Source organism: Empedobacter sp. UBA6745 (assembly GCF_002453775.1).
GTDB classification, from domain to species: Bacteria; Bacteroidota; Bacteroidia; order Flavobacteriales; family Weeksellaceae; genus Empedobacter; species Empedobacter falsenii_C.
Map to the genome: position 1 here is coordinate 57,672 of NZ_DKHL01000057.1, position 57,671 is coordinate 115,342.

Here is a 57,671-nt window from a genome sequence, read left to right on the forward strand (position 1 = left end):
AAAAATCATATCCAATATTTTGGGAAGATTGGAAAAAACTTGGTTTTGAAATTAAATCTGTATAACAATTAAAAAGCCTCACAATAGTTATTGAAAGGCTTTTAAATCTATCAACTATTAACTACCTGTGAGTAGTTATTACCTTATGCAATATTGCGAAACTAAGATGATTTCCTTTAAGATAAATACAGGGATTTGTTCGTTAAGAATTCAAAAATATTAAGATGGTTAAAGCAGCTATTATAATTAAAATAGAAACGATAACGACGTCTTTATAATTGATTGTTTTCGATCCAAATCCAACTTTCTTTGATTTACTTATCTTTTTAGATTGCATCAGAAGGATTTTTTAGTTGATACAAATATAGATTATAAATTTAATTGATTAAGAAGTTTATAATTAAATAATTGTAAAAATTACAATATAATTATAAGGTAAATTATGACAAACAAAAAACCTCAAGTGATTCACTTGAGGTTTTTTGTTTATTTTTCTGCTTCTATAGTATTATTTAAGCTATTCTTTTGATTTTTTTGACGCTCTTTTTCTTCGTCAGATAATTTATCTTCAAGATTCTTTTTCACATCATTCAGCATATCTTTGAATTTTTCGGGCTGCATCATATAATATTTGTAGCTCTCAGAAAATTGATGAAACGTGATATCATAACTTTTCATAATATCTACGGCATCTTTTGCTAAATCTATACTTTGATCTTGGTTTTGAGTAGGAAACATCTGTAGACCTTGTTGACTAATGTATAAATCTGTAAGAATATCAATCATTTCAGATTGATTGATGAGATCTTTTGGTTTGTCGTAATTTTTTGGTGCGCAACTAAAAATACTCAAAAAAATCAGTGATAAAAAGATTATGTTTTTCATAATTTACCAAATATTTTTCTTAATCGTAACGAAATTACACCAAAAACGGCTTCTCCAATAATATCAGAACTAATTTTTGATTCGCCTAAAGTTCTGTCTGTAAAAATAATAGGAACTTCTTTTAGCTTAAATTTCTTAATCCACGTTTTATACTTCATTTCAATCTGAAAACCATAACCTTTGAATTGTATTTTATCCAAATCCAAAGATTTCAACACGTTTGCTTTATAACCAACAAAACCTGCTGTAGCGTCATGTACAGGTAATCGCGTGATGATGCTCACATATTTCGACGCAAAATATGACAATAAAACTCTGTTCATTGGCCAATTCACAACATTTACACCGTTAGAATAGCGTGAGCCAATTGCTAAATCGGCACCATCTGCTAAGGCTTGGTATAAGCGAGGTAAATCATTTGGATTGTGTGAAAAATCGGCATCCATTTCGAAAATATATTCGTAATTATTTGCCAAAGCCCATTTAAATCCATGTACATAAGCGCGTCCTAAACCATCTTTTGTGGTACGAATTTCTAAATGCAAACGTCCATTAAATTCAGGAATCAAACGTTTTACAATATCATTCGTTCCATCTGGAGAACTGTCGTCAACAATAAGCACATCAAATGCTCCGTCAACAGCCAAAGCTGCACGAATAATGGCTTCTATGTTTTCTTTTTCGTTGTAGGTCGGGATAATAACTAATTTGTCCGACATAAATATTATTTTGTGGGCATAAAGATAGTTATAAGATTGTTAGTCTTTTGTATTTTTGAAAAAATTATGAAAACAAACGATTTAATCTCGATAGGAAAAAATACACTTGGCAATGACACTGTTCTTATTGCTTTGACGGTGTGTTTGTTATTGGTTTGTGCAGCAAAATACTTGTTTGCGAAAAATTTCAAAACGCTAGATAATAAAACCGAATACATGAGTTTTACGGATGATAATACGACGTTATTTAGTTTTATTGTTAATGGTGTGACGGTTTTGCTGATAAGTTTGTTGTTGGTTTCGTATTTTGATATTACATATAATCATATTCCAAATTTTAAGTTTTATTATCTTTCACGTGTCGGAATTACCTTTGGTGTAATTAGTTTGATAATGCTTTTTAGGTTGATGATTGAGGTAATTTTTTATCGTGTTTTCTACGAATCTAGTTCTGTTTCATATTTTATGAAAAGTTCGAGTTTTGTCAATGCAAAAAATGTTTTACTCTTACTTATTATTTGTTTTTTGTTTTTTTACACACAAATTAACAAAGATTACTTGATGGTGATTGGCTTTATTTTGTTGTTTTTGAATAGAATATTCGAAATTTATCATATATACGCAAAACAAATAAGTGACAATAAATCAGTTTGGTATTATAATATTTTGTACCTTTGCACCCTAGAAATTTTACCTATAATGGTATTAGCAAAACTATTAATTGTAGGTAAAGTAATCTAAAATTACTATGAAAGTTAAATCAATATTAGTATCTCAACCTAAGCCTCAGGCAGAAAACTCGCCATACTACGAGATTGAAAAAAGAAATAAAATCAAAATTGATTTTAGACCATTTATCCAAGTTGTCGGAATAGACGCTAAAGAAGTAAGACAACAAAAAATTGACTTTAGCAAAGTGACTGCTGTAATTTTTACAAGTAGAAACGCTATTGATCATTTTTTCCGTTTAGCAGAAGAAATGCGCTTTACTGTTCCTGACTCTATGAAATATTTTTGCGAATCAGAAGCAATTGCATTCTATTTACAGAAATACATTGTTTACAGAAAACGTAAAATTTATATTGGAGAAAAAGTTTTTGCGGATATGGTGCCTTTATTTAAAAAGCACAAAGACGAAAACTTTTTATTACCAGCATCTGATGTTTTAAAACCAAATGTTCCTACTTTACTAGATAGTTTAGGATTAACTTGGCAAAAAGCAACTTTGTTTAGAACTGTTTCGAGTGATTTATCTGATTTGTCTGATGTAAAATACGATATTTTAGTATTTTTTACACCTTCAGGAATCAAATCATTATTCGAAAATTTCCCAGATTTCGTGCAAGAAAATACAAGAATTGCCGTTTTCGGAAAATCGACAGTAGATCAAGCAAAAGAGATGGGATTACGTGTAGACATTGAGGTGCCAACACCACAAACGCCTTCAATGACAATGGCGTTAGATAAATACGTGAAAGAAGCAAATAAATCAAAATAATATTCGCTTTACCCTTCTCTCTAATTAAAAAATTTATGTAAATTAAAGAGATGGAAAAAAGATGGGAAATAAAAGAACAGCCCAATACTGAAGTTGTTAAGGATTTAAGAGAATCGCTTAACATTTCTGAGGTGCTTGCTATTTTATTAGCCCAACGTGGAATTACGAATTTTGCGCAAGCCAAATCGTATTTTAATCCATCCTTAGACGAATTGCATGATCCTTTTTTGATGAAAGGAATGTGTGATGCGGTTTCACGTATCAAAAATGCAATTGATGACGAAGAAAATATCTTAATATTTGGAGACTACGATGTAGATGGAACAACAGCCGTAACTTTGTTTTACGAATTTCTGACTTCTATCTACTCGAAAGTCTTTTTTTATATTCCTGACCGAAATAACGAAGGTTATGGAATTTCTCAACAAAGTATAGAATTCGCTGTACAAAATAATATTTCACTTGTAATTGCTTTAGATTGTGGAATTAAAGCGCACGAAGAAATAAAATATGCCCAATCAAAAGGCATCGATTATATTATTTGTGATCACCATTTACCAGATCGTTCTGTGCCTAAAGCGTACGCTGTTTTAGATCCAAAACAAAAAGGTTGTCGTTATCCTTACAAAGATTTGAGCGGTTGTGGCGTTGGGTTTAAATTGGTGCAAGCTTATACAGAGAAATTCAATCTTCCAAAAGAAAATCTTTTACCACTTTTAGATTTAGTTGCAGTAAGTATTGCGGCTGATATTGTTCCGATTACAGGAGAAAATCGTGTGCTGGCTTATGCTGGCTTGAAACGATTAAATTCAGATCCTCGTTTGGCTTTTCAGCAATTAATTCCGACTAATATTAAAAATAATGTCAATATTTCGAATGTTGTTTTTTCTATTGCACCAAAAATTAATGCTGCAGGTCGTATAAAACATGGTTCGGAAGCGGTTCGTTTTATGTTGAGTACTGATGAAGAGGATTGTCGTAAATATTTGAATGATATTAATTCATTAAATAACGAGCGCAAAACCTTGGATCTTGATATGACGCATGATGCACTTTTTCAATTGGATCAAATCAATACCAAAGAAAAATATTCGACCATTGTTTACGATGCGTCTTGGAATAAAGGTGTAATCGGAATTGTAGCTTCTCGTTTGGTCGATTTGTATTATAAACCAACTATTGTTTGTACGAAGAATAATGAAGGTGAAATTGTAGGTTCGGCTCGCTCTATTCAAGAGTTCGATATACATTCGGCAATCGAAAAAAACAAAGATTTGTTAACACAGTTTGGTGGACATATGGCTGCTGCTGGTTTAGCAATGAAAGAAGAAAATTTTGAAGAATTCAAGATTAGATTCGATCAAACAGTGAAAGAAATGTCGAATGGAAAACATTTTACGCCATCAATTTTGATCGATAAAGAAATTTCTTTTAATGATATGACGCGTTCTTTCTTGGAATCGGTGATGCGAATGGCGCCTTTTGGACCAGATAATATGAATCCTGTTTTTATTTCGAAGGATTTATTAGCAACAGATTTCCGATTAGTTGGTAAAGAACATGCGCGTTTATACGTACATCAGCGCGATACACGTATTACGTTTCCTGCAATTGGCTTCAAATTAGGAAAATTTGGACCAAAATTAGAGAAAGGACAATCATTTGATATGGTGTACACAATCGGAATGAATTATTGGCAAGGAAAAGGAACTTGGCAATTGAATATAAAAGATATTCGTTTCAACGATTAATGATTTCCTTCTACAATCAAAACCATTTCACCTTTCAAATTTCTTTTTTCGGCTATTTCGGCTAATTCAGTTAATGTTCCGCGTAAAGTTTCTTCGAATTTTTTCGAGATTTCACGTGATAAACTTGCTTTGCGTTCAGTTCCAAAAGCTTCGGCTAAATCTTTTAAAGTACGTCCAATTTTATGTGGAGATTCGTAGAAAATCATCGTTTTCTTTTCTTCTAACAATGAATCTAATTTAGATTTTCTTCCTTTTTTTACAGGTAAAAATCCAACAAAAGTGAATTCGTTATTTGGTAATCCAGAAACAACTAATGCAGGAACAAAAGCGGTTGCGCCTGGTAAACATTCGATTACAATATTATTTGCCACACATTCTTTGGCTAACAAATAACCTGGGTCAGAAATACCTGGAGTTCCGGCATCTGTAATAATTGAAATGATTTGTCCATCTTTTAACTGACGAATAATATCCTCAGTTGCTTGATGCTCATTGTGCATATGATAGCTACGCATTGGAGTAGAAATTTCGAAATGTTTCAGTAAAATACCACTATTTCGCGTGTCTTCTGCCAAAATAACATCTGATTCTTTTAGCACATCAACCGCTCTAAATGTCATATCTCCCAAATTTCCGATTGGCGTCGGAACCAAATATAATTTTCCACTCATGCGACAAAGTTACAAAGTAATTTCAAAAGAAAAAGCCAGCAAATTAGCTGGCTTCATATATTATTTCAAAATATCTGCTAAATCTGCAATATCTTCAGCCGAAACTTTGTCTAAAATTTTGTCTAAATCTGTTCTTGGAATATCTAATTTAGAATCGATAACCAATACATTTCGCAAACCGTTAATTCCAAAAATCATTTTCTTAACTCGTCCGCCATCTTCTTGTAATGAAATGTTCAAACGGCTATCTTTCGCTTTGAATTTTACTAAGTTTTCGTATTTTTCACCACGCATAGACGATTGCAAATCGTTCATGATTCTTTTTTGTTTTCCTTGTCCAGCATCTGAAACAACAAAAACTTTAGCCGATTTTAAATAATTAAATAAATCTGTTCCGCCAGCTTTTCCAGCTAATTTCAACGCAAAAGAAGGTAAAGGAATTACAGTAGATTGATTGTGATATTTTGTGTAGAATTCTTGCATATTTTTTGTTGTACCGCAAGATTGCAATGTTAACAATACTGCTATAAAAGATAAACCGATTATTTTTTTCATTGTTGTTGTGTTTATAAATTAGAGAAAGAATAACAACTCTCGTACCGAAAATTATTAATTTTTAGGATTGTTGAATTTTTAGGTAAGAAAAAATTATTTCCAATATTGAAGAATCATCTAAACCAATCATTTGTTCTAATTCAGAAATCGAAGCATGTTCGATAAATTCGTCTGGATATCCATTAATTGTGATATTCCCTTTGTAATGAATAGAATTTAAAAATTCTAAAATTCCACTTCCAAAACCTCCTTTTTTTATTCCATCTTCAAAAGTTAGAATGGTAGAATATTTTAGTGAAATAGCTTTTAAGCGAGATTCATCCAAAGGTTTGATGAATGGAAAATCAATCAAAGCAACTTTTTCTTGAAGATTATTTTGGATGATAATTTCCTCAATTCGAGAACTAATTAATCCAGTTGAAAGAATCGCTAATTTATTTCCTTCAAAAATAATTTCAGATTGACCGATTTCTATTTTTTCGACTTTAGAATCACTTATTTGGATATTATTTTTTGGATAACGAATCGCAAAAGGTTGAGTTGTAAACTGCGCTGTGTACAATAAATTTTTGAAATCTTTTTCGTTTCGAGGCGAAGACACAATCATATTCGGAATTTCGCGCAAATACGCAATATCAAAATAACCATGATGCGTTGCGCCATCTGTACCAACGAATCCTGCACGATCAATACAAAATACAACAGGCAGATTCTGTAACGCTACATCGTGAATGACTTGGTCGTACGCACGTTGTAAAAATGTCGAATAAATCACACAATACGGAATGGTATTTTGCGTCGCCAAACCAGCTGCAAACGTCACCGCATGTTGCTCAGCAATTCCGACATCAAAAACACGTTCAGGAAAATCTTGATGACATTTTACCAAATTACTTCCTGTTAACATCGCAGGTGTTATTGCAACGATTTGTGAATTTTCTTCAAGTAATTGATGCATGGTTTCACCAAAAACATCTTGATACGATTTTTCTTTTTTCTTCGATTTTATTTCGCCCGTTTCTTTATCAAACAAACCTGGAGCATGCCATTTTACTTGATCGATTTCGGCTTGTTCGTAACCTTTTCCTTTTATTGTTTTGATGTGTAAAACTTTCGGACCTTTGATTGAATCAGTTTTATTGAAAGCATTCAATAATTCATCAAAATTGTGTCCATCAATTGTTCCAATAAAATTTAAACCGAAATTGGTAAAGATATTTTCGGATTGATTTTCTAATGATTTAAAATGTTTTTTCAAACCACCAACCGAAGGATCAATTCCGATATCATTATCATTCAAAATCACTAAAACATCCAAATCTGTCGATCCAAGATGATTTAATGCTTCTAAACTCATTCCAGAAGTAATCGATGCATCACCAATAATTGCAATGTGTTTTCTATTGATTTGATTAATTTTATCCGCAGTTGCCATCCCAACAATTGCTGAAATAGAGGTAGAAGAATGTCCCGTTCCAAATGTATCAAACTCACTTTCTATACGTGTAGGAAAACCGGAAATACCATCTTTTTGACGAAGTGAATCGAAAATTTTTTGACGACCTGTCAAAATTTTATGTGGATAACATTGATGACCTACATCCCAAATTAACAAATCCTTAGGTGTATTGTAGTGATAATGTAATGCAATCGTTAATTCAATCACACCCAAACTAGCACCTAAATGTCCTGGTTTTACACTCAAAGTATCCAAAATAAACTCGCGCATCTCGTGAGCTAAAGCAGTTAATTGAGACGCTTCAAAAGTCCTAAGTTCCTTAGGATGATTGATTTTTGAAAGTAGATTATCCATTATTCTTTTACAAAATTACATTTTTCTGAGGAATTTTCCGTACCTTTGCATGTTACAAAATTTAATGTAACATGTTCCAAATAGGAAAAACCCTTGTATCTGAAGAACTACTAAATAAAGATTTTGTTTGTAATCTGAACAAATGTAAAGGGATTTGTTGTGTAGAAGGTGACGCAGGAGCGCCTTTGAATGATGACGAACTAACTGTATTAGACGATATTTATGAAGATGTAAAACCTTATTTGCGTCCCGAAGGAATTGCGGTGATTGAGCAAGAAGGTAAGTACACAATGGATACTGATGGCGATTGGGTAACTCCATTAGTCAATAATCGCGAATGTGCTTATTTAGTTTTCGAAGAAAATGGTTTTTCAAAATGTGGAATTGAAAAAGCATACGAAGACGGAAAAGTCGATTACAAAAAACCGATTTCTTGTCATTTGTATCCAGTTCGTGTTAAGGAATATTCAAATTTCACTTCTGTTAACTATGATGTATGGGATATCTGCTCGGATGCTTGTACCTTAGGAAAAGAATTGAAAGTGAATGTTGCAACATTTGCAAAAGATTCGTTAGTCCGAAAATTTGGACAAGAATGGTACGATGAATTAATGGCCATTCAACAAGAATTAAACAACCAAAAAAAGTAAAAAAAATTATTATGTCAATAACAAGAGCAAGAAGATCTACTGACGCTATTGAAAGATTATATATCTCTATGCGTCATTTATTTCATAGAGGAGTGTACCGTCCATCTGGTGCACCTGGAAAAATATTAAGAAATTTATTATTCGAAATTAATCCAGAAATCTACGGATCAATGACAGATCCAAACAAAGTAGAATTAAGTGGATTAATGTATGTTTTAGATCGTTTACCAGAAGGAATCGTAGAAACGCCTTATGTGTCTTTTACATCTGACGAAGGCTATGATCGTTCTATTTTCACGCCAATTATTCCTGCAAAACGTCGTCGTTTTTGTTATAGAATTGATGATGATCAAATGAATATCGAAATTTCTCGCGGTCGTTCTGATATTTATGATGTGTTGACGCACTTAACGTTTTTATACAATGAGGCGGATAAAATCAGAAATAGAGCATTCAGTAACGAAACACTTTCTAAAAGTAGAGCGTGGGAATTTATTGAAAATGTTGTATTCAATGAAGTTGAAATTTCTCGAAAAGAACGTGAAGTTGCTTTGATGCATTTATCAACTATTTTAGGAAGAACGTTTGAAGAAACACAAGAAATTCATCATTATTTCAGTAAAGCAGACGATAAAGATTATTTTTTCCGTGTAGTTTATTGGATGGGTTACACAAGTCAACAAGATCGTATCGGAACTAAGAAACGTGAAATTACATTTACATCAACTTTACGTGAATCGATAGGTCACCATATGATTGGAGAAAAATGGGCGAATGAAATCAAACGTGTATTATTCGAAAATAATCTTCAAGATAAAAACATTCATATCATTTCTGCTAATATGCACAGTGTTTCGAACATGTTGTATGCATATGATGGATTGAAAAGAAAATACAAAAATGATGGAGTAGAAATTTACGAAGATTTGAGTGCGGCAAACAACAAAATGTTGCGCGATTCGTTAAATGAATACACTCAACAAAATGGTTTAGTTTATATCAAAGATCAATCAGGAACAAATATCGATGTTCAAATTATTGATTTATCTAAAGTAAACATTGCAAATTCAGCATTTTCTTATGCAAAAGATAAGAACAATGAGGTGATTATTGTGATGGATTATGCCTTTGGTGAGCAAGCATTTGAGGCGATGGATGAGTTGTTGAAACCATACAAAGTAGGAGATGTAAAATTCAAAATGAATGTAAAATCTGTTGCGATTATGGGTAAAGCTGGTATTCTTGAAGGAATAAAAGGTGATATAATGATTGCTACAGCGCATGTTTTCGAAGGAACAACAGATAATTATGTTTTTGATAACGAATTAACCGCTGCAGATTTCGAAGGACAAGGTTTAGGTGTTTATGAAGGACCAATGATTTCGGTTTTAGGAACATCATTACAAAATAAAGACGTTTTAGAGTATTTCAAAAATTCGTCTTTCCAAGCGATTGGATTAGAAATGGAAGGTGCGCATTATCAAAAAGCGATTCAGGTTGCGTCAAAAATTAGACATCACATCGATAAAGATGTTAAAGTAATGTATGCTTATTACGCTTCTGATAATCCGTTAGAAACAGGAAGTACATTGGCTTCTGGAGGTTTAGGATTAACAGGTGTAAAACCAACTTATCTAATCACACAAAAGATATTAGAAAAAATTATTAAATAAATTCAATGAAGAATTTTTCCATTTTAGGCTACGGTCATATTGGACGTGTACATCAACAAGCGATAGAGGAAACGGAAAACGCACATTTAATTTCGGTGATTGATTTTAATTTACCAGAAGATTTACCTTTCAAAGGTTATTCAACACTTGAAAGTTTTTTGAACGAAGATCAAGAAACTGATGTTGTTGTGATTGCTACGCCAAATGGTTTGCACCGCGAACATGCGATTCGTTGTTTAAAAGCTGGGAAAAATGTTTTGATTGAAAAACCAATTGCATTAACTGTAGAAGATGCAAAGGAAATATTGAAAGTTGCGGAAGAGAAAAATCTTAGAGTTTTTACGTCGATGCAACTTCGTTTTTCTCCAGTTGTGCAATATGTAAAGAATTTGATTGACAATAATTCGTTAGGAAAAGTTTTCATGGTGAATATTAATTGCTATTGGAATCGTAACAAGAATTATTACAAGTTGCGCGAATGGCACGGAAACCAAGAAATGGACGGAGGTGTTTTGTTTACTCAATTTTCACATTTTGTTGATATCATGAATTTTTGGTTTGATGAGGTAATTTGTACAAATTCTAAAAGTTTCAATTTTACACATCAAGAAGTGACAGAATTTGATGATTCGGGTTGTGTTGATTTTACGGCTGATGGAGCAATCGGACATATGATTTATACAACGTCAGTTTTCAATAAAAATTTCGAAAGTAATATCACGCTTATTGCGGAGAAAGGAACAATTAAGATTGGAGATCAATATCTTAATCAAATGATTTATTCTGATTTAAAAAATGTGTGTTGTTCAAACAAAATTTCTACTGAACAAAAGAATTTTCATCCCAACGCCATTGCTGAAATTTCTGATGCGTTAATCCGTCATAATGAATCTTTGTTAGATGGAAAATATGCTGTAAATTTAGTCAAGTTTATTTCGGATGCGAATCATTTGGCAACAGAAAATAAACAAGAACTTAAAACAGAGAACTATGAAATTTCACACTCGTAAATGGGTAAAACCGGAAGATCTTAATCCAAATAAAACACTTTTTGGAGGAAAGCTTTTGGCTTGGATTGATGAAGAAGCGGCGTTATATAGCATTGTGCAATTAGAAAATTCGCATGTTGTAACCAAATATATGTCTGAAATCAACTTTATGGCTTCGGCTCGTGAAGGTGATATTGTGGAAATAGGAATTGAGGTGGTGAAATTTGGAACAACTTCATTGGTTTTACAATGTGAAGTACGTAACAAAATGACGCATGAAACCATTATTACTGTCGATCGAATTACGATGGTTAATTTAGACGCAGAAGGAAAACCTAAACCGCACGGGAAGACACAAATAGAATATGTGGTGGATCGTTTAGCTGGGAAAGGTTAAAAAATTATATCAATAAAAAAGTCGAAACATTGTTTCGACTTTTTTATTTTATTCTGCTATAAATAACGATTTCAATTCGTGTGCGTCAGCAGGATTCATTCTTCCCGCCAAAATCAAACTTAATTGTTTACGACGCAAAGCAGCTTCATAACGTTCGATTTCTTGTTCAGATTCTGGAATTAATTCAGGAACTTGAACAGGTTTATTGTCATTATCAACGGCTACAAATGTGTAAATACCGCTATTTGTTTGGTTATAAACACAATTTTCATAATCGTAAACGTAAACATCAACATAAACTTCCATCGATGATTTGAATGCACGAGTTACTTTAGATTCTAACTTTACCGTACTTCCCATTGGAATCGGAATGTTAAACGCAACGTGATTGACACTTGCTGTTACAACCAAAAAACTTCCACCGTGCATTTTCGCAGAAATAGAAGAAATTCTATCCATAGAAGCCAATAATTCACCTCCGAACATGTTTCCTAAATTGTTGGTTTCATTCGGTAAAACCAAGTTTGTCATTACTGCTAACGACTCTTTTGCTGTTTTTGCTTTCGCCATAAACTTTTGTTTGTTGGATGCAAATTTCAACAAAATATTTGAGTTTTGAAACAGTTATTATCGTTGTGTTAAGTATTTGTAATTGAGTTTTTTATTAAGTCAATAAAATTTTATAGTTAAAAAATGTTAATATAGATTATTGTATTATTTCAAGTCTTACATTTGAAAAGAATTATGAAAATGTTTATCACATACTTGCTATCTGCTTTATTTCTGCTATTTTTTGCGGAAACTAAAGTGTTTGCGGGTACTCAACATTTTCAAGGAAATTTAACTTCACAGACGGTTGTTAACGATAATACACATATTTATCACGCAAGTAAAATTGTTGAAACTAAATTTTCTAAAACTTCAAATTCAAATCAATTTCAAGAATTTAATCCAAGTATCGAAACGATTGATGATGATTTTCAGACATCAAACAAAATCGACTTAGAAACTTGTATCAAACTATTAAGTGTTGTTCTGGTTTTAAACTTTATAATTCAAGGTTTAAGAAAGAAACACATCTTCTACAATAAAACCATCAAATTTTCGAGTTGTAAGTACATTTTGTTACGTACAATCAGAATTTGATTGATTTCTTAAATTTTTAAAATACACCAAAAATTAGTGTTCAGTCCATGAATAGCTGAATGTTAGCCAATTTTTGTATGTAATATTTTTTGGTAAAACTACTTCTACCAAGAAATCCATTTAATCAAATTTTACATTTAATAGTTAGAAGAATTATGAAAAGAGTCGCATTATTTGTTGCTCTGAGTACTGTATTGTTGACAACAAGTTGTTCATCAAAAAAACAGGAAAAAGAAGAAGTGAAAGATTATCCAATCACAACGCCAATCAAAATGGATACGATTGTGGATAAGGATTATGTTGCCCAAATTCAGTCGGTACGAAACATTGAAATTCGTGCGCAAGAAAAAGGATATTTACAAAAAGTTTTTGTGGATGAAGGTCAACATGTACAAGCTGGTCAATTGTTGTTTCGCATTATGCCTTCGATGTATCAAGCCGAATATTTGAAATCAAAAGCAGAGGTAAAAGAGGCACAAATTGAATTGCAAAATTCAGCAACTTTGGCTGATAATAATGTCGTTTCTAAGAACGAAAAAGCTATTGCGCAAGCACGATTAGAAAAATCGAAAGCAGAAATGCAATTGGCTCAATTACATTTATCATTTACAGATATTCGTGCGCCATTTTCTGGTGTTATTGATAGAATTCCTATGAAGTTGGGAAGCTTGATTGACGAAGGAATGTTATTAACAAATTTGTCTGATAACTCATCAATGTTTGCTTATTTCAACGTTTCTGAGCCTGAATATTTAGATTATCAAACAAATATTCAAGATAGAGCGAGTAAACAAGTTTCGTTGATTATGGCGAATAATAAACCTTTACCAGAAAAAGGTTTGGTAGAAACGATAGAAGGAGAATTTAACAACGAAACAGGAAATATTGCGTTTCGTGCGCGTTTTGCAAATCCAAATCATTTGTTGAGAAATGGTGAAACAGGGAAAGTAAAAATGACAGTTCCGTTACATGATGCTTTATTAATTCCACAAAAAGCAACTTACGAAATTCAAGATAAAACCTACGTTTTTGTAGTAGATAAAAATGGTGTTGTGAAATCGCGAAATATCACGATTGGTCTAGAAATGCCTGATGTTTATGTGGTAGAAAGCGGACTTTCGGAGAAAGATAATATTCTGTTAGAAGGTGTTCAGAAAGTGAAAGATGATGATAAAATCAAAACGAAATTTATTGCACCAAGAAAAGTTCTTTCATCGTTAAAATTAAAATCAAACTAATCTAAAAAATTCAAAGTTATGTTTGATAAATTTATTCGAAGACCCGTTCTTTCGATTGTCATTTCGTTGATTATAGTTTTCTTAGGAATTCTATCATTAGTTAAATTACCCGTAACGCAATTCCCTTCAATTTCGCCTCCAAAGGTGAATATTACAGCGGAATATCCTGGTGCGAATAATGAATTATTGATCAAGTCGGTTGTAATTCCATTAGAACGTGCGCTAAATGGTGTTCCTGGAATGAAATATATTACATCTGATGCTGGGAATGATGGTGAAGCGTCTATTCAAGTGATTTTTGATTTAGGAACTGATCCCAATATTGCAGCTGTAAATGTGCAAAATCGTGTTTCTTCGGTTGTAAATAAACTTCCACCTTTGGTAGTTCGCGAAGGTGTGAAAATCACACGCGAAGAATCAAACATGTTGATGTACATTAACTTGTACAGTAATGATCCAAAAGCTGATCAACAATTTTTATATAATTATGCAGATATCAATATTTTATCTGAGTTAAAACGTATTAATGGAGTTGGAGATGCAGATATTTTAGGAAACAGAGAATATGCGATGCGTGTATGGTTGAAACCAGATCGTATGCAAGCGTATAATATTTCTGCGGATGATGTGATGAAAGCATTGGATGAACAAAGTATTGAAGCTTCACCTGGGAAAACTGGAGAAAGTTCAGGAAAACGTTCAGAAACATTCGAATATGTGTTAAAATATTCAGGTCGATATAACACAAAAGAGCAATATGGAAATATCATTTTAAGAGCAAATCCTGATGGAGAAATATTGCGTTTAAAAGATGTTGCTAATATAGAATTCGGAAGTTCGATGTATGATATTTATTCAACATTGAACGGAAAACCTTCTGCCGCAATTGTGATAAAACAATCGTACGGAAGTAATGCGAGTGAAGTCATCAAAAACATCAAAGCATTAATGGCAGATTTGAAAGAAAATAATTTGCCAAAAGGAATGGATTACGAGATTTCATATGACGTTTCGAAATTCTTAGATGCTTCGATGGAAAAAGTGGTACACACACTTTTTGAAGCTTTCGTTTTAGTTGGTATTGTGGTGTTTTTATTCTTAGGAGATTGGCGTTCTACATTGATTCCTGCGTTGGCTGTTCCTGTTTCTTTGATCGGAACTTTTGCGTTGATGAGTTTCTTTGGAATTACATTAAACTTGATTTCCCTTTTTGCTTTAGTTATGGCGATTGGAGTTGTCGTCGATGATGCGATTGTGGTGATAGAGGCTGTCCATGCCAAGATGGAAGAGAAAAATCTCTCGCCTTTACGTGCGACGGAAGAAGCAATGCGCGAAATTAGTGGAGCAATTATCGCAATTACATTTGTAATGGCAGCTGTGTTTATTCCAGTTGCGTTTATGTCTGGACCTGTTGGTATTTTTTATCGTCAATTTTCGATTACGATGGCGACATCAATTATTTTATCAGGGATTGTAGCCTTAACGCTTACACCAGCTTTGTGTGCAATGATTTTGAAAAATAATCATGATCAACCAAGAAAGAAAACAATGTTAAATAAATTTTTGTTGAAGTTTAATAATTTGTTTAACAAAGGATCTTTTAAATATGAAAAAGTTTTAACTAAAACAGTTAACAAGCGAACTGTTACGTTCGGAATTTTACTAGCATTTTGTGCTGGAGTTTTCTTCTTGAATAATAGTTTGCCTTCTGGATTTATTCCAAACGAAGATCAAGGAATGTTTTATGCGATTATTCAAACACCTCCAGGTTCTACGTTAGAAAGAACAAATGAAGTTTCTCAAAAATTACAAAAAATAGCAGAAGGAATTGATGGCGTTTCATCAGTTTCGTCATTGGCAGGTTATGAGATTTTGACAGAAGGTACAGGAGCAAACTCTGGAACTTGTTTGATTAACTTGAAAAGTTGGGACGAACGTTCTAAATCTGCTGAAGAAATCATCAAAGAATTAGAAGAAAAAGCTGGAAATATTAATGGTGCGAATATCGAATATTTTCAACCACCATCTGTTCCTGGATATGGTGCTGCAGGAGGTTTCGAATTGAGATTGTTGGATAAAGCAGGTAGTGGAGATTATCATAAAATGGAAGAAGTGAGCCGTGATTTTGTAAAAGAATTAACTCGTCGTCCAGAATTGAGTTCTGTATTTACATTTTATAGTGCTTCGTTTCCTCAATATGTCTTGAAAATTGACAATGATATTGCCGAACAAAAAGGAGTTTCGATCGAAAATGCGATGGATAATTTATCAACATTAGTTGGTTCTAATTACGAAACAAGTTTCATCAAATTTGACCGACCTTATAAAGTGATGGTACAAGCTTCGCCAGAATATCGTGCGCTACCAGAAGATTTATTGAAATTATATGTGAAAAATGATCAAGGTGAAATGGTTCCGTATTCAGCTTTCATGAAAATTGAAAAAGTGTATGGATTATCAGAAATTACGCGTCACAATATGTATAATGCAGCAGAAATTAGTGGTACGCCAGCTCCTGGTTATAGTAGTGGACAAGCGATAGCAGCGATTAATGAAGTAGCTAAAAATACATTGCCTCGTGGTTTTGGAATTGATTGGGCAGGAATTTCGAAAGATGAGGTTTCTCGTGGAAATGAAGCGGTGATTATTTTCGCCATTTGTTTAATTTTCGTTTATATGATTTTAGCAGCTCAATACGAAAGTTTCATTTTGCCTTTACCTGTTATCATTTCATTACCTACAGGAATTTTCGGAGCATTTTTCTTCTTGAAATTATTAGGATTAGAAAATAATATTTATGCACAAGTTGCAATGGTGATGTTGATTGGACTTCTCGGTAAAAATGCGGTGTTGATTATTGAGTTTGCTGTGCAGAAACATAATGAAGGTTTATCAATTGTAAAATCAGCGATTGAAGGTGCAGGAGTTCGTTTCCGTCCAATTTTGATGACATCATTTGCGTTTATTGCAGGTCTTATTCCGTTGGTTATTGCTTCTGGTCCGGGAGCTGTAGGAAATAGAACAATTGGTACTGCTGCTGCGGGTGGAATGTTGTTCGGAACTATTTTCGGGTTGTTTATTGTGCCCGGTTTATATGTTGCGTTTGGCGCCTTGGCGGATAAAATGCAATTGGTGAAATACGAAGATGAGAATCCTTTAACAGAAGAAATCACGGAAGATGAATAAAAATAGTTTAAAAAATATAATTGCAATAAGTCTTTTTGGAACAATGATTTGGAGCTGTAAAGCTCCTGCGGTAAGTAAAGAGATAGAAAATCATCAAGCACCAAAAATTCCAGAAGCTTATCAAAATGTGCAAAATGATGATGCACCAAGTTCTGGACTAACGCCTTGGAAACAATTTTTTACTGATCCAAATTTGGTTGTTTTGATTGAAGAAGCGTTAAAAAATAACCAAGAATTGATGATCACACTTCAAGAAATTGAGATTTCTAAAAATGAAGTGTTGTACAAAAACGGAAAATTATCTCCTACCGTAGCTGCAACTGCTGGAGTTGGCGTGGAGAAAGTTGGTCGTTACACAAGTCAAGGTGCAGGTGACGCTTCGACTGAGATAAAACCTGGGAAAGAAATGCCTGATCCTTTGATGGATTATGCGATTGGGTTGAGCGCTGATTGGGAAGTTGATATTTGGAAAAAATTACGTAATTCGAAAGATGCTTCGATTGCGCGATATTTATCAACGGTGGAAGGAAAGAATTTTGTTTTGACAAATTTAATTTCTGAAATCGCTTCGTCTTATTATGAATTATTGTCTTTGGATAGTCAATTAGATTTAATTTATCGAAATATTGAGTTACAAAAAGAATCACTACGTGTGGTGAAAATTCAGAAAGAAGCTGCTCGTGAAACTGAATTAGCTGTGAAAAAATTTGAAGCAGAATTATTAAAATCTGAAAGTGAAGAGTTTAATATTAAACAAGATATCACAGAAACTGAGAATAGAATTAATGCATTATTGGGAAGATATCCGCAAACGATAAAACGTGATGGTTCATCATTTATGGATTTGATTCCGCAAACAATGCATGCAGGAATTCCGTCTGAATTATTATCAAATCGTCCTGATATCAAGCAAGCAGAACTAGAATTGAAAGCTTCTGCATTGGATGTAAAAGTGGCTCGTGCAGAGTTTTATCCGTCACTTAATATTTCTGCGGCTTTAGGATTAAATGCATTCAAACCTTCTTATTTGGTAAAAATGCCAGAGTCAATTCTATACTCATTGGCAGGAGAATTAGCTGCGCCTTTAATTAATAAAAGTGCGATAAAAGCGGAGTTCAACACGGCAAATGCTCATCAAATACAAGCGTTGTACGAATATGATAAAACAATTTTAAATGCTTATTTAGAAGTGTCAAATCAAATGTCGAAGATTAATAATTTAGAACAAAGTTATTCTTACAAAGACAAACAAGCGAAAGCACTTGTAGAATCTATTGATATTGCGAATCAGTTGTTCAAAAATAATCGAGCAGATTATTTAGAAGTGTTAACAACTCAACGTGATTTATTGGATGCAAGAATGGAATTAATCGAAACAAAAGAAAAACAATTAAGTACAGTTGTCGCTATTTACAAAAGTTTAGGCGGAGGCTGGAAGTAGTTTTCATATTCATTCTAACAAAGAAATAAGCTGCCTTTTGGGCAGCTTATTTCGATTTATATTGTATTAAAATGATGATTAATTTTCAGTTCTAACCCAAGTTCCAGGAGACTTTTTATTTACATCATTCATATATTTTTGCGCGTCTTCTATGTTATTGAAGCTGCTATATGTAACATAATAATAGCGACCTTTTACATAAGAAACTCCTGCATCTTTGTAACCTTGTTTTTTCAATTCTCCAACCAAACGATCAGCATCTTCTTGACGTTTTAGCGAAGCCGCAATTACTTGATATTTTTTATTGTTAGATTTTGAAGTTGTTTTAGTTGCAACTTCTTTTTTGTCCTCAACTTTCTTTTCAGCTGTTTTAGGAGCTTCAACTTTCGTTAATTTTTTTGTTTCTGTTTTTACAACTTCTTTTGTCGAAGGTTTTTCCTTTACAATTGCCGTAATCTCCTTTTCAGTTTCATTCAGTTTCGTTTCCTTTACAACTGTAATTTCAACTTTTTTAGGCGTTTCAATTGTATCTGTTTTCGTTACGGTTTCGGCAATTTGATATTCAACCAAAGAAGGTTCAGCAATCGTTTGTGGCATATTATACACATCGTATTGCACTGTAGGTTTTTCAGTTTTGGTTGCATCATCTTTACCAATCATTGGCAAAACCAAACCGCTCCATTGCTCCGTTACGAATTCTTGCACGGGTTGCGGCGTATTAAAATATAGGAAGCCACCAACAATAATGGGAATTAATGAGGCTGCGGCTAAAAATTTTGACATGTGTTTGTTAGAGGTTTTAGTTTTAGACGAATCTAAAATGTAATTGGCTTGTAAATTTGAAAGACCATAAGCGGCGATGAAATAATTTTGAGCATTTTCTGGTTTGAAGTCAATTTTTCCAGCGTCATTAAATTGTAATGATCCGATATATTGTAAGGTTAAAACTTTTCCATTTTTCAAATGTTCTTGCCAAAAATAAACTTGTTCATTCAAAAATGTTTGCGCATTTTCAAAAGACATTGGCTCATCTTCTACAATTTTATTCACCAAAACACCATCACTTTTTGTTAAAGTTGTATTGAAAGAAAGCTCTTTTCTTGGCGGAATAAATGTGTTTGTTTGCTCGTCAAACGCCACATTAGCAGTGTTTGAGATAAACGCACCAAAGTTTGGAACGATTACACAATCGTGCTGAAATAATAATTGACTAATATGCTCTTCTAACCTCATACTACGAAATTAACATTTTTTTTAGATTTAGCAAAAAAATAAATACTTAAAATTATTCTTAGTTGGTTTAATATTAATAATTTAACAAAATGCAAACCGATTTACCATATATTTTAGCACTTTCTTTTCAGAAAGGAATTGGCGATATAACAGCTCGAAAAATTATTCAATTTTTTGGTTCGGCAGAGGCTGCTTGGAATTGTAAACCAAAAGATTTGATGCAAATTTCGGGAATTGGACAGCAAATAAGCAAAGATTTTGGAAATAAAAAATGGTTAGATTTAGCTTTTAACGAAATAGAATATTGTAAAAATAATCAAATCAATATTTTAACTTTTTATGATGAAGCTTATCCACAATTGTTAAAAGAATGTATTGATGCACCTTTGGTGATTTTTTGTAAAGGAAATTTAGAATTTAATCAATTCAATAACAAAAAGATTTCGATTGTTGGCACACGAAAAATGACCAATTATGGACGAAATTTTATTACTGAATTAATCGAAGGTTTAGCAGATTTTGATGTTACGATTGTAAGCGGATTAGCGTATGGTTGCGATATCGAAGCGCATACAAATGCGCTCAAAGATAATGTGGCGACGTGGTCGGTAATGGGAACAAATTTTGAACGAATTTATCCTGCTGCTCACAAAAAAGTTGCAGTTGAGATGTTACAAAAAGGTGGTTGGATTACAGAACAACCAAGTTTTAAAGCTGTCGTTCCAGAAGCTTTTTTGCAACGAAATCGGATTATTGCAGGCTTATCGGATATTACAATTGTGGTAGAATCTGCTTTTAAAGGAGGAAGTTTGGTGACCGCAAAGTTTGCAAATGAATATAATCGTGAAGTGTTTGCTTTGCCAGGAAAATCAACCGATGCGTTGAGTATTGGGTGTAATTATTTGATAAAATCTCATCAAGCTTATTTGGTCGAAAATTCGAAAGATATTATTGACTATTTTAATTTCAATTCGAAGAAGAAACCAAAGCAAATAGATTTGTTTATTGAGTTTTCTGATGATGAAAATTTAATTGTAAATTATCTCAAAACCAACGGAAAACAACATATTGATAAAATGTCTTTTGACTTAAATTTGAAATCCTACGAATTGATGCCAACCTTATTAGATTTGGAATTAAAGCAAATAATTTCGACGCTTCCAGGCAAATTTTATGATTTATTGTAACAAGTAATACAATTTTTAGCAAGTTATTTTGTTATAAATTACAGTATTTTTGTGCATTATGAAGACAAAATTGTTCATTTTCATCACCATGATTTTCACAAGTTTAAACGCTCAAAATGATAAAGTGCGTTGGGCTGATCTTTTTTCTTACAATAATGTGAAATTGTTGGAAGAAGTAAATGGTGTGATTTATTGTGGAACTGAAAACGGAATTTTCTTGTTCAATCCTCAAAATCCAACAAGTGATTGGATTAAGCTAAATAAAACCAATTTCTTGAACAATGTTGGGGTTTCTGCAATGGCTTATGACAAAGATTCTGATTCGTTTTTAGTTGGTTATGAAAATGGAGGTTTAGATTTGCTGAAATCTGGAGAATCGACAATGGTTTTGGATATCAAATGGAATGGTTTTTCGGGAGATAAAAAAGTCAATCATATTTTTATAAACGATGGAATTGCGTTTATTTCTGGAGCTTTTGGAATTGTTTCTTATGATCTAAAAGAGGAAGAATTTAAAGAAACAACGCGCACAAATACAGCTGTAGTAAATGATGCAGCAATTTTGAATAATAAACTATATATCGCAACTTCAAACGGAATTTATTCAAGTGAATTAACTTCAAAGAAATTAAATAATCCAAATATTAATTCGTGGATACAGCCAACATTTAATCAAAATGTTACCAATATAGAATTGTTTGAAAATCAGATTTATTATTCGATAAACAATGAATTGAAAACTTTAAATGGCTCTTCAGTGGGTTCTTATAATACAATTCTTAATTTAAAATCATCTAATGGACAATTAATTGTTACTCAAAACAATCAAGTTTCTATTTTGAATGGACTAGATTATCCTATAATTGATGAAGATGGAAATGAAATAAATTTCAATTCTGGAATTTTTATTAACAATATTTATTTTGGAGGATCTGTAAATCATGGAATTATTAATTTATCTAATCATAAAGAATATTATCCTGATGGACCTTTTACCAATAAAGCTTGGTCTGTAACGACAAAAAATGGAAAAGTTTGGATTGCACCTGGAGGAACAGAAAGTTATTCAAACGTATTAGAAAATAATGATGGATTTTTTTATTATGACACTAAAAAATGGAATAACTTTCGTTCAAAAGATATTTTTGATATTCGAGATGTTTTAAGAATCGCTCCTCATCCAGATAAAGATAAAAATACATTTATAGTTTCATCATTTAATAAATATGGACGTGATAAAAATGGAAGAACTGATTTATTAGAATTTGATGTAGATTTAATACCTAAGAAAATTATTAACGATCAGTTTCCAAGTTCTAGAATTTCGGGCTTGGCTTATGATAAGTTAGGAAATTTACATATTGGAGCTTCATATCCTGATGGTAAATCGCCTGATTATCAGTCTGTATATTATGTAGAGAGAAATGCAAATGGTACTTGGAAAAGTTATGATGTTGATAAAACGTCTCCAATAGTAGCACTTTCTCCTGATTTTTCTGATGTTTATACCTATTATGCAAGTGGTAGACAAGGAGGTGGGGTTACAGTTTTAGACAAAAAATATGAAATTGTAACAACAATGACAACTTCAAATAAGCTACCAATTAATAATGTTCTGACTGTTGCAAATGACAAATCAAATAATTTATGGATTGGGACAGAACAAGGTTTAGTCGTTTTGTACGGAGCTGATAATGCTGTAAGTTCTAATAATATTGTCGCAGAACCAATTGTGATTATTCAAGATGGAATTCCGGAAGCTCTGTTAACAGATGTTGGGATTTATGCGATAAAAGTGGATAATGCAAACAATAAATGGATTGCTACAAATGGAGCGGGCGTTTATTATGTTTCGGATAGTGGAGAGTCGACGAAATTGCATTTTACTTCTAAGAACTCACCTTTACCTTCGGATATTGTGTACGATGTTTCCATAGACGAATCGACAGCGAAAGTATTTTTTGCAACAGAAAAAGGTGTGGTTTCGTATAATGGAGATGTGTCGACAGAAGCGAATAATTTTAACAATGCAATTGCGTATCCAAATCCTTATCGACCAGAATATAAAGGGAATGTTACGATAAAAAATCTTCCAAATCGTGCGTTGGTTAAGATTACAGATATTGTTGGAAATTTACTTTTTGAGAAAAAAGCCGAAGGAGGAATTGTAGAATGGAATACAAATAATGTAAAAGGAAAGCCCGTAGCTTCTGGGATTTACTTAGTTTTGATGACAAATGCAGATGGTACAGAAACCAAAACATTGAAAATTGCAGTTGTCCGTTAATGAAAATTTTAGAAACCAAAGCCATTGTACTTTCGAGCTTAAAATATGGTGACACGAGTTTAATTATACGTTGTTATACACAAGATTTTGGCTTAAAATCATTTATAGCAAAAGGAGTTTTCTCCAAAAAAAAGCGAAATACTTCGTTGTATTTTCCGCTAGCAGAAATAGATTTGAGCTTACAACCGAAATCAAATGAACAACAATTGGTTTTCTTAAAATCAGCACAAACATCACATTATTATGAATCGTTGCATTTTCATCCTATCAAATCTGCGATTGTTTTTTTCTTGGCTGAGATTCTGAACTTAGTTTTAAAAGAAGAATCAGATAATCCTGAATTATATTTTTACATCGAACATTCGCTAAAAGAATTTGATCAAAAGAAAGACGATTTTGCAGATTTTCATTTGATTTTTTTGATTCAATTATCTCATTTTCTTGGTTTTTATCCAAACTTAGAAATTGACGGAAATCTATTCGATTTAGAAAATGGTTTTTTTACCAATTCAAATTCATCCATCAATATGTTGAAAGCAGATGAAACTGTTTTGTTCAAAAAATTGTTAGAATTACATTTTTCCGAAGATTCAAAAAATACATTCAATCAATCACAACGTTCTCTCTTACTCGAAATTCTAGTGAAGTATTATCAAATTCACACCAATAATTTCAAAAAGCCTAAATCATTACAAGTTTTACACGAATTGTTTAGTTAGAATATTAAGAAAATTTTTTTACTTTTTATCTATTAATCTTTTCGGTATTTTTTTATACAAAACGCTTATGTCAAAAGGTTTAAATTCATATAAATTATTAATAGATTTACCTGATTGTGATTTTTTTGAATAATAACTTTTACTATTAAAAAAATGAATAGATTTAGAATTAATAATTTTTCCTTTTTCTTCAGCTAAAAAAAGTCTTCCATGTATATTATAAAACCACTGTATAGTAATCGTATCATTTTTTATTTCATATTTACCCCAATTCCATAAAAAGATATTAGCATTACTTTGCTTGTCAGTATCAATTTTCATATTGCTAAATTTTACTAATTGCTCTTCTTTTATTCTAATATCGCACTCCAAATCAATCGGACTTCCACAGTCATTTATTCCGTAACCGGTATTTGGTATATGAGCAATTCCATTATTAAGTAAGACTAACATTGTTATTCCACCATCTTTTTCATATTGTCTGTAATAATATCCATTTGTTTCAATATTATTTGTGATTTTAGGGTAATCACCTTTTATTAGATATTTTTTATTATATAAGGGAGTACATGAATTAATGATTAACATTCCGATGAAAAGAAATAGGATTTTTTTTAACATAAACTAAATTTAATATTGTAAATTAAAACTAATATAATTTACAAAAATCTCCCGAAATAAATTCTAACAAATCTTTAAAACAAAGAATAAATAAAACTCCATATATTTGCTATAGTTAAAAGCATTCACAATGAAATTCAATACAAAAGCGATACATGGAGGTCAACAACATGACCCTTCAACAGGAGCCGTAATGACTCCAATTTACCAAACATCAACATTCGCGCAAAGATCACCTGGAGATTACAAAGGATACGAATATTCTCGTGGCGCAAACCCAACAAGAACTGCTTTAGAAAATGCATTAGCATCTATCGAAGGAGGAGTTGCAGGTTTAGCATTTGGTTCTGGTTTAGCTGCAATCGATGGTGTATTAAAATTGTTCAAACCAGGTGATGAAATCATCGCGATGGACGATTTATATGGAGGTTCTTACCGTTTGTTTACACGTGTTTATGAAAAATTTGGTTTGAAATTCCATTTCGTAGATATGACAAATGTTGAGGCTGTTGTCGCTTTAATCAATGAAAACACAAAAATGGTTTGGGTTGAAACGCCTACAAATCCATTGATGAAAGTGGTTGACATCAAAGCTGTAAATGATGCTGTAAAAACAAAAAAAGCAGACATTTTAGTCGCTGTTGATAATACATTTGCTTCACCATATTTACAACGTCCAATTGAGTTGGGAGCAGATATTGTGATGCATTCGGCAACGAAATATTTAGGAGGTCACTCAGATTTAGTTGCGGGAGCAATTGTGGTTAATTCGGAACAATTAGCAACTGATGTTCACTTCAATTTATTTGCAACTGGAGGAATTTTAGGACCACAAGATTCTTACTTAGTTTTACGTGGAATCAAAACATTGGCTGTTCGTATGGATCGTCACTGTTCTAATGGAATGAAGATCGCTCAGTTTTTAGAAGCTCATCCAAAAGTTGCGCACACTTATTATCCAGGTTTGGAAAATCATCCACAACACGAAATTGCGAAAAAACAAATGAAAGATTTCGGAGGAATGGTAACGTTTACGTTAACTTCTGGGAAAAAAGAAGATGCTTTCAAAATTTTAGAAAACTTAAAAGTTTTCACTTTGGCTGAATCTTTAGGTGGTGTTGAATCGTTAGCAAATCATCCAGCTACGATGACACACGCATCTATTCCTGCAGAAAAACGAGCTGAAATAGGTATTACAGATGATTTAATTCGTTTGTCTGTTGGTATCGAAGATATAGATGACTTATTAGAAGATTTAGAACAAGTTTTAAACTTGATTTAATCGGAAAATTATAAGAATAAAAATAGCCTGAATCATTGGATTTGGGCTTTTTTTATGGATTGATTTTTCGTCTTAGTTCTCGATACGATTCTTAAAAGAATCGCTCGAACTGACGAAAAAAAAGAATTATGATTCGTCACTTCGAGTATTTGAAATATTCGTTAGAATTTTTCAAATGTGTCGAGAGGTTAGACGAGTATATTCTTCGAAAGGCTCAAAATGATAATCGAAAAAATGTCATTCCGACGAATGGAGGAATCTAAAAGTCATCCTAAATTAGTTTCAGAATCTCATCAGAAAAGTTTAGTATGACAAAAAACAATATATTTATCTCATGAAATTTCTAATTCTTTTCTTACTTTCTGTGATGAGTTTTGCTCAAAAGTTGGATACGATTAATCTCAATCAAGTTGAGGTAGTGAATTATTCCAATTACAAACAATTTCGTCCAAAGTTTAAACAAGTGGTTCGATTAACGGATAACACAAGTTTCGGACTTAAAATATTTTCGAATTTATTACTTCCAAATGAGAAAGAAATTGAAATTGTCGCAATTGAAATTTTGTTTGAATCAAAAGTGAAAAAGAAAAATTATTGCAACGAATATTATTATTTCAAACCAATGATTCTAAAATCGATTGAGGATAAACAAAGTTTGATTGAAGAAAAATGGTTTGAAGTGGATAAAGATTATCAAGGAAAATATATTTTTCCGATTCATTTAAAACTTAAACCTTCCGAAGCCAAAAACTATTTTATTGGTTTAGAAACTTCTTACGAAAATCCTTTTTGTCCCGAAGGAAATGGCTATTTTGATTTGATTGTAACAAAAAAATCAGTCGAATATTACAATGAAATTAATGGTGAAATGATTAAACAAGATATTTTGAAAAATCATTCACTTAACTACAAAATCTATTACAAATAGATTTATTTCCACAATAATTTCAATTCAACTTTATATTTCCCAGCGTATGGTTTTGGGGTTGTTGGTTTCTCCGAAATCGAGAATTGATACACGCCACGCGCAGGTAATTCGAAAATGGTTTCTTTGCCAAAAGGACCACCTTTTATAGAATCCGCAGGTCCTTTGATGTGATTAATTCTAATATTCGCTGTAGAATCTTGTGCAGAAATTTTGATCCAAACTTTCTTTGCAGAATCTGCATTAAACGTAAACGTATTGGTTTGTCCCGCTATTTTAGTCGGTTCCGCTTTTGCTTTTGCATAACTTACTTCAAGATTCTCTGTAGTGTTATTAGCGCTTAAAGGAACAATTTTATCTGTATTAGATATAACTTTTTGCTGAGGTTTTATCACAACTTTTTTCTGAGGAGAAGCTGTTTTTACCACTTCTTCTTTCATTACATCTTCTGTTGTTGGTTTATCTTTTTTTACCAAATCCTTGTACGCAGAATCAACTCCAATCTTGCTTGGATAAATGGTTGGTGTAGATTTGTCTTCACAACTATAAAGCGTAATCAATGTAATAAAAGCGATAAAAGTCCATTTCATAACAGAAAAATTCTGTTGTAAAAGTAACTATTTTAACTGCAATTTCAAGGTATATTTTCCTTCAAATGGATCGCCTTGCATCAAACTTTCGCCAATTCGAATTTGATACAAACCTTTTTCGTTTAAATCGTAATTGATTTCTTGTCCAAAAGGACCATCTTTTTCATTATTTGGAGAGATAAGTTGATTAATTCTAATGTTTCCTAGTTTATCTTGAGGAATTATTTGAATAAAAACAGATGAAGAAGAATCATTTCTAAAACTAAATGTTTGTTCTTCTTTTGCTACTTTTTCAATTTCAAATTTACCTTTTCCTTGTATTAATTTCAATTCAGAATTATTCATAGTCTTTGGAGAAGCAAAAGCAATTTCTTGAAAAGAAGAATCTTTTTTGATTACTTTTTGTACAGAATCTCCCATCGTAAGAGGCTCATTTTTTGTCATACAATAAATGATAATAGCTCCAATAGCTATTGATAGTATTATTATGGGACTATATTTTTTCATTATTGTAAATTTGTGCATTAGTTAATTACAAATTCTGAACCAAACTATATGTTGTATTACGAAAATATTGGAAACGGTAAACCCTTGGTGTTTTTACACGGTTTCTTAGAGAGTCATTTAATTTGGAATAATTTACGAAAAAATCTTGAGAAAGAAGCGCAAATTATTACAATTGATTTGCCTGGTCATGGAAATTCTGAAAATTCGCAAAAGGTAAATACGATGGAAGAAATGGCAGAAAAAGTGATTGAGGTTTTGGATGAATTAAATCTAGAAAAAGCAACTTTTATTGGGCATTCGATGGGTGGTTATGTGGCGTGCGCGTTGGCTGAACTTTTTCCAGAGCGTGTAGAAAATATTGTTTTGATTAACTCTTCGACTTTGCCAGATGATGAAGCGAAGAAAAATCAACGTTTGAAAGCGTGTGAAACAGCTCGTAAAAATTTCAATGCGTTGGTGAGTTTTAGTATGCCAACTTTATTTGCGGCTCATCATCGTGATCAATTCAAAGAAGAATTGAAATTTGTAAAAGAAATTGCTTTAAAAACGCCAATCGAAGGCGTTTGTGCAGCTTTGAAAGGAATGCGAGAACGTCCCGATCGTTCGTCGATTTTGTATGATTTCAAAGGTGGAATTTATATCATTGTTGGACTGAATGATGAAACAGTTAATCCTGAATTATTTTTAACCTTAATTCCAAATTTGCCTAACATTCATTTGTATAAATTTGATGGAGGACACATGGCTTTTATAGAAAATTATGACGAAGTTTTTTCGATTTTGAAATCAATTTAACGTTTGCGTTGGAAAAATTCTTTCATCAATTGACCGCATTCATCTTTCATAATTCCCGAAACAATTTCAGTTTTTGGATGTAATTCGCCAATTTTTGCCTTAAAACCGCGTTTTTCATCCGAAGCACCATAAACCACTTTCGAGATTTGGCTCCAATACAACGCGCCGCCGCACATGACGCAAGGTTCTAAGGTTACATACAATGTGCAATCTTGTAAATATTTTCCACCCAAATAATTCGCAGCAGATGTAATGGCTTGCATTTCAGCATGAGCGGTCACATCAGTCAATGTTTCGGTTAAATTATGTGCTTTCGCGATAATTTTGTTGTTACAAACAATCACAGCTCCAACTGGAATTTCGTCTCGCTCGAAAGCTGTAACCGCTTCGTTAAAGGCCATTCGCATAAAATATTCGTCTGTAAAAAGATTTTCCATTTCTATAAAATTTAAGGCAAAAATAATCATTTCCAAATTGGATATTCGATACATTTGTACAAATTGACGCCTCTTTATGAATCAATCAAAATATATCATTGCAGCCATTATAACCTACTTTATGTGGGGATTTTTCAGTTTCGGATTAAAACCAATCGCAGGTTATCCACCTTTGGATATTCTATTTTTTAGACTGTACGTTTCCGTTTTCTTTTTAGTGATAATTAATGTTGGATTTCGACGCAATAAGATGAAAGCTGATTATGATTTGTTCAAATCATTTGATAAAAAGAAACAGAAAAAATTAGGAAGTTTAATTGTTGGTGGATCGTTGATTTTGATGAAGAATTGGTTGATGTTTATTATTGTGATGAATCATATTAGTGTGCAAGCTGCGTCGCTGTCGTACTTGGTTTGTCCAATTATTACTACCGTTTTGGCTTTCATTATTCTGAAAGAACATTTAACCAAAATAAAATGGATTGCAGTTGGTATTAGTCTTTTAGCATGTTTGGTTCTTTCTATAGGTCATCTTGTAGACTTGGTTTATAGTTTGATTGTCGCATGTACATTTGCGCTGTATATCATCATTCAGAGAAGTTTGAATGTTTTTGATAGTTTCAATTTGTTGATGACACAATTACTAATCGTAGCTATTTTGATGTTACCATTGGTTTTCATGTTCTCAGGACCAATTCCAACCGAAACAATTTTTTATCAATGTATCATGATGATTGTGGTTTTGTTCACTATTATTCCAATGTTCTTAAACAATTTTGCTTTAAAAGGAATTGATTCTTCAACCGTTGGAATTTTAATTTATTTGAATCCAATTATGAATTTTGTTTTGGCAATTTTCTATTACAAAGAAGCTGTTTCACCAATGCAAATGATCGGTTATAGTTTGATTTTGCTCGCGATTGTAGTATTTAATTCACAAACAATTTTCAAAATAAAACACATAAAAAAATCTGAAGTCTAAACTTCAGATTTTTTTATGTTGATTTTTCAGGAAATATTATTTGATGTAAACAGAATTTGGTGAAACTCCAGTTGTAATTGCTGGATTTTTAAGACCTCCTTGTGCATTCTGAATTAATAATCGTCCATTAGAATTGTAATCTTTTGCGTCTAAAACATAAAAAGTATCACCTTTTACATAGAAACCATATACACTATCAGCACCTGTTATGTAATCTGCTTTTGTAGGCAAAGCTGTTGCATTTGTAGCCATAGAATAAACAGAATTATTAACGATGTAATACAATTTACTATTCTCCGCAACTAAGAAATTAGGATGTTGTCCATCAGGAAAATTCATTTCTAATTTATCTTCTGAAGTTAAATTATAACGAACCAATTTTCCTTTTGTAGTAGTTCCCCAATTAACACCTTGAGAAAGCACAAATAAATTTCCGTTTTGAATTGTTAAATCTGTCGGAACATCACCAACATTTATACTTTTTTTATCATTTGTTTTAAGGTCAATAATTGTAACTGTTTTACCTGTTCCCCAGCCACCTTTTTGTGCAACATAAAGTTTGTTATTGTCAAGAATCATTTTTTCTGGACCTTCATCTACTTTATATTTTTCTACAAATGTTAAATCGCTGATTTTGTATTTTGCAATAAAATCGTCTGTCGTAACATTAGGATCTCCCCAGTTTGAGATATACAAAAATTGATCATCAGAAACGATATAACGAGGGTTGCTCATATTATCTGATGATGGAATTGTACTAATTTTTTTGAAAGTTGTGTTGTCAACAACTTCTACTTTATTAGAAACATTAAGAACAATATAAGCCTTATTTCCTTTGAAATACATGCTTTGTCCTACAGAACCCAATTGCGCACCAGCGTTCGCAGTCTTGAAAATTTCTTGAATAGGATTTGTTGTACTTACATCTTTTGTTGGATCAAAATAAGTGATTTCTGCGTTAGCTGAATTGAAACCTCCTTCATTCAAAATAAAAACTCCTTTCGAATAGTTTCCATTTTCTGGATCATTGTTTGGTCCATCATCGTCATTTGAACAAGATTGTAAAAAGACTCCAGCCAAAGCTATAAGTGCGATTGATTTAAATTTAGTCATAGTTTTTTAAAATTTTATTTGTATTTGTATGTTATAATTTGTGCCTGGTTGCCAACGATTTTCTTGCGTTTGATATTCCTGGTTAAACACATTATTCACTCTCATAGAAACGCTATAAAGTCGTGAAATCGTATAATTTAAACCTAAATTCGTTAGCCAAAATCCGTCAAGTGTTCTTTCTTCTTCCGAATCGGTAAAAACTTTACTTGTATAAATATTTTGTACAAAAGCAGATAAACGTTTGTAAGTGTATTGTGCGCTCGCCGTCCATTTATGATTTGGCGAATACATCAATTCCTTATTTTTAAATTTATCTTTTGTTTTGGTGTATGCATAAGTTGTATTGAAACTAAACGTATTCCATTTGTAATTCCCAATCATTTCAAAACCATAGGTTTCTGCTTTGTTGATGTTCATAGGAACCCAATAAGAACTGTTTTGCGAGCTCGGAATCCATTGAATCATATCACTCAACTTATTATAAAAAATATTGGTTTGAATGTTTAAATTTTTGCTGATAAAATCATTTCCTAATTCAAATTGATAAGCTGATTCTGATTTCAAATCTGGGTTTCCACCAGTTTTCCAAAACAAATCATTGTACGTTGGATTTCTGAAATTTTTCGAAACATTTCCTCTTAATTGATACGAATATATTGGACGATAATTAAAACCTAATGAATAAATAAATGGATTTTGGTATGTATCAGAAAAATCTTGGCGAATACTCGCTTCGTATTCCAAAACATCTGATAATTTATGCTTCGCGATTAAGGCAAAATTGATAGAATTTTGATCACTTTTGGTCAAATTATTTCCACTTCCTTGATTATAATTAGCTTCCGATAAAAGTGAAAGTTCAAAATTATTCGTGATTTGATGATTCAGATAATATTTTAAAATATAATTATCAACCTGTAAATCGTCCGAATAAGATTTGTGAATATTGTTGAAATAATTGCTTTCTTCTCGGATATAAGCTAATTTTAACTGCGATTGCCACTTTTCATTTGGATTGAAATTCCATTCTGTCATCAAACGGTAATCCTGATTTTCGTATCCAGAAGGCGTTGAACCAATGTCAACCAAAGGAAATTCACGCTTTCCAAAATTGAACATCGAATAAAGTTTCAATTCATTTTTAGGATCGATTTTATAACCAAAATTTCCATTAATTGTATTGAAATAATATTTTCCATTCAAATTCTTCTTCATGTGATTCGGAATTTTATAATCATTATCAGATTGATTTCGTTCGTAATCGATTGAAGAACTAAATTTTTCTGTACTATATTTCAACTGATATTTTCCCGACCATGTATCGTAACTTCCGTATCCTAAATTTATTTTTTGCTGTAAACCTTTGTCATACTCAAATTTATTCAACAAATGAATTGTACCGCCGATAGAACCTGTTCCATACGCAATACTTCCGCCTCCTGGTTTCACTAAAATTCCGTCAAACGAATTACTTGCAAATAAATTAAAATCCGTTTGTCCTGTTGTTTGCGAATTGACATTAATTCCGTTCCAAATTACGGCTGTGTGCGAAGCTAAAGTTCCTCGAAACGAAGGTGAAGAAACCATTCCTCGTCCATTTTCTTTAAAATAAATTGGCGTTTGCTCTTGTAAAACTTGCGTCAGTTGATTAGGATTTTGCTCTAAAATACTATCATTAAGTTTGATAATACTTTGAGATTTGTAATGATTTTTAAGAAAAGCATCGTTCAAAATCAAAGGTTTCAAATTGATGGTATCCGTCTGTGCAAAAGCAATTCCAGCGATAAGATTAAAACAAAGAAAAAGTTTTTTCATATTAAAATCTGTTTTTCCTCCGAAAACATTTTCTATTAATTTGTTAGCAATGGCAGGTTTCCTGACTTATTCTTTTTACAAAAAGTATGTTAGAATTTACAGTTGCGGGGACAGTTTTGGAATTGAACCAAATTCCCTTTTAACTCACTCGTTGAGCACCATTTTATGCAAATGTAAAGAAAAGCAATTGATTTTATAAAAAGTAGATTGTTAAATCGTTAACCTTAAATTAAGATCAGATTTATTTTATTTGTACAATATTCAAAATCATTATATCTAGTGATTTTTAAGAAAGATGGACAAATTAAATTTGTAACCAACAAAAACAATTATTTAGTTAAACTTTAAAAATTATGGAAAACAATCAACCGTACAAATCAGAGAAAAAACTTATTGCCGGAATTTTAGCGATAGTATTAGGAACTTTAGGAGTTCACAAATTTTATTTAGGCTACACTAAAGAAGGTGTTATTCAATTAATTATTGGTCTTGTGACATGTGGAGCAGGAGGACTTATTGGATTAATCGAAGGAATTATGTATTTAACAAAATCTGATGAAGAGTTTGATGAAACTTATGTAAAAGGTCACAAAGGCTGGTTCTAAAATAGAGATTACATTCTTTTTTAAATATTTTTCGATCCCAAAATAATCTAAAGTTATTTTGGGATTTTTTTATTGAATGAATTCGTTTTAAATAATTCGCAAGTTTTTTATTACATTTGCTTTAGGAAAAAATATAATAAAGAACGAAATCGCATAAAATGGCTATAAAAACATTTAGAGAAGTAATCGCAGAGGCAATGAGTGAAGAAATGCGTCGCGATGAATCTATATTTTTAATTGGAGAAGAAGTAGCAGAATACAACGGAGCGTACAAAGCTTCGAAAGGAATGTTAGACGAATTTGGAGCAGAACGTGTAATTGATGCGCCAATCGCAGAGGCTGGTTTTTCTGGAATCGCAATTGGATCTACAATGACGGGATGTCGCCCAATCGTAGAATACATGACATTCAACTTCTCATTAGTGTCTATTGACCAAATTATCAATAACGCTGCAAAAATTTATCAAATGTCAGGAGGACAATTCAACTGTCCAATTGTATTTAGAGGACCTACTGCTTCTGCAGGACAATTAGGTGCAACACACTCACAAGCTTTTGAGAATTGGTATGCAAATGTACCAGGTCTTAAAGTAATTGTTCCTTCAAATCCTTATGATGCAAAAGGTTTATTAAAATCTGCAATTCGTGATAACGATCCAGTAATTTTCATGGAATCTGAACAGATGTATGGAGATAAAATGGAAATGCCAGATGAAGAATACACAATCGAAATTGGTAAAGCAGAAATCAAACGTGAAGGTACAGATGTAACGTTAGTTTCTTTCGGGAAAATCATTAAGCAAGCTTACATTGCTGCTGATGAATTAGCTAAAGAAGGAATTTCTGTAGAAGTAATCGACTTACGTACAGTTCGTCCATTAGATTACGATACAATTTTCAAATCTGTTAAGAAAACAAATCGTTTAGTAGTTTTAGAAGAAGCTTGGCCTTTCGCTTCAGTTGCTTCAGAAATTACGTATATGGTTCAACAAAAAGCATTCGATTATTTAGATGCACCAATCAAACGTATCACAACAAAAGATACATCAGCGCCTTATGCTCCAAACTTGTATGAGACTTGGATTCCTAATGCAAAAGATGTAGTTGAAGCTGTAAAAGCTGTGATGTATAAATAATTAAGATTTATAAACTATATTTGTAAAGTCTAGCATACATTTTGCTAGGCTTTATTTTTTTAAACAGATCTTATTGATGAAAAGTTATATAACATCTTTTTTTATAGTTGTTCTAGCGTCTGTGCACGCGCAAGTAAAAATTCAAGGAAAGGTCATCGATTCTGAAACTCAGAAGCCTATTCCTTACGCAGATATTCGTTTACCAGAACTTAAAGTAAGTGCAACATCAAACTCTGATGGTACTTTTTATATCGAATCTAGTTCGAATGCAAATAAAATTGTCGTATCAAAAAATGGATACGAAACTTCTGATTATGTAATCGAAAATAAAATTGATTATAATTTTATTGCTCAATTATTTTTAGCAGAAGATAATACTTCCGAAGAAGATGATGGAACAGTAGATTTACAAACTGCGGTTGTTTCGGCAAAGAAAAAACGTCTTAAAAAGAAAGAAAATCCAGCTTATGCTATTTTGCGTGAAGTATGGAAGCGTAAAAAGAAAAATGGGCTAAAATTAGCGCCACATTACCAATATGATGAATACGAAAAGTTGCAATTTGATATTAGTAATATTGATTCAACTTTTATGAAACGTAAGATTTTTAAAGGAATGGAGTTTGTTTTCGAGAAAGTAGATACTTCTTCTATCAACGGAAAAACATATTTACCAGCTTTCTTGAATGAGTCAATTTACAATATTGCGGGAATTAATAAACCTTCAACAAAAGAGCGTCGAGAATTAATTGCGAATAAAACATCAGGTTTCGAGAAAAATGAAGTGGTAGCTTCTACGGTAAAAAATCTTTTCCGTGATATTGATATTTATGATAATCGTGTCAATATTTTAGACATTAAATTTGTGAGTCCAATTGCTACAGATGGTTTCGCTGTTTATGATTATGAATTGAAAGATACAGTTGATGTAGATGGAATAGAATCTTATCGAATCAAATATTATCCGCGTCGCGAAGGAGAATTGACATTTAAAGGAGAATTATATATCTCGAAAGATGCCTATGCGGTAAAAGAAGTTGTGATGGAGACAACGAAAGAAATGAATGTGAATTTTGTGCGTAATATTTTCATGAATTTAGAATATGATATTCCAAACGATTCTATTTTCTATCCGAAAAAAGAATACGCGATGTTGGATATGTCGTTGTTGAGTAAAAAGGAAAGTGCGAAAGGAATTTTTGCGCATAAAACGGTGAATTATTACAATTACGATTTCGATACAACACATCCCGAAGCTTTTTATTACGAGAAATTAGATCCAGCAAAAGCTGCGCTTAACGAAAAAGATAATCAGTTTTGGGCAGAAAATCGTCCTGAAGCTTTAACAAAAGATCAAGAAGGGATTTACGAAACATTAGAACAATTAAATAAAGTACCAAAATTCAATAATATTGTGAAAGCAATCGAGATTTTTGGTTCTGGATATTACAATGTCGGAAATGCAATTGATATCGGGAATTTATATTCGTCTTTTGGATACAACCAAATCGAAGGTTTCCGTTTGAGAGCTGGAGCTCGTACATATTTTTCGCAAAATGATATGTGGCGTGCGCAAGGTTTCTTGGCATATGGTTTTCGAGATGAAAAATTCAAATATGGAGCAGATTTTCGTTATATGTTCAATAAATATAATCGTTTTCAAGTCGGTATCGGAACAAAACGTGATGTAGAACAATTGGCTGCAACGTTAACGGCTTCTGACGGAATTATGACGCGTAGTTTTGCTTCGTCATCAATCATCAATCAAGGAGATAATACATTTTTGAGTAATAATAATTTGACAAATGTGTATGCATCGATTGAACCTTGGAAAAATGTAACATTTCGTGTTGATGGAAATTATCAATTAATCAAACCAGCAGATGCAGAACATTTCTCGATTGGATATGAAAAAAATGGTCAGATTAAAGAAACTTTAACAAATTCAAGTGTAAGTGTTTCGGTAATTGCTCGTCCAGGTGCAAAATATTCGCAATATGGAATTGATCGTTACGAAATGACAACACTTGCTCCAACATTAATGTTGCGTTATACAAAAGGATTGAAAGGTGTAATTAATTCAGATTTTGAATATGATAAATTACAATTTTTATATACACAACCAATTTTGATTGGATCTTTTGGTAAATCATTGGTAACTGTAGAAGCAGGAAAAACATTTCAAGGTGTTCCTTTATCATTAATGAGTGCGTTACCTGGAAATGAGAGTTACGGACAAGTTTATGGTACATTTTCACAATTAGATTATTATGAATTTGTAACAGATGAATATGTAACGATGAACTGGGAACATCATTTTAACGGTTGGATTTTGAATAAAGTTCCGTTAATCAAAAAATTAAAATTAAGAGAAGTAGGATTCTTGAGAGCGGCTTACGGAGACATTTCGGAGAAAAGTAAAGCTATTAATCGTTCGACGATACAATATTTTGCACCAAATCAACAAATATACTACGAATACGGGTTTGGAATCGAAAACATTGGTTTTGGAAACATTAGACCAATACGTGTTGATTTTAATTGGCGCGGAAATTATAATAATTTGCCAGATGTTCGTAAATTTGGCATCACAATCGGTTTAGATTGGAATTTTTAGAAAATAAATAATAAAAAAAAGAATATTACAATGACTTTTGATGCAATCATCGAAATCCCAAGAGGATCTCGCAACAAATACGAAATGGATCACGAAACAGGAAGAATTCGTTTTGATCGTGTTTTATACTCTCCAATGTTCTACCCAGCTGATTATGGTTTCGTAGAAAATACATTAGGATTAGACGGAGATCCAATTGACGTATTAGTTTTCTTAACAGAACCTACTGTTCCTGGATGTGTAATCGAAGTAAAAACAATCGGTGTTCTTAAAATGTCTGATGACAAAGGACAAGATGAAAAATTAATTTGTGTACCAGTTGCTGATCCAACATGGAACCAATTAGAAAACATCACTGATATGAATCCTCACACATTGAAAGAAGTTGAGCACTTTTTCAGAGTTTATAAAGACTTAGAAAATAAAACAACAACAATTGAAGGGTACGGTGATAAAGCAGAAGCAGAACAATTATTGCAAGATGCAAGAGAGCGTTTCGTACCAGCTCACTAAGAAATAATTTACAATTTCATATAAATAGTCCTCATTTTTTGAGGACTATTTTTTTTGAAATCGTTTTAACACTATTCTCTTTGTATATTAATTTTTAGTTATTAATTTCAATATTAATTAATACTTAGTGAAATTATGAAGAAAAAACTTACGCTTTCCTTAGCATTGCTAGGGCAGATAATTTTTGCCCAATATGCAACACCAAACGATGGAAAAACATATCGAATAGCAGATCTTGATGCTTTAACAGATCAAATAACATTCGATCAAGAATCAAATAGTTATTTATTGACAAATGATTTAACAATTTCAGCAAACGATATTTTCTTATCTGATACTGATTATAAATTGATTATTACAGATGGAAAATTAATTACGGTAGCAGGAAAAATTGAAATCAATGCTCCTAAAGAAGTTTTGTTTACTTCCGATAATCCAGGAACAACATATTTCAAAGGAATTAGATTAGAAGAAGGTGCTATTTCCAACTTTAATAATTTTAAAATGTTTTATGGAGGAGGAATTCGTTCTTTAAATGAATCCTTTACAATGAATAATTCAGAAGTTTCTTATCAAAATGCAGGTGCTGCAACTGGTGGCGCGATTAATTTTTCAAGAGGAAATCCAGTAATTAAGAATTCTGTTTTTAAACACAATATTACACCTGTGGTAGGTTCTGGAGCGAATCAGTCAGTGGCTTTAATTTTCGAAAATAATTATTTAGAAGATAATAATAAAGAAAACTCTAATCGTCCGCAAATTAATATGGGACCAAGTGGAGAAAATCAAACAACAATTATTAAAAATAATACAATTATAGGAAATAGAGCAAATACACGTGTTGGTGGAATTTCTGTTTCTAGTTTATTGAGTGTGGTTAGTTTTGCTCAAATAGAACATAATACGATAAAAGACAATCGTTATGGAATTACAATTACAGGCGTTACTGCGGGAGGAAATATTATTGGAAACATTATAGAAAATAATAATACTGAAAATCTACCAAATTTAGGAGGTAGTGGAATTTCTATTTCTCAAACAGCAACAACACCGCAAACATCTGTAACAATAAAAGGAAATACAATAAAAGGAAACCTTTGGGGAATTACAATTATCGGTAACGGAACCAATATAGATATGACCAATGGATACAATGTTTTCGAAAACAATGGAAATACAGGTGCAGATTATGCATTGTATAATAATTCTGCAAATAATATAAAGGCGCAAGGTAATTGCTGGGATCCTATTCTAACAGATGAAAGAGTAGAAAATGTTATTTTTCATAAACCAGATAATTCTGCATTAGGCTTAGTGGATTATTCAAATTATGCTTGTCTTTTAAGTACAAATGAAGTGAAATTAGATAAATTAAAGCTTTATCCAAATCCTAATAATGGAACATTTATAGTTGATACAAAAGAAAAATCTCCTTATCAAATTTTAGATATTAATGGACGAACGTTAAAACAAGGTGATTTAAAAATAGGTCAAAATTCTATTCAAACAAATTTACCAAAAGGTATTTATCTTATAAGAACAAACCAAACAACTTCTAAAGTTGTTGTAAAGTAACAATTTTTAATAGATAGTTTTATGAAGGATATTATTTAAAATAATATCCTTCAATTTTATATTCTATAATCATAAAAAAATATAATTTTTTCCTCCCATTCTATCAACTATTTCCAAAAACATTTTTAAGTTTATAGAAATACTCACACATGAAATCGAAATTTTTATTAACACTAGGTTTAATCTCTACAACCATGAGTTTATCTGCTCAAACTAATCAACAAGTTTTAGAGTTGATTAACAAAGAAGTACAACAAAATTCTGAAGCTTATCAACAATTAAAAAAAGCAACCGAAACAATTGGACATCGCGCTACAGGAACAGAAAATGGACGAATAGCAGAAGAATATGCAGCAAATTTGTTACGTTCGTATGGTTATGATGTGTCTTTTCAAGAGTTTACATTTAGCGGTTGGAATCGTAAAAGTTTAGATTTAAAAATCAATAATCAATCTATAAAAGCCGTTGCTTTGGCGCATTCGCCAGCAAATGTTAGTCTTTCGGGAGAATTGATTGATTTGGGAAATGGACTTGAAGAAGATTACAAAAAGATTGGTGATAAAGTAAAAGGAAAGATTGTTTTTGCTGCGCTTGGTTTGTTGGAAGGAACGCCAAAAGAAATCGAAAATCTACATCGTTCAGAAAAAACAGCTTTAGCAGAGAAGTACGGAGCGAAAGGAATTATTTTGTTTAATCGTCCTGCTGGAGGAATTCTATTGACAGGAACGGCTTCTGTAACGGGAGAAATTATTAAAATTCCTGCAATTAACATCAGTTTAGAAGATGGATTGAAAATCAAAGAAAATCTATCAAAAGGAAAAGAAATTGCTAAAATCGAAATGAAAAATGATGTTGGACAGATGAAAGGTCGCAACATTATTGCAAAGAAAATCGGTTCTAAATTTCCAAATGAAAAAATAGTTCTTGGAGGGCATTTAGATAGTTGGGATTTAGCTACAGGAGCTATTGATAACGGTGTTGGAAGTTTTTCTGTAATGGATATTGCAAGAACGTATAAAAAGTTAAATCTTCAAAATGATCGAACAATAGAATTTGTTTTATTTATGGGCGAAGAAGTTGGTTTGATAGGTTCTAAATATTACGTCAATCAAGCGCTGAAAGATGGTTCTATCAATCAAATCAAAGCAATGTCGAATATGGATATGACAACAAATCCAAAGTCGTATTATTCGACAATGGAAAGTAATTTGCCTATTTTAACTGATTATGCGTATGATGTGCAAAAAGTGATTCCAGATTTTAAATTGAAAACATTTGCGAGTGTAGATTTACATTCAGATCATCAACCGTTTATGTTGCAAGGTGTGCCTATTATTGGGCTTTCGGATAGTCAATTTACAAAAGGAGCGTTAAATTGTTACCACGCAAATTGCGATACATTTGATTATGTAGAAGAAATTGGTTTGAAAAATAATGTGATTTTGGAAACCTATTTGTTGTATCGTTTGAGTAATTTGAAAGAAATTCCTTCAAAACGTTGGAACGAACAAGAAATTAAGGAAGCCTTAATCAAAGGAAATTTAGAAACTCCACTTCGTATTTCGGGCGATTGGAGATGGTAATATCAAAAAAATCCTTCAGAAATTCTGAAGGATTTTTTATTTATTTCTTTTTCAATTTTACGGTGAAATGTCTTAAAATTTCAGATTCCCACGAAATTTCATAACCTGAATTAATCTCATTTCGTCGATCAAAAATATTTTTCAACGCAACCGCGATATAATCCATATGACTTTGGAAATAAGTTCTTCTTGGAATTGCCAAACGCAGTAATTCTAATTTTGGATAACGATTTTCTCTCGTTTCAGGATCACGATCTGCCAAAATAGTTCCGATTTCTACACCACGAATTCCAGCTTCTTTGTACAATTCAATTCCCAAAGTTTGTGCAGGAAATTCTTCGCGCGTTACATTTGGTAAAAACTTTACAGCATCAACAAAGATGGCGTGTCCACCGATTGGTTGCTGAATTGGAATTCCAAATTCAATTAATTTATTCCCTAAATATTCAATTTGTTTGATACGTGATTGTAAATAAGAATATTCTGTCGATTCTTGCAAACCTTGTGCTAACGCAGCTAAATCGCGTCCAGCTAAACCGCCATAGCTTAAATATCCTTCGTATATAATTCCGAAATTCCCACAAATTTTATATAGCTCTTCATTATTCAGTGCAATAAATCCACCAATATTTACCAAACCATCTTTTTTCGCAGACATCGTCATTCCATCTCCATAAGAAAACATTTCTAAAACAATTTCTTTAATCGTTTTCGTTTTAAATTCTTCTTCTCTTTCTTTGATGAAATAAGCATTTTCAGCAAAACGAGCGCCATCAAAAAAGACTGGAATTCCATATTGATTAGACAATTCACGAACTTGACGAATATTTTCGATTGATACAGGTTGACCGCCAGAAGAATTACATGTAACAGTGATTAATGTAAATGGAATTTGTTCTTTTCCGTATTCTTTGTAGACATTTTCTAACTTTTGCAAATCGATATTTCCTTTGAAAGGATGAATCAATTCGCTGTCAAAAGCCTCATCAATAGTACAATCAATGGCGTGAGCTTTTCTAAATTCAATATGACCTTTTGTTGTATCAAAATGCGAGTTCCCAGGAACAACATGACCTTCTTTTACAAGAGCTGAAAACAATACATTTTCCGCTGCACGACCTTGATGCGTAGGTAAAAGAAACTCAAATCCAGTAATGGTATTGATGGTTTCTTTCAGTTTTAAGAAAGATTGAGAACCAGCATAGCTTTCGTCTCCAGTCATCATTGCAGACCACTGTTTGTCTGACATTGCTCCAGTTCCCGAATCAGTTAATAAATCAATAAATACTTTGTGGCTTTCTAGGTTAAATAGGTTGTAATCTTTTTCTTCGATCCACTTTTCGCGTTCTTCTCGAGTAGATTGATAAATTTCTTCGACCATTTTTATGCGAAATGGTTCGGCAAAAGGTAATTCCATTTTTCTTGTGTTTAATGTAAAACTAAGAAACCTTTAGAATATTATCAATTATTAATTGAAAATCATAAAAAAATCCTCTATCAAAAAGATAAAGGATTAAAAATTTTCTATAGCTCGTGTTAGTCAATAACAGGAACTGGTCGTTTGTTTTCGTTAATTGCAACTAATGTAAACGTTCCAGAAATCGCTTTATCACGTCCGTCACGATACATACTTTCGATAAAAACATCAATTTGTACATCCAAACTTGAGCGTCCTACACGTACTACTTTTCCTACCATTTCTACGATAGTTCCTGCAGGAATTGAATGTTTAAAATCAATTTTGTCACTACTTACTGTAACAATAGGTTTGCGACAAAAACGAGTTGCTGTCATAAAAGCAATTTCATCCATCAAATACATTACTGATCCTCCAAACATTGTGTTGTGGTGGTTTGTATCTCCAGGAAAAACAGCTTTGAAAATACGAGTTTCAGAATTGATGATACGTTGTTCAATCAACTCTTCTCTTGGTGTTTTTTCCACTTCCATTATCATATATTTACACGTTACTTTTCTTAATTAATTTTTGAGTTGATAATGTTTTTTTGTGGTGGTTTGATGATTTCATAGAACATAATTTTTACTTTTTTCGCGAAAGTTTTTGGTTAATTATTAACTCAATTTAGTGGCATTCTGACTTGTCAAAAATATTGATTTACAGTTGCGCGACAGTTCGTGATTTGCACACGATTCCCCATTAAGTTGAGCACGAATTTGATGCAAATATAAATTAGAAAAATGAAAATTTGCAGATTTATTGTGCCGAATTCGTTGGTTTGGAATAATTCGTGTAAATTCATTTTTCCGAATTTTTAATGAAGTAAGAAATAAGAATGAAAATAAAACCAATCAAAGATTTAGTTCATAATCTATCAGAATGGAATGAATTAATTTCTCAAACCAAAGATTTAACCGATAAAGTAGTTCAAGATGTTAATTTTTTGCGTCAAGAAATTAATTGGGAAGAGTATAATTTATGCAATACATCTTTTTTGGGTTGTAAGTTTAAACAACATGAAGCAATCTATTTAATAGAAAAAGGAGCATTCGTTTATCCAAAATTTGAATCAGTTCCCTATAATCCATATCGTGGAAAATTGTATACTTGGCAAGAGTTGATGGAAGGTTATGATCCGGATAATGACCAAAGTATAGATCTTAAAATTTATAAACATTTCAAAAAACATAAATATAATCCGTCTGTTTCAGAAGCTTTGGCGCAACGTTTACACGATTTGTCTATTGATGATGGTTTGCGTCGAATTTTGGAATATGACGATAATGGAATGACGAAGAAAAAAGTGGTTGGCTTTATGGGTGGACATTCTACTGCGCGCAATTCGGAGTTTTATAATGAAACCGCAAAAGCGGCGAAATTAGCTACTGAAAAAGGTTATTTTGTTGTTTCTGGTGGAGGTCCTGGAATTATGGAAGCCGCTAATTTAGGAGCTTATATGGCAAATTATTCGGATGAAGATTTGATGAATGCGATTAATATTTTGGCTGATTTAGATTTTATTGATGAAGATAAAACTGAATATTTGGCGAAGAATTTTATGACGAATGCTAAAAAAGTTTTAGAAATCTATCCAAATGGAGCAGAAAGTTTAGCAATTCCAACATGGTTTTATGGTCACGAACCGAGTAATTTATTTGCAACGAATATTGCGAAATATTTTTCTAATAGTATTCGAGAAGATATGTTGCTAACAATTAGTTTGTTCGGGTTGGTTTATGCGCCTGGAAGTGCTGGAACAACACAAGAAATTTTTCAGGAAGCAGCGCAAAATCATTATGGAACTTCAGGATATTATAGTCCAATGATTTTTTTGAGTAAGAAAAGATATGTAGAAGATACGGCGATTTATTCGGTTTTGCATCAATTAGCAATAGGAAAAGCATATAAGGAGTTACTATTTTTAACAGATAGTGCTGATTTAGCAATCGATTTTATCGAAAATCATCCACCAATTAAAGTTAATTAAAAAATAATTTAAAATATTTAAAATCGCGTAAATCACTTTATTATAGTAATTTATGTGGTTTTTATTTGTTTTTTGTCCGAATAAAATAAAATAATTTCGAATAATGTTTGGTATTTTAAATAATGAACGTATATTTGCAGTCCAATAACGCGAGATGGAGCAGTAGGTAGCTCGTCGGGCTCATAACCCGAAGGTCATCGGTTCGAGTCCGGTCCTCGCTACTACAAAGAGAGTTTCTAACAAGAAGCTCTCTTTTTTTATGTCTTTAACTGAAAATTAAGATTGGATAAACTATTTTTGCATCATGAATTTAGAAGAATACAAAAAACAATATAAATCAGATCAAGCAGTTGGTGCAATAGCGATCGAAAATCGCTTAAGAGAGGTCTATGGGACTTTAGAGCCTCGTTTTTATTCGCCACAAGTGATGTCTTTTCAAGGAGGAGATGATCCAATTGATGGCGTTGCGGTTTTTGATGTCAATGGTTATTATCATTTGGTGAGTTACGGAATGTCGCATTTATACTATTCTGAGGAAAGTGTAGGAGCGGATTTTAGTAAATGGGGATTTGAGTTTTCTTTCCGTGTGAAACCTGTTAAAGATGATAATGGTGAAGATCCTTTTTGGGTGGTTCAATTAATGAATAATTTGGGACGTTTTGTGAATGAAACAAAAGTTTGGTTTGATGAATACCAATTTTTGCCTTTAGGCGGTCCAATTCGTACAGATTCGGAAACGGACATTGTTGGTTTGGCTTTTATCAAGGATGATGATTTAGATGAAATTGATACGCCGCATGGAAAAGTTACATTTATACAAATGATTGGTTTGAATTCGGAACAATTGAAAAGATTGGAAGATAATTCAACCAAAGAAGAAATAATGTCAGTGATAGCTGAAATAAAGTCAGTTAATCCAAAATTTGTGTGTGAATTATAGTAGAATTTCTAAAATAAAACATATTTGCGTTAACCTATTTCTTAAATTATGTTAAATGTAAAAAACAGATTGTCAGTATTTTAAACTTGGTATTTGTTTTGATTATATCTAAATGTTAGTAGCACTAACAGTAGAATAAATTTTTCATAGGTTAGGTTAATAATTAGTAAAGCTAATTATGAAGCACTTCTTCGGAAGTGCTTTTTTTAGTATATTTAAGAAGAAAAAATAAAGATGTTTAAAAATTTATTCAACCGAAATAAAAATCAATCAAATAACAAAGAAGAATCAAAAACAATGACTTTCGAAGAAATTATTAATTCAGATAAACCAGTTTTGTTAGATTTTTTTGCAACTTGGTGTGGTCCTTGTCAAATGATGGGTCCAGTTTTGCAACAAGTGAAAGAAGAATTGGGAGATGATGTCAAAATCCTAAAAGTGGATGTTGATAAATATCAAGATTTAGCTGCACGATATCAAGTGCAAGGAGTTCCGACTTTTGCCATTTTCAAAAATGGTGAATTATTATGGAAACAAAGTGGAGCACGACCAAAAGAACAATTGGTTACAGAAATCAAAAAATATATTTAAAAATAGGTTTGCTTTGCAACCAAAGTCGATTAAAAAATCCGCTCATTGAGCGGATTTTTTGTTTCTTCTTATAAAGAATTTTTCTTTTTATTTTCTTTTACAATTCGATAAGCGATGTAAAGGAAGATCAACCAAACTGGAATTAATTCCACTGAAATTTTAAGTCCTGTAAACCACATAATTACTAAAATTCCAAATAAGAAAATTAGACAAATGTAATTACTGATAGGATACAAGAAAGATGGAAATAATGTTTTTGTGTTCTCTAAATTCTTTTGTTTTCTGTATTTAAGATGTGTTATCGAAATCATAATCCAGTTAATTACTAACGAAGAAACCACTAAAGACATCAATACATGGAAGGCGTTTTCTGGAATTATTTTATTAATCAAAATACAAATTGCAGCGAAAAAAGATGAAACTAAAATCGCCATAACAGGCACGTGATTTTTGTTTAATTTTTTCAAGAATTTAGGTGCATTTCCTTGCTCTGCCAAACCATACAACATTCTACTATTACTGTAAACAGAGCTGTTGTAAACTGATAAAGCCGCTGTCAAAACGATAATATTTAGTGCGTTTGCAATTAATTTTGAAAAATCAATCGTGTTACCAAAAATATTTAGTTTCAAATGATTCAAATTCTCAAAAACCATCACAAAAGGACTACTTTTATCCGTGATCGTTTCCCAAGGCGCCAACGAAAATAAGATAATTAATGCTCCAACATAGAAGATTAAAATTCTATAAATTACTTGATTGGTTGCTTTTGGAATTGTTTTTTCTGGATTTTTAGCTTCAGCAGCTGTGATTCCAATCAATTCTAAACCTCCAAAAGAGAACATAATAAGAGCCATTGCGGCAAATAATCCGCTAAAACCACCTTCACTATTACCAGATAACCAACCTTTAGGGAAAAAACCTCCATTGTTCCAAAGGTTTTGTATTGTTGCTTGTTCACCTCCAGTTCCGCTTATTAACAGATAAGCTCCAAAAATAATCATTGCAATAATCGCAATTACTTTGATGATAGAAAACCAAAATTCAGCTTCACCAAACATTTTTACAGATCCTAAATTCAATGCATTAATTATAATAAAAAAGAACAAACTTGAAGCCCATAATGGGATTTCTGGCCACCAAAATTGTACATAAATTCCGATTGCAGTCAACTCAGACATACTTACCAAAACATAAAGAATCCAATAATTCCAACCAGAAGCAAATCCAGCAAAAGATCCCCAATATTTATATGCAAAATGACTAAAACTTCCTGAAACAGGTTCGTTTACAACCATTTCTCCTAATTGACGCATGATGAAGAAGGCTATGATTCCTGCAATTGCATAACCTAAAATAACAGATGGTCCAGCTAAAACAGCAGCGGGTCCAATTCCTAAAAACAAACCAGTTCCAATCGCGCCACCTAAAGCAATCAATTGAATATGTCGGTTTGTAAGACCTCTTTGCAATTCTTTTTCCTCGGTATTTTTTATTTGACTCACGTGTGATGTATTAATTTGTTAAATATATGTAAAAACTATTTTTAAAAAGAACAATTTGAAGAATTGTCTTGTTTGAATTAATATTAAGAAAATGATTTGTAACGCTTTTTTATTCATGTTAAATCATCTAAAACTTGAAAAAATATTCAATAAAATTTCTAATTTTATAAAAATCAACCTTATGAAAAAACTACTTTTTACTTTTCTATTGACTCTATTTACCTCTGTTCAACTTTTTGCAGATGGTCCTTTTTTATATTCTTTGCCTTTTGGTTCGAGGGCTTATCTTGATGATACGATTTTAGAAAAAACGAAAGAAAAAGGAATTGATTATTCTACTTTCGAAAAATATTTGTTGGATAATAATATCGAATTAGGTAAGAAAGTTGGACTTCTTTCTGAACTCGAAGTTTATTTTGTGTTGAATGATAATCAAAAATCATATTTTGTTGACTATAAAGAGAAATTTAAAAAATCTGTTGGAAAGAAATTTGGAACGAAAACTCCACTTAACGAACGATTTTTAATTGCGTTGATGGATGATTGCGATACAGAATCTCCTAAAGTAGAAGTATATCAAAAATTTGTTGATGAAAATCCACAAAGTAAAACGATGCAATTTGTGAATGTTTTTGCTTATAATTTTAATCTTATTTGGGATATTGATAAAAAAGATTATTCTTCTATGAATGATTTTAAAGAGAAATACCAAGATAATTGTTTGCAAAATTTTGAGAGTTTCAACAATGATACTTCTGCCGATATTTTTTCTGAACTTGAGGAGATAATTACGTTAGGTTATAATTGCGATTATGCTTTGAAATGTCTTGCTCCAGCAAATAATCGATTGGATGTTTTGAATCAAAAAACAGAATTTATTTTAAATAAAATTGCAAATGCAGAACCAATTCCAAGAATGGTTGTAACGCAAAATGCTTCTCAAATTGGATTGTCGGCTTATGAATGGTTGGGCGAGGAAATGAAGTTAATTTCTAGCTTGAAAATTTCGGATGAAGAGAAAACTCTTGTGAATTATTTTGCCGTAAATGAAACATACAATTATATCAATCATGTCAACAATCTATATGTTTTATTTGAAGCGATTCAGAAAACGCCTTCACAATTAGCGAAATCTGCGAATAATAAATCTGTTGAAAAAATTGCTGCAAAAGATGATTGGAAGAAAATAAATCAATTGTATGATGTATTGAAAAAGAATTTTCAAAAAGACAATGAAATAGCTGTAGGTTCTAGCTCAAATCTTGATGATTTGCGTAATTTGATTTATTATTTGTATCTCAATCCAAAAGAATTGTCAAAAGTTTATCAAAACTAATTATAACCGAAATATTAAATTTTTTCAAAGACTTAAATTCGTAAATGTTGTAGATTTTATTTTAAATTTATCTTCTAAATAACAAAAAAATGAAATCAATTTATTTTCTTGGATTGGGAGCTTTAGGAGCAAAATATGCAGCGAGTTTTTATGAATATAATCCAGAAATTGTAAGTGTAATTGTAGATGAGGAGCGAAAAAATCGATACGAAAAATCGCAAATTTTTGTGAATGATAAAGCGTATGATTTTAATTATGTCACAAAAATCGAGGAGAATAATTATCCAGATTATATATTTTTAGTCGTTAAAAGTTCGCATTTACAGCAAGCGATAGAAGATATGAGGCCTTTTGTTGGTGAAAACACAATGATTGTAAGTTTGATGAACGGAATTTCTTCTGAACGTGTTTTGGCAGATCATTTTGGATGGGATCGTGTGGTGAATGCAGTTGCATATATGGATGCTGTAAAAGTTGATAATCGCGTGACGTTTTCGAGTATAGGAAAAATTATTTTTGGGAAAATGGATTCAATTAATCATGATAAATTAGTCGATTTACATGAATTGATGAATGTTGCTGAAATTCCAAATCAATTATCGGATGATATTCAGAAAGCGCAGTGGGCGAAATATTTGGTAAATGTTGTCGGAAATCAATTGACATTTTTGTTGGAGTTTCCATATGGACAATTTCGTACCAATCAACATCTCGAGGTTTTAATGGATATGATTTCTAATGAAGTTCTTGCAGTTGGGAATGCACATGGAGTTGCAATTGGTCAAGAAGAAGTGGATCGAATGAAATCTACAATGAAAATTGTGGATGAGTTTGGTAAAACTTCGATGTTACAAGATCGCGAAGCAAAAAGATATTCGGAAGTGGATGAATTTGCAGGCGAAATTATCAGTTTAGGAAAACAATATAATATTCCGACACCTTACAATGAATTCATTTATAATATGGTAAAATCAATTGAAGAAACATATTAAGAAATAGTCATAAAGTCATTCAAGTTTGGATGACTTTTTTATTTGAAATCGATTGCTTTTGGATAAGCAACTTTCTGAATAATATAAATCGATAACATAAAAAATATACTCATAATTAATGTTGCAACAGGTAAATATTTTATCGAGTCAGAAGGTAAAATCATTGGTAAAATAACCATTGCAAAAGCAGGAGGTAAGCGTAAATCTGTTAATTTCAAAATAAACATTACGATAATCAAATCGATCAAGCCAATGATTAACCAATTATCAAGATAATGCATCGTCAAACAACCAGCCATTGTAGCCATAAACATTACAAGAATACGTTTTAGACGTACAGTTAATTTTAATGTTGGGTTATTTAAAGATTCAAAAGAAATTACGATAATAGGAGGAATAGCAGAGAAGTGTGCAAAACCGCTAAAATAACAAGCTGCAAACCAAACTACACATAATCCGATTAACCATCTGTTATGGCTTGTATAAATCATTGGAATCGCATTTTCAGTTGGTTTTAGTTTGAATATTTTTATTGATAGAAAAAGTAACAAGACAAATAGAAATATCGCATATAGAAATACAAAAGATTCTGCATTTGTAACAATTGGTAATAATCCCGTAGCTAATGCTGGTGCAAGTTGACTTTTAAAAATTTTCAAGACAATTAACATCGCAACTAATACCAATGCTAATTTGAGTGATAATATAATTGGTAAAAAATTAATTCCAAATCCTAAAATAGCAGTTATGGATGGAAGTAAAAAAATATGAAATGGTCGTTGTAGCCATTTATTTTCTCGAAACGTTAAAATTCCGACAGATAATGCAGCAACTTCTGGTAAAATAATTTCTTTATCATCATAAATCATTGCCGCTCCAATCATGATTAAAATAAATAGAAAAGCAACGGAGTATGAGATAAAAGATTCTTTATTACCTAAGATAGATTTCATGAAATAAATGTATAAAAAAAACCTTTGCAAATATACAAAGGTTTTTGTCGGGGTGGCAGGATTCGAACCTGCGACCTCCTGCTCCCAAAGCAGGCGCGATGACCGGGCTACGCTACACCCCGATTCGGTCATTCTTTACGATAAATCTTTCTATTTTCGGATGAAAATTTTGTCGGGGTGGCAGGATTCGAACCTGCGACCTCCTGCTCCCAAAGCAGGCGCGATGACCGGGCTACGCTACACCCCGATAGATTTCATTATCGTGGGTGCAAATGTAAGGTGATTTTTGAAAATTAACCAAATATTTTTAAGAATATTTTTCGGAAACTTTCATATATGTTTCTAAATCTTTATCTCCTCTTCCTGAAAGGTTCAGAACCACAATGTCTTGCGGTTTAAAATTAATTTTTTCTAAAGCAGCTAAAGCATGAGAAGATTCTAATGCAGGAATGATTCCTTCCTCTTTTGTCAACATAAAAGCTGCTTCCAAGGCTTCATCATCTGTTGCATTTAAGAATTCTGCACGTCCAGTTTTGAACAAATGCGCATGTAAAGGACCAACTCCAGGATAGTCTAATCCAGCCGAAATTGAATAAGGTTCGACAATTTGTCCATCTTTATCTTGCATCAATAATGTTCGGCTTCCATGAATAATTCCTTCCGTTCCTTTGATCGTTGTAGCAGCAGTTTCTCCAGATTCTACGCCCAAACCTGCCGCTTCAACCGCGATTAATTTGACAGAATCATCATTTAAAAAATGATAAAAAGCTCCCGCAGCATTACTTCCGCCACCAACACAAGCAATCACGTAATCAGGATTTTCTTTCCCATATTTCTCTTTCATTTGTGCTTTAATTTCTTCCGAAATAATCGCTTGGAATTTTGTTACCATTGCAGGATAAGGATGAGGTCCAACGACAGAACCAATGATGTAAAAAGTTTCAGGATTATTAATCCAATAACGAATCGCTTCGTTCGTAGCATCTTTCAGAGTTTTACTACCTGATGTTGCTGGAATAACTTCTGCACCTAACATTTTCATTCGCGCAACATTTGGTGCTTGACGAGCAATGTCAATTTCTCCCATAAAAACGATACATTCTAATCCCATCAACGCACAGACTGTTGCAGTTGCAACACCGTGTTGTCCAGCGCCAGTTTCGGCAATAATTTTGGTTTTACCCATTCGTTTTGCTAAAAGTGCCTGACCAATCGCATTATTGATTTTATGCGCTCCTGTATGATTCAAATCTTCACGCTTTAATAAAATATTGGTGTTATATTTTTTTGAAAGATTTGGTGCAAAATACAATGGACTTGGTCGACCAACGTAATCTTTTAATAACAAATTAAATTCGTTTTTGAATTCGTCTGTATCGGTATATTTTGCTAAAGCTTCTGATAATTCTTCACAATTATGATGTAATAATTCTGGAATAAATGCTCCTCCAAATTCACCATAAAAACCTCTTTCGTCAACTTCGTATTTCATTTTGTTTATTTTTTAATTTTGTTCAATTCGTCCATCAATTGTATCGATAAACTGTTTTACTTCGTCAGTTTTTTTAATTCCTGGTGCTAACTCAAAACCACTATTGATATCAAATCCAATACATCTAGGATGTTGAAAATTTTTCAAGATAAATGCATCTTCCAATGTTATTCCTCCACTTAATAAAAAGGGTGTTGATAACTCATAGTTTGTTAATAATTGCCAATCAAATTTCTTTCCAGCTCCACCGTAATTACTTGATTTTGTGTCAAAAACAAAACTATCAACAACTTGTTGATAAGTGGTTAATTGTTGAAAATCTTCAATTGATTTTATACCAACAGCTTTCCAAATTTTAAAGTCTAAAAAGCTTTCATCAGTTAATAATTGTTGATGTTTTTGGTTGATTAATTCTTTACAAAAATCTGCTGTTTCATCTCCATGTAATTGCACAACATCTAATTTATATTGTTCAACTTTTTCAAGAATATTTTCGATGGATTCATTCACGAAAACACCAACTTTTTCTGCATTTGGAAAAATTTCAAAAATAGATTCATCTTCTACAAATCGTTTTGATTTTGGATAGAAAATAAAGCCAACATAATCGGGTTCGATTGCTGCAATTTCTTTGAAATTTTCGATGTTATTGTTTCCGCAAACTTTTATTTGAAAACGTTTCATTTCGATTCTTTTACAAATTGTTCAAATGCTTCGGTCGGATTTTCAGCTTTCATAAAATTTTCACCAATCAAAAATGCCTGAAATCCAGCTTGTCTTAATTCTTTTACTGTTTTAGGATCAGAAATTCCGCTTTCAGCAACTTTGATTAAATCGGTTGGTAATTGTTTCAAAATCTGTTTTGATTTTTCGATATCAACTTCAAAATTTTTCAAATTACGGTTGTTAATTCCAATCAAATCGATGAATTCATTTACTTTTTCCAATTGATCTTCCGAATGTAATTCTAACAAAACTTCCAAACCAATTTCTTTTGCTGTTTTCGCTAAATGATACACTTCATCTTTCGTCAAACATTCTGCAATCAACAACATCAAATCCGCACCAATTGCTTTGGTTTCGTAAACTTGAAATTCATCAACAATAAAATCTTTGCGCAAAACTGGAATATTTAAAACTTCTTTTGCTTGTTGTAAATCATCAAAACTTCCTCCAAAAAATTCTTCATCTGTCAAAACAGAAATCACAGAAGCACCATATTTTTCGTAACCCGAAACAACTTCTTTTACGTTTGCATCTTTGTTAATAAAACCTTTTGAAGGTGATTTTCGCTTAAACTCTGCAATAATTCCAGATTTTGATTTATCTAAAATTGAAGCTTTTGCAGATTTTACAGGAAGCAAGAAATTTTCTGAATTTTTAAAACTTTCGATTGATTGAGTTTTCTGTTTTTCTAAAATTTCAACACGTTTTTGCGCGACAATTTCGTCTAATATCGTTTTCATGGTTTCATTAATTTTTGGAATACATTTAATGCTTTTTTACTATCTAAACTTTCGTTTGCAATCGCTACACATTCTATTAAATCTTTGGTTGGATAAATTGTTTTAAGCGCTAAAGCAGCATTTGCTAACACAACTTCTTTTTGTGCTTGAGTTGAATTTCCTTCTAAAACACTCAAAAATATTTTAGAATTTTCTTCGATTGATTTTCCGCCTTTTATCTCATCTGGTTGAAGAATACTTAAACCAAAATCTTTACTTTCTAAAACAAATTCACCTGAATTATTGTACACTTTTGTAGGCGAAGTCAACGAAATTTCGTCATAACCAGCCAACGCAGTCGAAATCGAATATTTCACACCCGAATTTTGCATCACATAATGGTATAATCGCGCAGTTTTTACATCATACGTTCCTAAATTTTGAAATTCTGGTTGAACTGGATTCACCAAAGGTCCCATTAAATTGAAAAATGTTTTTACTGCCAAACCTTTTCTAATCGGAGCAACTTTCGCCAAAGCAGGATGGAAAAGAGGCGCATGTAAAAATGTAATTCCGACCTCTTCAAATTCACGCTTTAATTTATCTTGATTAACAGAAAATTCGTAACCAAAATTATCCAACATATTCGAAGAACCGCTCACAGACGACGCTCCATAATTTCCTTGTTTGATAATTTTTTCTCCAGCTCCGGCCAAAACAAAACAACTCAAAGTCGAAATATTAAACGTGTCTTTTCCATCGCCGCCCGTTCCTACAACATCAATCGCTTGCTTTGGTAAATCAACTTTGATGCATAAATCTAACAACGCTCGACGATAGCCTTTTAACTCCTCCAACGTAATGTTGCGCATATTAAAAATGGTTACAAAAGAAGCTAATTCGACTGCTGAATATTTTTCTTCCGAAATTTCCACCATAATTTGATACGCTTCATCTTCGCTCAAGGTATAATTTTCGAATAATAAATTTAATAATTTTTTCATCGTTTTAAACTTCTAACCAATTCTTAATCATCTCATCTCCAAGTGGCGTCAAAATAGATTCTGGATGAAACTGAACACCACGGACATCATAGGTTTTGTGACGCAAAGCCATGATTTCTCCTTTTGGACCAATTGCTGTAATTTCTAATTCTTCAGGAAAATCTTCGTTCGAAACTACCCAAGAATGGTAACGTCCAACTTCTAATTTTTTCGGTAAATTATGGAATAACACTTCGTCTTTTATCACTTCAATTGTTGATTCAACTCCATGAAAAACTTCTTGCGTATTTAATAATTTTCCTCCAAAAACCTCTCCAATTGCTTGTTGACCTAAACAAACTCCAAAAATTGATTTTGTTGCAGCATATTTTTCGATGATTGGTTTTAATAAATTGGCTTCATCAGGGATTCCTGGGCCAGGAGAAAGTAATATTTTATCATAATTATTTACCTCTTCCAAAGCGATTCCATCATTGCGAACAACGGTAATATCATCGGCGAATTTCTTTAGTGAATGCACTAAATTGTATGTAAATGAATCGTAATTATCGATAACTAAAATTTTCATAGTTTATAGGTTTTGAGCGATTTCTATTGAGCGACGAAGCGCTCCTAATTTATGATTGACTTCTTGTAATTCATTTTCTTCGACCGATTTGGAAACAACTCCAGCACCAGCCTGAAAATATAAGGTATTTTGTTTGCTGACGAACGTACGAATCGCAATCGCCATGTTGATGTCACCGTTGAATCCTAAATATCCAATTCCGCCACCATAAACGCCACGATTTTGATTTTCGTAACCGTCTAATAATTCCATTGCTTTGAATTTTGGTGCGCCAGAAAGTGTTCCAGCCGGAAAAGAGTCTGCAAAAACTTTCATCGTATTTACGCTTGGATCCAATTGAGCAGTTACTTTTGAAACCATGTGAATCACATGCGAGAAATACTGAATTTCTTTGTATTGTGCGACTTTTACATCAGCAGAATTTCGACTTAAATCATTGCGAGCCAAATCGACCAACATCACATGCTCTTCATTTTCTTTTGGGTCAGCAATTAATTTTTCGGTCAATTCTTTGTCCAAAGTTGGACTTCCAGTTCTGCGAACTGTTCCTGCAATAGGATGAATTTCTGCATGATTATTATTAATGATAATTTGCGCTTCTGGTGAAGATCCGAAGATTTTATAATTTCCGTAATCGAAATAAAACAAATAGGGCGAAGGATTTACAGAGCGTAAAATGCGGTAAACATTAAATTCGTCACCCGAAAATTTTTGTTTGAATTGACGAGAAGGAACAATTTGGAAAACATCTCCACGGAAACAAGATTGTTTACATTTTGTCACCATTTCTTTGAATTCATCATCTGTTAAATTCGATTGAATTTCACTTTCTACATTAAATGGATATTCAACAATTGATTTGTTATGAACAACACTTTTAATTTCAGAAAATTTAGAATCTATTTCATCATTTTGATATTCGATAAACTGAATTTCGTTGTGAAAATGATTGAAGACCACAATATTTTGATAGAATGAATATGAAAATTCTGGGATCGTTGCTTCATTTCCTTTAGATGAAAATTTTACTGTTTCGAAATGAGGAATCGCATCCCAAGCAATGTATCCGAATAAACCATTTACAGGTAAATCTTCTCCATTTTGAATGATAAACTGACTTGTAAATTCTTTGAATTTTTCTGTCAATTCTTGATCATTCAATGCGTATTCTTTTGTTTCTCCATTTGCATACGTTTCATTCACCATTCCGTTTGTAACCTTAAAAGTCGCGATCGGATTTAGGCAAATAAAAGAGTTAGCATCTGTTTTCGAATGATAGTCAGAACTCTCTAATAATAAGGCATTCGGATAAATATCTCGCAGTTTCAAATAAAGCTGAACAGGAGTCGTTAAATCCGCTAAAACAGTTTCTTTCTGTATGTTAAAAGTTAAATTCATTTGTTAAATATTTAGGTTTCGGGCACAAAAAAAGGCTTGTCGGTTACGACAAGCCTTTTCTACATATAACTGCATAGAGGTCTTACGAACCAACGTTTTGTTGTTCGATATTCCACCACCAGTTATTTGTAAATAATGTTTTCATTGGGACAAATTTAGAAAGGATTTTGAATTGTACAAATTATTTTTTGATAAATTTTTTAGTTGAGTGAACAATTGATATTTTTGAGTGAATAATAAAAACACAAACAAAATGGAATATAATTATAACAATCTGATTGTTGAGGTAGAAAATAAAATTGCGTTAGTTACTTTAAATCGTCCGCAAGCGTTAAATGCATTGAACAAAGATTTATTAGATGATATCTCAAACTTTTTTACTGATGCGGATTCTGATCCCGCTATTCGAGTAATTATTTTGACTGGTTCTGGTGAAAAATCTTTTGTTGCTGGTGCTGATATCAAAGAATTTGCAAATTTTGATGGTCGTCAAGGAGAGCAATTAGCTGCAAAAGGTCAAGAAAATGTTTTTGATAAAATTGAAGATTCTAAGAAACCTGTAATTGCGGCTGTGAATGGTTTTGCGTTGGGAGGAGGTTTAGAATTGGCGATGGCGTCCCATTTTCGTATTGCATCAACCAATGCAAAATTAGGATTACCAGAGGTTACATTAGGCTTGATTCCTGGTTATGGAGGAACGCAACGTTTGCCAAAATTAATTGGAAAAGGTCGTGCAATGCAGGCAATTATGACAGCAGATATGTTTACAGCTGAACGTGCATATGAGATTGGTTTAGTGAACGAAGTCGTGGAACAAGCTGAATTAATCAACCGTGCGAAAGAAATTGCGACTAAAATCTCTAGAAATTC

The 57,671-nt window shown here is 32.2% G+C and carries 55 protein-coding genes, 3 tRNA genes and 2 riboswitches (2 of these 60 cut by a window edge); of the genes, 33 read left to right on the forward strand and 25 right to left on the reverse strand.

What is annotated here, in order from left to right; all coding sequences use genetic code 11:
- On the forward strand, positions 1-65 hold the 3' portion of the coding sequence (locus B4H69_RS15675; protein ID WP_180905709.1) for a 3-phosphoshikimate 1-carboxyvinyltransferase. 1,165 nt of this gene lie to the left of the window's left edge; 65 of the gene's 1,230 nt are visible here — the last part of the coding sequence; its start codon lies beyond the left edge, outside the window; the stop codon is at positions 63-65.
- 421 nt (positions 66-486) lie between these two features.
- Here the strand turns inward: B4H69_RS15675 and B4H69_RS15680 are convergent, their stop codons facing one another.
- Together B4H69_RS15680 and B4H69_RS15685 are read right to left on the reverse strand one after the other, a co-directional pair.
- Complete coding sequence (locus B4H69_RS15680) at positions 487-885, reverse strand: DUF4296 domain-containing protein (protein WP_180905710.1); 399 nt, start codon at positions 883-885, stop codon at positions 487-489.
- The gene (locus B4H69_RS15685) at positions 882-1,604 is read right to left on the reverse strand and encodes a polyprenol monophosphomannose synthase (RefSeq protein ID WP_180905711.1); all 723 of its coding nucleotides are present in this window, start codon (positions 1,602-1,604) and stop codon (positions 882-884) included. Before B4H69_RS15685 ends, B4H69_RS15680 begins: the two co-directional genes overlap by 4 nt.
- 66 nt (positions 1,605-1,670) lie before the next feature.
- Here B4H69_RS15685 and B4H69_RS15690 point away from each other — a divergent pair, with 66 nt between their 5' ends.
- The 3 genes from B4H69_RS15690 to recJ are packed head-to-tail and all read left to right on the forward strand — an operon-like array spanning position 1,671 to position 4,853.
- Positions 1,671-2,345 (forward strand): DUF4271 domain-containing protein, encoded by a 675-nt coding sequence (locus B4H69_RS15690; protein ID WP_180905712.1) that lies wholly within the window; start codon positions 1,671-1,673, stop codon positions 2,343-2,345.
- A 7-nt stretch (positions 2,346-2,352) separates the two neighbouring features.
- Positions 2,353-3,102, forward strand: a complete 750-nt coding sequence (locus tag B4H69_RS15695; protein ID WP_019974792.1) for a uroporphyrinogen-III synthase — start codon at positions 2,353-2,355, stop codon at positions 3,100-3,102.
- A 50-nt stretch (positions 3,103-3,152) separates the two neighbouring features.
- Positions 3,153-4,853, forward strand: a complete 1,701-nt coding sequence (gene recJ, locus B4H69_RS15700) for a single-stranded-DNA-specific exonuclease RecJ (protein ID WP_180905713.1) — start codon at positions 3,153-3,155, stop codon at positions 4,851-4,853.
- Here the strand turns inward: recJ and rsmI are convergent.
- The 3 genes from rsmI to B4H69_RS15715 all read right to left on the reverse strand — a co-directional run bounded on the left by rsmI (position 4,850) and on the right by B4H69_RS15715 (position 7,892).
- Positions 4,850-5,524: a 16S rRNA (cytidine(1402)-2'-O)-methyltransferase gene (rsmI, locus tag B4H69_RS15705; RefSeq protein WP_180905714.1), complete on the reverse strand. Its 675-nt coding sequence runs from the start codon at positions 5,522-5,524 to the stop codon at positions 4,850-4,852. The genes recJ and rsmI overlap by 4 nt on opposite strands.
- 60 nt (positions 5,525-5,584) lie before the next feature.
- Positions 5,585-6,079 (reverse strand): DUF4252 domain-containing protein, encoded by a 495-nt coding sequence (locus B4H69_RS15710; RefSeq protein ID WP_180905715.1) that lies wholly within the window; start codon positions 6,077-6,079, stop codon positions 5,585-5,587.
- 61 nt (positions 6,080-6,140) lie between these two features.
- Positions 6,141-7,892, reverse strand: a complete 1,752-nt coding sequence (locus B4H69_RS15715; protein ID WP_180905716.1) for a 1-deoxy-D-xylulose-5-phosphate synthase — start codon at positions 7,890-7,892, stop codon at positions 6,141-6,143.
- A 71-nt stretch (positions 7,893-7,963) separates the two neighbouring features.
- On the opposite strand from B4H69_RS15715, the gene B4H69_RS15720 reads away from it, so the two are divergent.
- Genes B4H69_RS15720 through B4H69_RS15735 form a run of 4 tightly spaced genes read left to right on the forward strand, consistent with a single transcriptional unit; the run spans position 7,964 to position 11,601 of the window.
- Positions 7,964-8,542, forward strand: coding sequence for a DUF3109 family protein (locus tag B4H69_RS15720; protein WP_180905717.1), 579 nt, complete (start codon positions 7,964-7,966; stop codon positions 8,540-8,542).
- An 11-nt stretch (positions 8,543-8,553) separates the two neighbouring features.
- Positions 8,554-10,215: a DUF6909 family protein gene (locus B4H69_RS15725; RefSeq protein ID WP_114998180.1), complete on the forward strand. Its 1,662-nt coding sequence runs from the start codon at positions 8,554-8,556 to the stop codon at positions 10,213-10,215.
- Positions 10,216-10,220: 5 nt separating this feature from the next.
- Positions 10,221-11,225 carry a Gfo/Idh/MocA family protein gene (locus tag B4H69_RS15730; protein WP_291094838.1) on the forward strand — a complete coding sequence of 335 codons (1,005 nt, stop codon included), beginning with the start codon at positions 10,221-10,223 and terminating at the stop codon, positions 11,223-11,225.
- Positions 11,206-11,601: an acyl-CoA thioesterase gene (locus tag B4H69_RS15735; RefSeq protein ID WP_038336752.1), complete on the forward strand. Its 396-nt coding sequence runs from the start codon at positions 11,206-11,208 to the stop codon at positions 11,599-11,601. Before B4H69_RS15730 ends, B4H69_RS15735 begins: the two co-directional genes overlap by 20 nt.
- A 48-nt stretch (positions 11,602-11,649) precedes the next feature.
- On the opposite strand, the gene B4H69_RS15740 is transcribed toward B4H69_RS15735, so the two are convergent.
- Entirely contained in the window at positions 11,650-12,171 is a 522-nt protein-coding gene (locus B4H69_RS15740) for an acyl-CoA thioesterase (RefSeq protein ID WP_038336756.1), read from the reverse strand.
- A 180-nt stretch (positions 12,172-12,351) separates the two neighbouring features.
- On the opposite strand from B4H69_RS15740, the gene B4H69_RS15745 reads away from it, so the two are divergent.
- From B4H69_RS15745 to B4H69_RS15760, 4 genes are all read left to right on the forward strand, one after another.
- Positions 12,352-12,747 (forward strand): hypothetical protein, encoded by a 396-nt coding sequence (locus B4H69_RS15745; protein WP_180905720.1) that lies wholly within the window; start codon positions 12,352-12,354, stop codon positions 12,745-12,747.
- A gap of 155 nt (positions 12,748-12,902) precedes the next feature.
- A complete protein-coding gene (locus B4H69_RS15750) occupies positions 12,903-13,985 on the forward strand; it encodes an efflux RND transporter periplasmic adaptor subunit (RefSeq protein ID WP_038336760.1) in 1,083 nt (360 codons plus the stop codon).
- Positions 13,986-14,003: 18 nt separating this feature from the next.
- On the forward strand, positions 14,004-17,171 hold the full coding sequence (locus B4H69_RS15755; RefSeq protein ID WP_280045433.1) for an efflux RND transporter permease subunit: 3,168 nt from the start codon (positions 14,004-14,006) through the stop codon (positions 17,169-17,171).
- Complete coding sequence (locus tag B4H69_RS15760; RefSeq protein ID WP_280045435.1) at positions 17,164-18,612, forward strand: TolC family protein; 1,449 nt, start codon at positions 17,164-17,166, stop codon at positions 18,610-18,612. Before B4H69_RS15755 ends, B4H69_RS15760 begins: the two co-directional genes overlap by 8 nt.
- Positions 18,613-18,690: 78 nt before the next feature.
- Here the strand turns inward: B4H69_RS15760 and B4H69_RS15765 are convergent, their stop codons facing one another.
- Positions 18,691-19,845, reverse strand: coding sequence for an SPOR domain-containing protein (locus tag B4H69_RS15765; RefSeq protein WP_180905723.1), 1,155 nt, complete (start codon positions 19,843-19,845; stop codon positions 18,691-18,693).
- Positions 19,846-19,934: 89 nt separating this feature from the next.
- On the opposite strand from B4H69_RS15765, the gene dprA reads away from it, so the two are divergent.
- From dprA to recO, 3 genes are read left to right on the forward strand one after another with little or no spacing between them, the layout of a single operon-like run.
- Complete coding sequence (dprA, locus tag B4H69_RS15770; RefSeq protein WP_180905724.1) at positions 19,935-21,032, forward strand: DNA-processing protein DprA; 1,098 nt, start codon at positions 19,935-19,937, stop codon at positions 21,030-21,032.
- Positions 21,033-21,090: 58 nt separating this feature from the next.
- On the forward strand, positions 21,091-23,319 hold the full coding sequence (locus B4H69_RS15775) for a two-component regulator propeller domain-containing protein (RefSeq protein WP_291094842.1): 2,229 nt from the start codon (positions 21,091-21,093) through the stop codon (positions 23,317-23,319).
- Positions 23,319-24,038 (forward strand): DNA repair protein RecO, encoded by a 720-nt coding sequence (gene recO / locus B4H69_RS15780; protein ID WP_180905726.1) that lies wholly within the window; start codon positions 23,319-23,321, stop codon positions 24,036-24,038. The genes B4H69_RS15775 and recO overlap by 1 nt, the downstream gene beginning before the upstream one ends.
- Before the next feature lie 18 nt (positions 24,039-24,056).
- On the opposite strand, the gene B4H69_RS15785 is transcribed toward recO, so the two are convergent.
- On the reverse strand, positions 24,057-24,659 hold the full coding sequence (locus B4H69_RS15785; protein WP_180905727.1) for a hypothetical protein: 603 nt from the start codon (positions 24,657-24,659) through the stop codon (positions 24,057-24,059).
- Between the two features lie 130 nt (positions 24,660-24,789).
- Between B4H69_RS15785 and B4H69_RS15790 the strand changes: the two genes are divergently transcribed.
- From B4H69_RS15790 to B4H69_RS15800, 3 genes are all read left to right on the forward strand, one after another.
- The gene (locus tag B4H69_RS15790; protein WP_180905728.1) at positions 24,790-25,941 is read left to right on the forward strand and encodes a cystathionine gamma-synthase; all 1,152 of its coding nucleotides are present in this window, start codon (positions 24,790-24,792) and stop codon (positions 25,939-25,941) included.
- A gap of 128 nt (positions 25,942-26,069) precedes the next feature.
- Positions 26,070-26,204 carry a hypothetical protein gene (locus B4H69_RS15795; RefSeq protein WP_260442837.1) on the forward strand — a complete coding sequence of 45 codons (135 nt, stop codon included), beginning with the start codon at positions 26,070-26,072 and terminating at the stop codon, positions 26,202-26,204.
- A gap of 71 nt (positions 26,205-26,275) precedes the next feature.
- Entirely contained in the window at positions 26,276-26,869 is a 594-nt protein-coding gene (locus tag B4H69_RS15800; RefSeq protein ID WP_219034054.1) for a hypothetical protein, read from the forward strand.
- 2 nt (positions 26,870-26,871) lie between these two features.
- Here the strand turns inward: B4H69_RS15800 and B4H69_RS15805 are convergent, their stop codons facing one another.
- Both B4H69_RS15805 and B4H69_RS15810 read right to left on the reverse strand, forming a co-directional pair.
- The gene (locus tag B4H69_RS15805; protein WP_114998137.1) at positions 26,872-27,456 is read right to left on the reverse strand and encodes a hypothetical protein; all 585 of its coding nucleotides are present in this window, start codon (positions 27,454-27,456) and stop codon (positions 26,872-26,874) included.
- 27 nt (positions 27,457-27,483) lie between these two features.
- Positions 27,484-27,963 (reverse strand): hypothetical protein, encoded by a 480-nt coding sequence (locus B4H69_RS15810; RefSeq protein ID WP_291094845.1) that lies wholly within the window; start codon positions 27,961-27,963, stop codon positions 27,484-27,486.
- Between the two features lie 48 nt (positions 27,964-28,011).
- Between B4H69_RS15810 and B4H69_RS15815 the strand changes: the two genes are divergently transcribed.
- Positions 28,012-28,758, forward strand: coding sequence for an alpha/beta fold hydrolase (locus B4H69_RS15815; protein ID WP_180905732.1), 747 nt, complete (start codon positions 28,012-28,014; stop codon positions 28,756-28,758).
- Here B4H69_RS15815 and B4H69_RS15820 read toward each other — a convergent pair.
- Positions 28,755-29,195 carry a nucleoside deaminase gene (locus B4H69_RS15820; protein WP_180905733.1) on the reverse strand — a complete coding sequence of 147 codons (441 nt, stop codon included), beginning with the start codon at positions 29,193-29,195 and terminating at the stop codon, positions 28,755-28,757. The two genes, B4H69_RS15815 and B4H69_RS15820, sit on opposite strands and share 4 nt — an antisense overlap.
- 76 nt (positions 29,196-29,271) lie before the next feature.
- Between B4H69_RS15820 and B4H69_RS15825 the strand changes: the two genes are divergently transcribed.
- On the forward strand, positions 29,272-30,177 hold the full coding sequence (locus B4H69_RS15825; RefSeq protein WP_180905734.1) for an EamA family transporter: 906 nt from the start codon (positions 29,272-29,274) through the stop codon (positions 30,175-30,177).
- Positions 30,178-30,213: 36 nt separating this feature from the next.
- On the opposite strand, the gene B4H69_RS15830 is transcribed toward B4H69_RS15825, so the two are convergent.
- Together B4H69_RS15830 and B4H69_RS15835 are read right to left on the reverse strand one after the other, a co-directional pair.
- Complete coding sequence (locus B4H69_RS15830) at positions 30,214-31,290, reverse strand: DUF5074 domain-containing protein (protein WP_180905735.1); 1,077 nt, start codon at positions 31,288-31,290, stop codon at positions 30,214-30,216.
- Between the two features lie 6 nt (positions 31,291-31,296).
- Positions 31,297-33,105, reverse strand: a complete 1,809-nt coding sequence (locus B4H69_RS15835) for a TonB-dependent receptor plug domain-containing protein (protein ID WP_280045445.1) — start codon at positions 33,103-33,105, stop codon at positions 31,297-31,299.
- 34 nt (positions 33,106-33,139) lie between these two features.
- Positions 33,140-33,283: riboswitch (cobalamin riboswitch) on the reverse strand.
- A gap of 175 nt (positions 33,284-33,458) precedes the next feature.
- Here B4H69_RS15835 and B4H69_RS15840 point away from each other — a divergent pair.
- From B4H69_RS15840 to B4H69_RS15865, 6 genes are all read left to right on the forward strand, one after another.
- On the forward strand, positions 33,459-33,710 hold the full coding sequence (locus tag B4H69_RS15840) for a TM2 domain-containing protein (protein ID WP_125349960.1): 252 nt from the start codon (positions 33,459-33,461) through the stop codon (positions 33,708-33,710).
- Between the two features lie 158 nt (positions 33,711-33,868).
- Entirely contained in the window at positions 33,869-34,846 is a 978-nt protein-coding gene (locus tag B4H69_RS15845; RefSeq protein ID WP_114998120.1) for a pyruvate dehydrogenase complex E1 component subunit beta, read from the forward strand.
- Positions 34,847-34,922: 76 nt separating this feature from the next.
- Positions 34,923-37,460, forward strand: coding sequence for a DUF5686 family protein (locus tag B4H69_RS15850; RefSeq protein WP_180905737.1), 2,538 nt, complete (start codon positions 34,923-34,925; stop codon positions 37,458-37,460).
- A 30-nt stretch (positions 37,461-37,490) separates the two neighbouring features.
- A complete protein-coding gene (locus B4H69_RS15855) occupies positions 37,491-37,973 on the forward strand; it encodes an inorganic diphosphatase (RefSeq protein WP_038336778.1) in 483 nt (160 codons plus the stop codon).
- Between the two features lie 135 nt (positions 37,974-38,108).
- Complete coding sequence (locus B4H69_RS15860) at positions 38,109-39,548, forward strand: T9SS type A sorting domain-containing protein (RefSeq protein ID WP_180905738.1); 1,440 nt, start codon at positions 38,109-38,111, stop codon at positions 39,546-39,548.
- A 149-nt stretch (positions 39,549-39,697) separates the two neighbouring features.
- A complete protein-coding gene (locus B4H69_RS15865) occupies positions 39,698-41,131 on the forward strand; it encodes a M28 family peptidase (RefSeq protein WP_244957999.1) in 1,434 nt (477 codons plus the stop codon).
- Positions 41,132-41,171: 40 nt separating this feature from the next.
- On the opposite strand, the gene B4H69_RS15870 is transcribed toward B4H69_RS15865, so the two are convergent.
- Positions 41,172-42,548, reverse strand: coding sequence for a tryptophanase (locus tag B4H69_RS15870; RefSeq protein ID WP_180905739.1), 1,377 nt, complete (start codon positions 42,546-42,548; stop codon positions 41,172-41,174).
- 119 nt (positions 42,549-42,667) lie between these two features.
- Complete coding sequence (locus tag B4H69_RS15875) at positions 42,668-43,081, reverse strand: acyl-CoA thioesterase (protein WP_114998110.1); 414 nt, start codon at positions 43,079-43,081, stop codon at positions 42,668-42,670.
- A gap of 129 nt (positions 43,082-43,210) precedes the next feature.
- A riboswitch (adenosylcobalamin-variant (AdoCbl-variant) riboswitch) is annotated at positions 43,211-43,297 on the reverse strand.
- 128 nt (positions 43,298-43,425) lie between these two features.
- Here B4H69_RS15875 and B4H69_RS15880 point away from each other — a divergent pair.
- The 4 genes from B4H69_RS15880 to trxA all read left to right on the forward strand — a co-directional run bounded on the left by B4H69_RS15880 (position 43,426) and on the right by trxA (position 46,108).
- Positions 43,426-44,577, forward strand: coding sequence for an LOG family protein (locus B4H69_RS15880; RefSeq protein ID WP_180905740.1), 1,152 nt, complete (start codon positions 43,426-43,428; stop codon positions 44,575-44,577).
- Positions 44,578-44,725: 148 nt separating this feature from the next.
- Positions 44,726-44,798, forward strand: a tRNA-Met gene (locus tag B4H69_RS15885).
- An 83-nt stretch (positions 44,799-44,881) separates the two neighbouring features.
- Complete coding sequence (locus B4H69_RS15890) at positions 44,882-45,517, forward strand: suppressor of fused domain protein (protein ID WP_180905741.1); 636 nt, start codon at positions 44,882-44,884, stop codon at positions 45,515-45,517.
- 234 nt (positions 45,518-45,751) lie between these two features.
- Positions 45,752-46,108, forward strand: a complete 357-nt coding sequence (trxA, locus tag B4H69_RS15895; protein WP_084106970.1) for a thioredoxin — start codon at positions 45,752-45,754, stop codon at positions 46,106-46,108.
- Between the two features lie 68 nt (positions 46,109-46,176).
- Here the strand turns inward: trxA and B4H69_RS15900 are convergent, their stop codons facing one another.
- Positions 46,177-47,604 carry an amino acid permease gene (locus B4H69_RS15900; RefSeq protein ID WP_180906776.1) on the reverse strand — a complete coding sequence of 476 codons (1,428 nt, stop codon included), beginning with the start codon at positions 47,602-47,604 and terminating at the stop codon, positions 46,177-46,179.
- Between the two features lie 190 nt (positions 47,605-47,794).
- Here B4H69_RS15900 and B4H69_RS15905 point away from each other — a divergent pair, with 190 nt between their 5' ends.
- Both B4H69_RS15905 and B4H69_RS15910 read left to right on the forward strand, forming a co-directional pair.
- A complete protein-coding gene (locus tag B4H69_RS15905) occupies positions 47,795-48,949 on the forward strand; it encodes a hypothetical protein (protein ID WP_180905742.1) in 1,155 nt (384 codons plus the stop codon).
- An 89-nt stretch (positions 48,950-49,038) separates the two neighbouring features.
- Positions 49,039-49,941, forward strand: a complete 903-nt coding sequence (locus B4H69_RS15910; protein WP_180905743.1) for a ketopantoate reductase family protein — start codon at positions 49,039-49,041, stop codon at positions 49,939-49,941.
- A gap of 38 nt (positions 49,942-49,979) precedes the next feature.
- Here the strand turns inward: B4H69_RS15910 and B4H69_RS15915 are convergent, their stop codons facing one another.
- The 9 genes from B4H69_RS15915 to B4H69_RS15955 all read right to left on the reverse strand — a co-directional run bounded on the left by B4H69_RS15915 (position 49,980) and on the right by B4H69_RS15955 (position 56,801).
- Positions 49,980-50,894, reverse strand: coding sequence for a hypothetical protein (locus B4H69_RS15915; RefSeq protein ID WP_180905744.1), 915 nt, complete (start codon positions 50,892-50,894; stop codon positions 49,980-49,982).
- 47 nt (positions 50,895-50,941) lie between these two features.
- Positions 50,942-51,016, reverse strand: a tRNA-Pro gene (locus B4H69_RS15920).
- Positions 51,017-51,066: 50 nt separating this feature from the next.
- Positions 51,067-51,141 (reverse strand) — tRNA-Pro (locus tag B4H69_RS15925).
- 60 nt (positions 51,142-51,201) lie between these two features.
- Positions 51,202-52,386, reverse strand: a complete 1,185-nt coding sequence (trpB, locus tag B4H69_RS15930) for a tryptophan synthase subunit beta (RefSeq protein WP_180905745.1) — start codon at positions 52,384-52,386, stop codon at positions 51,202-51,204.
- A gap of 12 nt (positions 52,387-52,398) precedes the next feature.
- Complete coding sequence (locus B4H69_RS15935) at positions 52,399-53,070, reverse strand: phosphoribosylanthranilate isomerase (protein WP_180905746.1); 672 nt, start codon at positions 53,068-53,070, stop codon at positions 52,399-52,401.
- On the reverse strand, positions 53,067-53,852 hold the full coding sequence (gene trpC / locus B4H69_RS15940) for an indole-3-glycerol phosphate synthase TrpC (protein ID WP_180905747.1): 786 nt from the start codon (positions 53,850-53,852) through the stop codon (positions 53,067-53,069). The genes B4H69_RS15935 and trpC overlap by 4 nt, the downstream gene beginning before the upstream one ends.
- Positions 53,849-54,835, reverse strand: coding sequence for an anthranilate phosphoribosyltransferase (trpD, locus tag B4H69_RS15945; RefSeq protein ID WP_180905748.1), 987 nt, complete (start codon positions 54,833-54,835; stop codon positions 53,849-53,851). Before trpD ends, trpC begins: the two co-directional genes overlap by 4 nt.
- 4 nt (positions 54,836-54,839) lie before the next feature.
- Entirely contained in the window at positions 54,840-55,403 is a 564-nt protein-coding gene (locus B4H69_RS15950; RefSeq protein ID WP_180905749.1) for an anthranilate synthase component II, read from the reverse strand.
- Between the two features lie 3 nt (positions 55,404-55,406).
- On the reverse strand, positions 55,407-56,801 hold the full coding sequence (locus B4H69_RS15955; RefSeq protein WP_291094856.1) for an anthranilate synthase component I family protein: 1,395 nt from the start codon (positions 56,799-56,801) through the stop codon (positions 55,407-55,409).
- Between the two features lie 253 nt (positions 56,802-57,054).
- Between B4H69_RS15955 and B4H69_RS15960 the strand changes: the two genes are divergently transcribed.
- Positions 57,055-57,671, forward strand: the 5' portion of a protein-coding gene (locus tag B4H69_RS15960) for an enoyl-CoA hydratase/isomerase family protein (protein WP_038330806.1). 160 nt of this gene lie beyond the right edge of the window; 617 of the gene's 777 nt are visible here — the first part of the coding sequence; its start codon is at positions 57,055-57,057; the stop codon falls past the right edge of the window.

Bases quoted from the DNA above. Each gene is read 5' to 3' on its own strand.
- B4H69_RS15725 (WP_114998180.1), top strand. From the start codon at position 8,554: ATGTCAATAACAAGAGCAAGAAGATCTACTGACGCTATTGAAAGATTA.
- B4H69_RS15795 (WP_260442837.1), top strand. From the start codon at position 26,070: ATGATTCGTCACTTCGAGTATTTGAAATATTCGTTAGAATTTTTCAAA.
- B4H69_RS15880 (WP_180905740.1), top strand. From the start codon at position 43,426: ATGAAAATAAAACCAATCAAAGATTTAGTTCATAATCTATCAGAATGG.
- B4H69_RS15840 (WP_125349960.1), top strand. From the start codon at position 33,459: ATGGAAAACAATCAACCGTACAAATCAGAGAAAAAACTTATTGCCGGA.
- B4H69_RS15955 (WP_291094856.1), bottom strand. From the start codon at position 56,801: ATGAATTTAACTTTTAACATACAGAAAGAAACTGTTTTAGCGGATTTA.
- B4H69_RS15735 (WP_038336752.1), top strand. From the start codon at position 11,206: ATGAAATTTCACACTCGTAAATGGGTAAAACCGGAAGATCTTAATCCA.
- B4H69_RS15720 (WP_180905717.1), top strand. From the start codon at position 7,964: ATGTTCCAAATAGGAAAAACCCTTGTATCTGAAGAACTACTAAATAAA.
- B4H69_RS15805 (WP_114998137.1), bottom strand. From the start codon at position 27,456: ATGAAATGGACTTTTATCGCTTTTATTACATTGATTACGCTTTATAGT.
- B4H69_RS15905 (WP_180905742.1), top strand. From the start codon at position 47,795: ATGAAAAAACTACTTTTTACTTTTCTATTGACTCTATTTACCTCTGTT.
- B4H69_RS15910 (WP_180905743.1), top strand. From the start codon at position 49,039: ATGAAATCAATTTATTTTCTTGGATTGGGAGCTTTAGGAGCAAAATAT.
- B4H69_RS15915 (WP_180905744.1), bottom strand. From the start codon at position 50,894: ATGAAATCTATCTTAGGTAATAAAGAATCTTTTATCTCATACTCCGTT.
- B4H69_RS15685 (WP_180905711.1), bottom strand. From the start codon at position 1,604: ATGTCGGACAAATTAGTTATTATCCCGACCTACAACGAAAAAGAAAAC.
- B4H69_RS15715 (WP_180905716.1), bottom strand. From the start codon at position 7,892: ATGGATAATCTACTTTCAAAAATCAATCATCCTAAGGAACTTAGGACT.
- B4H69_RS15820 (WP_180905733.1), bottom strand. From the start codon at position 29,195: ATGGAAAATCTTTTTACAGACGAATATTTTATGCGAATGGCCTTTAAC.
- B4H69_RS15810 (WP_291094845.1), bottom strand. From the start codon at position 27,963: ATGAAAAAATATAGTCCCATAATAATACTATCAATAGCTATTGGAGCT.
- B4H69_RS15825 (WP_180905734.1), top strand. From the start codon at position 29,272: ATGAATCAATCAAAATATATCATTGCAGCCATTATAACCTACTTTATG.
- B4H69_RS15785 (WP_180905727.1), bottom strand. From the start codon at position 24,659: ATGTTAAAAAAAATCCTATTTCTTTTCATCGGAATGTTAATCATTAAT.
- B4H69_RS15755 (WP_280045433.1), top strand. From the start codon at position 14,004: ATGTTTGATAAATTTATTCGAAGACCCGTTCTTTCGATTGTCATTTCG.
- B4H69_RS15935 (WP_180905746.1), bottom strand. From the start codon at position 53,070: ATGAAACGTTTTCAAATAAAAGTTTGCGGAAACAATAACATCGAAAAT.
- B4H69_RS15745 (WP_180905720.1), top strand. From the start codon at position 12,352: ATGTTTATCACATACTTGCTATCTGCTTTATTTCTGCTATTTTTTGCG.
- recJ (WP_180905713.1), top strand. From the start codon at position 3,153: ATGGAAAAAAGATGGGAAATAAAAGAACAGCCCAATACTGAAGTTGTT.
- B4H69_RS15850 (WP_180905737.1), top strand. From the start codon at position 34,923: ATGAAAAGTTATATAACATCTTTTTTTATAGTTGTTCTAGCGTCTGTG.
- B4H69_RS15890 (WP_180905741.1), top strand. From the start codon at position 44,882: ATGAATTTAGAAGAATACAAAAAACAATATAAATCAGATCAAGCAGTT.
- recO (WP_180905726.1), top strand. From the start codon at position 23,319: ATGAAAATTTTAGAAACCAAAGCCATTGTACTTTCGAGCTTAAAATAT.
- rsmI (WP_180905714.1), bottom strand. From the start codon at position 5,524: ATGAGTGGAAAATTATATTTGGTTCCGACGCCAATCGGAAATTTGGGA.
- dprA (WP_180905724.1), top strand. From the start codon at position 19,935: ATGCAAACCGATTTACCATATATTTTAGCACTTTCTTTTCAGAAAGGA.
- B4H69_RS15765 (WP_180905723.1), bottom strand. From the start codon at position 19,845: ATGAGGTTAGAAGAGCATATTAGTCAATTATTATTTCAGCACGATTGT.
- B4H69_RS15695 (WP_019974792.1), top strand. From the start codon at position 2,353: ATGAAAGTTAAATCAATATTAGTATCTCAACCTAAGCCTCAGGCAGAA.
- trpC (WP_180905747.1), bottom strand. From the start codon at position 53,852: ATGAAAACGATATTAGACGAAATTGTCGCGCAAAAACGTGTTGAAATT.
- B4H69_RS15800 (WP_219034054.1), top strand. From the start codon at position 26,276: ATGAAATTTCTAATTCTTTTCTTACTTTCTGTGATGAGTTTTGCTCAA.
- B4H69_RS15875 (WP_114998110.1), bottom strand. From the start codon at position 43,081: ATGGAAGTGGAAAAAACACCAAGAGAAGAGTTGATTGAACAACGTATC.
- B4H69_RS15775 (WP_291094842.1), top strand. From the start codon at position 21,091: ATGAAGACAAAATTGTTCATTTTCATCACCATGATTTTCACAAGTTTA.
- trpB (WP_180905745.1), bottom strand. From the start codon at position 52,386: ATGAAATACGAAGTTGACGAAAGAGGTTTTTATGGTGAATTTGGAGGA.
- B4H69_RS15835 (WP_280045445.1), bottom strand. From the start codon at position 33,105: ATGAAAAAACTTTTTCTTTGTTTTAATCTTATCGCTGGAATTGCTTTT.
- B4H69_RS15690 (WP_180905712.1), top strand. From the start codon at position 1,671: ATGAAAACAAACGATTTAATCTCGATAGGAAAAAATACACTTGGCAAT.
- B4H69_RS15830 (WP_180905735.1), bottom strand. From the start codon at position 31,290: ATGACTAAATTTAAATCAATCGCACTTATAGCTTTGGCTGGAGTCTTT.
- trpD (WP_180905748.1), bottom strand. From the start codon at position 54,835: ATGAAAAAATTATTAAATTTATTATTCGAAAATTATACCTTGAGCGAA.
- B4H69_RS15790 (WP_180905728.1), top strand. From the start codon at position 24,790: ATGAAATTCAATACAAAAGCGATACATGGAGGTCAACAACATGACCCT.
- B4H69_RS15855 (WP_038336778.1), top strand. From the start codon at position 37,491: ATGACTTTTGATGCAATCATCGAAATCCCAAGAGGATCTCGCAACAAA.
- B4H69_RS15870 (WP_180905739.1), bottom strand. From the start codon at position 42,548: ATGGAATTACCTTTTGCCGAACCATTTCGCATAAAAATGGTCGAAGAA.
- trxA (WP_084106970.1), top strand. From the start codon at position 45,752: ATGTTTAAAAATTTATTCAACCGAAATAAAAATCAATCAAATAACAAA.
- B4H69_RS15950 (WP_180905749.1), bottom strand. From the start codon at position 55,403: ATGAAAATTTTAGTTATCGATAATTACGATTCATTTACATACAATTTA.
- B4H69_RS15740 (WP_038336756.1), bottom strand. From the start codon at position 12,171: ATGGCGAAAGCAAAAACAGCAAAAGAGTCGTTAGCAGTAATGACAAAC.
- B4H69_RS15845 (WP_114998120.1), top strand. From the start codon at position 33,869: ATGGCTATAAAAACATTTAGAGAAGTAATCGCAGAGGCAATGAGTGAA.
- B4H69_RS15680 (WP_180905710.1), bottom strand. From the start codon at position 885: ATGAAAAACATAATCTTTTTATCACTGATTTTTTTGAGTATTTTTAGT.
- B4H69_RS15710 (WP_180905715.1), bottom strand. From the start codon at position 6,079: ATGAAAAAAATAATCGGTTTATCTTTTATAGCAGTATTGTTAACATTG.
- B4H69_RS15730 (WP_291094838.1), top strand. From the start codon at position 10,221: ATGAAGAATTTTTCCATTTTAGGCTACGGTCATATTGGACGTGTACAT.
- B4H69_RS15815 (WP_180905732.1), top strand. From the start codon at position 28,012: ATGTTGTATTACGAAAATATTGGAAACGGTAAACCCTTGGTGTTTTTA.
- B4H69_RS15865 (WP_244957999.1), top strand. From the start codon at position 39,698: ATGAAATCGAAATTTTTATTAACACTAGGTTTAATCTCTACAACCATG.
- B4H69_RS15760 (WP_280045435.1), top strand. From the start codon at position 17,164: ATGAATAAAAATAGTTTAAAAAATATAATTGCAATAAGTCTTTTTGGA.
- B4H69_RS15750 (WP_038336760.1), top strand. From the start codon at position 12,903: ATGAAAAGAGTCGCATTATTTGTTGCTCTGAGTACTGTATTGTTGACA.
- B4H69_RS15860 (WP_180905738.1), top strand. From the start codon at position 38,109: ATGAAGAAAAAACTTACGCTTTCCTTAGCATTGCTAGGGCAGATAATT.